Consider the following 57,671-nt stretch of genomic DNA (forward strand, 5'->3'; position numbering starts at 1 on the left):
CCACGCCTTCAGGGCTGGCTTCGGTCAGGTAGTGCGGTAGCAACAGGATGCCCTGGGCACCCAGGCGCTCGGCTTCCTGAGCCTGCTGGATCGCCACGCGGGTTGGGCCACCGGCACCGGCCAGAATCGGGACCATGCCCTTGCAGGTGTCCACGGCCGTTTTGATGATGTCGGAGTATTCCTTCTGGTCCAGCGAGAAGAACTCACCGGTGCCGCCCGCCGCAAACAGAGCGCTGGCACCATAGGGTGCCAGCCATTCCAGGCGCTTGATGTAGGTATCGCGGCGGAATTCGCCCTGCGCATCGAAATCGGTTACCGGAAAGGACAGCAATCCGGATGAAAGGGTGTGCTTGAGTTCTTGCGGATTCATGTATTGCACCCTGCTGAGAGCCATGAGGTTTGTTGTTGTGGATTTAGCCTAACCTCTCATCAGTCGTCATACAAGTGGGTATGATGCTCTTTTGCTTATTTTTTGATTGCAGCTGGCCCTTCTAAAGTGACTGCATCACTTTTACCAATCGTTCTCGGCTGTTACTAAGGTGCAGACGCATAGCTGCTGCAGCCCCAATGGCATCCTGCCGGACAATGGCGTTATAGATGTCTTCATGTTCGGCATCGCGCCGCTCAAGATAGGCTTGGGACAGCGAACTTTCATTAAAGGCTTTGTTCAGGCGCATACGTGGAATGAGTTCTCGGCTAAGGCAGCTCATAATCTCTGTAAAGTAGCGATTGCCGGTTGCCTGGGCGATCAAAAGGTGCATTTCCATGTCGAGATCCTCTGAGGGAGAAGACGCTCTTGCCCGCGCCTGCATACGGTCGAGCAGGGCTCTAAACTGCGTCAGATGTGCCTCTGAGCGCCTTTGTGCTGCCAGGGCTGCCGCTTCGGACTCAAGGCTGATTCGGACCTCAACGACTGAAAGAACATCCTGCAGTGTCTCTACACTGGAGGGATCAATCATGCCTGATAGCCGAATAATGGGCTCGCAGACAAATGTACCGATACCTTGCCGGGTGACTACCTTGCCATTTGCCTGAAGGTGGGAAAGCGCTTCACGAACAACCGAGCGACTCACGCCATGAGCCTTCATGATTTGCGCTTCGGAAGGCAGTTTTGCGCCAGGGCTAAGCTGGCCATCGCGTATCTGGCTATCGAGAATATTGGCCAGCTCCTGCGAAAGATTATGCGAGCGTTTGGCGAGAAAAACAGGCTCGGAATGCATCTGGAACACCTTCTTATTTAGATTAATTATCCGGTCTACCTATAAGATGTCTGACAAGTTTAGCGCTGTAAAGAGGTTTTACAGTAGAGGTACGTTGGCTATTTTGATAAGTAACCAACGTCGTTGTAAAAACCGAAGTCTTCCAAGCTGAGAGAGCTAGCCCGCCTAAACTCATCCGAAAGCCGAGAAACCTTCCCACGGATTCCAGCTCTGCGTATTTTTCATTTCTTTAAGATAATAGGCGTAATTGGCGATCATTGAGTTAGCAATCGCAAAGCCTATGCTAATGCCAAAGTCAAGCGCTTGGGGGACATCAATCCCCGTTAGCTCCTGAAACAGAAGTTCAAGTAAGCCGGTAGAGAAGGCAATGCCTAACATGGCTAAACCTTTTTTCTTTAAACCTAACGCAAAAATCAAATAGAAAGGTCCGAGAAAAAAGGCTGGCCAGCATCTAATGATCAGGAGCTTCTTTCGAAAAGGAAGCTGCTTGAATGCCTTTTTGCAGGTAGCGGTTTTAGGTGCACCATAGGTTTCGTAAAAGGCGAAACGCTCTTGCCATTTTGGCGGATATGATGCTTTTCTGGAGGGTTCCGTGGTGTCCATATTATTACTCCTTGGCGTGTGGCCTGTATTTCTTTACTAAGGTGTATCCGTGAAGTTCACCCATACATGTGCGGCTTGGAACAAGCTTGTGTATGGCAAGGGGGCGAGCATACCGAGGTGATGGGAGGTTCGGTTTCTACCCTGTCTCAAAATGCTTATTTGAACGTATTGAAAGGCGGCCTAGTTCAAAACAGCAGGAACTACACAGGCAGAAAGCCTACTGCCTGTGAGAAGGGATCATCAGCCGTAAAGCCTGAGTAAACACGCAGTAGGTACAAGAGGGCGTTTTAGCCCCCTATATGGAGGCGTGGCTTACATGCCGCAACTGGTCAACGTTCCGGTTTGATAGTTCACTTCATTGCCAAGGCTAAAGAGTACATCGCTCGAAAAGGACGTACTTTCTATAAAATAGGCGCTATGCTCTCGCAGGCGCTTGGCCAAGCCGCTTGCTTGCTCGACGGGTAGAAATAACAGGACAAACGCGGTGCCGAAGGCAAAGCAGACTTCAAAGACACTGGTTTGTGAGCAGGCGTGGCGGATACGCAGGTACCAATCGATCATCATGGGCATTCTGTAGTCGGCAGTTCGTTCCAACGCTGCGCGGTTTGCGCAATGGTTTTGGCTAGAGTAGCAATAGCCTTCTGATGGGCTATGACGAGGCTTTCAAGCTCCATGCCGGCAGGCTCGCGAATGATACTGCTGCAGGTCAATGTTCGGCGTGGGCTACCTTCGCTTCTCAGGTTAAGGCTCCAAACCACATCAATCAAGGCATACCGCTCGGGCAGCATGTCGAAGCGGCGTACATCAGTGCGTAGCGTCAACACCGGCTTGCCGGAGGTTTTGGGAAGTCCTGCCAGATCCCGGACGCCGAGCTGTTGCTCCAGCTGACCTGCCAGTGCGTCATGAAATTCATCGCCAAGCGGCGCGCTCCAGCGTTCGGACTCCAGAATGGCGAGGCTACCATTGCTTTGCCTCACCACCAGTTGGGGCTGGTCAACCTGCACAGGCATGCGCACAGGCGCAAGCTCGAACTGAAACGCTGCGGAGGCGGTGTGAGAAGCCGCCTGGCCAGACAGGGGAGGCAGTAGTGTGTAGTAATGCGTAGGGGCTGAGCTGCACGCGGCAAGCCCCAGCGTGGCCGCTATTGCAGCCAGCGATAAGCGAAGGGTCATGGCTGGGACTCCATTTCAATGTCTCGAGAGGATGACTTCCCTTTATAGGAGCCGGGCGCCGCTTCCTCGGTACGGCCACGAATCAGCGACTCGGGATGGCGGCTCAGATAATCGGTCAGTACACGCACGGAGCGAGCGGTTCGCTGGACCTCGTCCATGGCCTGGTTGACCTGCTGACGTGCCGGCGAATCTTCATCCAACGTTTCGTTGGCGGTCTTGAGCGTGTTTTGCAGCTCCTCGAGCGTACCTCGCATTTGCGGCAACACATCGCCATTGACCTGTTTCATCGTTTTCTGCAACTCGTTCAGGCTGCCGTTCAGGTTGTTGGCAATCGAGTCGATAGGTAGCTTGCTGATCTTGTCGACCATAGCCTGCAGCTGCTCCTGTAGCTTATCGAACCCGCCTGGAACCGTCGGAATCTCAAGAGGACGACTGTTGGGGTTGAAGCTGACCTTGGCCGCCTTGGGATCGAAATCCAGCGCAATATAAAGCTGTCCTGTCAGAAGGTTGCCCGTGCGGGCCTGGGCTCGCAGACCTTGCTCGACCAGACGCTTGATCAGTTGAGCGGATTGCTCTTCGCTTTCACCGCCGATCTGCTTGACCAGCTTGTCATGGGCACTGCCCAGACGCTGCGGATAGACCACTGCACCTACCGTAGTCGGGAACCGCTGCGTTTTGGGGTCATAATCAAGATCCACTGAGACAACCCGGCCGATATTCACCCCCAGGAACTCCACGGGAGCATTCACCGCAAGTCCGCGTAAGGACTGATTGAAACGCAGGCGAATAAACCGAGGTTCGCCGGAGGGAGGCGCCAGTGCCGTCTGCTGGTCGTTATAGAGCGTGAACTCGTAGTGCTCTGGAGCTGGTTTGGCGTCCGGGCTGTAATTAGGCTCCCGGAAGGCAATGCCGCCCGCCAGAATGGAGGGGATCGTCTGGGTGTTGACCTTCAGGCCGCTGGCATCAACCGAGACGTCAATGCCGCTGGCATTCCAGAAGCGGGTATCGTCGGTCACAAACGCATCGTTGGGCGAATTGACGAACACCTGAACATCTACCCCTTTGCCATCTTCCGTCAGGTTATACGAGATGACCTGGCCTACCTGAATGCGGCGATAGTAGACCGGCGAGCCAATATCCAATGAGCCAAGATCGTCGGTATGAAGGGTAAAGCGCTTGCCCCTTTGCCCGTAGGTGACAGGAGGAGGGTTTTCCAGTCCGACGAAATCTTTTTTGGTCACGTCGGAACGGCCAGCGTCCGCACCGATGAAGGGGCCAGAGAGCAGTGTGTCTACACCGGAAACCCCGTTGGCGCCGATACGCGGACGGACCACCCAATACTGGGTATCCTCGCGGGTAAAGGGTTCGGCTGACTTATCCAGGTCAATCGTGGCGGTAACGTGGGTGCGGTCTTCGCTGAGGGCGATCCGAGTAACCGTACCGATTACCACGTTCTTGTACTTTACCTGGGTCTTGTTTGCTTCAAGCCCCTCAGCCGTTTGAAAACTGACGTTGACCTGAGGACCTGCCCGCAACCAGCTGTTGACGACCATGGATAGCCCTACCAGAGCCGCCACGATCGGGACCAGCCAGACCAGAGAAATACTGAAGCGCCGTTTTCTGATCTGAGGCGTGCCAGGGGTTGGAAAAGCAGTGTTCGGGTTATTCGACATCATTTACCTCAGCGTCCCAGATCAGGCGCGGATCAAAGCTCATGGCAGACAGCATGGTCAACACAACAACCAGGCCAAAGAACAGGATACCCAGACGGGGCTCGATCGTGCTCAAGGCTCGGAATTGAACTAGCGCAGCCACCAAGGCCACGACCAATACATCGAGCATCGACCAATAGCCGATCAGCTCTACGAAGCGATAAAGCTTGGCCCGTTCGCGCATGGCCCAGCGGCTGCGCCTTTGACAGGTAATCAGCAAAGTACCCAGGACGCAAAATTTCATGCAAGGCACGGCAACGCTGGCAATGAAAATCAGGATAGCGATGTCCCATGAGCCGTGCTGCCAGAACTCGATGACACCGCTCATGATCGTATTTTCACTGCCCCCGCTGAACATGCTGGTATACATCACCGGCAGGACATTGGCCGGCACATAAAAGATGATCGAAGCAAGCAGAAAGGCCCAGGTACGGGCGATGCTGTTGGGTTTGCGCGTATGAACCGGGGAATAGCAGCGCGGGCATTCATGCGCTCCCTCAGGGCAGACAAATCCACAGGTATGGCACAGGCAAACCTTGAGTTCGCGCGCGTAGGGCGGTTTATTCATATAACCGGCACCTCCAGATCATCCCAGAGGTAGCGGATGTCACGACCGGCAATGAGAATAATCAGCACCGTCAGCATGGCCATGGCCCATAAGCCGACGCCAGGCGAAACGTTGAGCATACCGGCCAGTTTGATAATGGCTACGAGAATGCCAAGCAGGCAGACCTCCAGCATGCTCCAGGGTCGTAAATGCTCAAGCGCCCGCATACAGGCCCTGAAACCAGGGGCCATTTCGCCCACATAAGCGTAACCCAGCACCCAGCCCAGCAGCAGAATCTGAAACAGCGGCGCGAAGATAATCGCCAGGCCTGCCACCAGCGCAATCAACGTAATACGACCCTGAGCCAATGCCTCGACAGATTCCCAGAGCGTGGCCTCGTTGCTCAGCCCTTGCAAGCTGATGTGCATGATGGGGAAGACGTTGGCCAATATGAACAGGATGCCAGCTGCCAGCGTAAGGGCGAACAACTGTTCGACATTGAGCCGTCTGCTGCGCTCGATCACGGCATCGCAACGCACGCAGCGGGCAGCTTCGCCCCGCGCGAGTGGGCGCCGATGGTAGACCGAATCGCAGTGCTCGCAGATGATCCAGTCAGGGTGTTGAGGCATGGCTGATGGTGTGCATTAGATAGGTTTCGGTGAAGTGTGGAAACGCCGCCCCGTCGACCAGCACCTGATCGTTAGGATACTGCGTTAGGCCGTTTCGCTGTATGGGTGTTCGAAACGGTGTGTTGTCGATTTTGTAACAAGGACACATAGAGCACCGTACTTGTTTCATATGTCCGGTAAAAACCTGTGGGTGGTAGAAGCGTTAGATGCGCTGCAAGTCACGAAGGATCGATGAATCTCATTTCACTGGAGGCGCCGCTTAACAGTGGTTCGTTCAGTTCGGCGCAGGCTTTGAGGTAGTCCCAAAGTAGCGTAACGCGCTTCAATGCCCGCAAATCCTCCTGACAATACATCCAGAAATGCCGTGTTATCTGAATTTCCTCCGCAAGCAGCGGTTGCAAACGGGGATCCGGGCCGGCTAGAAAGCAGGGCAAGATCGCCAGCGAACGTCCCTGAAGCGCCGCCGTATATTGAGCGATTACACTGGTGCTGCGTAACACCGATCGAGCGCTTGGAACAGCGTGTTCCAAATACAACAGCTCCGGGCTAAAAGCGAGATCATCTACATAGGTGATAAAGGTATGCTCAGCCAGATCGCTCCGATCATGAATGGGGCCGTGCCGCTCTAGATAGCCCGGAGTCGCATAGAGCCTAAGCTGATAATCACACAGTTTCGTGCAGACGTAAGGTCCTCGTTCAGGCCGCTCCAGGGTAATGGCAATGTCTGCCTCACGTTTGGACAGGCTGATGAAATGCGGAACCGGCAAGACATCGACCGTCAGGCTTGGATAGGTTTGCTGAAAATGGCTGACTTGCGGCGCGATGAAGAAGCTGCCGAACCCTTCTGTGGAGCCAATTCGGACATGTCCCGACAGGGACAGCCCTGCACCGGCGACCTCTTCACAGGCCGATTGCAGCGTGCTCTCGATAGCCTCTGCATAGCCCAGGAGCCGCTGGCCTTCGGTGGTCATTGCAAAGCCGCTGCTGCGTGATTTTTCAAACAGTAAGGCGCCTAGCGTCTGCTCCAGAATACGGATACGGCGTGACACTGTTGTGTAGTCCACCGCCAGCCTACGGGCCGCGCCGGTAGCCGTTCGTGTCCGGGCTACCTCCAGGAAAAACTTGAGATCGTCCCAGTCAAGTGCGGCAGGGGACATGAGATTTTTTTGCATATCGGTCCGGCTTTTTTGTGCGTTCTTATCGGAAGTTTGCACATCTATACTCCGAAACAGCCGCAAGCGCCAGAACGCGATTCCGGCTGATGACACCTCGCACAACAACAATAAGCGGAGGCGTTTATGACTACAGGCACGCCATCACCCAGAGCGACCTCATCTGGTCGCAAGCACTATCGGATCGCCGGGTTGGCCAGCATGGCCGGAACCACCATTGAGTGGTATGACTTTTTCCTCTACGGCACTGCTGCGGCATTGGTCTTCAATAAGCTGTTCTTTCCTGCCCTCGATCCCATGAGTGGCGTACTGGCTGCCTTTGCCACCTACGCCGTGGGGTTTCTTGGTCGTCCCATGGGCGGCATCGTGTTTGGTCATTTCGGTGACCGGATTGGGCGAAAATCCATGTTATTGCTGACGCTCATGTTGATGGGCGTTCCTACCATCGCCATCGGCCTGATTCCCACGTATGACCAGATCGGCTACTGGGCGGCCTTGCTGTTGGTAGTCATGCGCTTCCTGCAAGGCATGGCCGTAGGTGGCGAGTGGGGCGGCGCCGTTCTGATGGCGGTCGAGCATGCGCCGGAAGGCAAAAAAGGCTTTTATGGCAGCCTGCCGCAGACTGGTGTTGGGGCAGGCTTGGTACTGGCCTCGTTGGCCATGGGGGCGGTGGCCACTTTGCCAGAGGAAGATATGCTGGCCTGGGGGTGGCGGCTGCCATTCCTGGCCAGTGTGGTACTGCTGGGTATCGGCTGGCTGATCCGGGTAAAGGTGGCGGAGTCGCCTGACTTTGAACGGCTCAAGCAGGAGGGGCGTAAGGTCAAGATCCCCTTGTTTACAGTGCTCAAGGAGCACCCTCGGGAAACTCTGGCCATCATCGGCGCCCGCACGGCTGAAAACGCCTGGTTCTATATGGCGGTCACCTTTGCGCTGGCCTATGCCGCCAATCAGCTCCAGATTCCCCGCGCCAGTGTACTGAATGCTATTACCGCCGGTGCCGCACTGTCCCTGGTCACCATGCCGTTCTGTGGTTACCTCTCTGATCGGGTAGGGCAGCGGCGTCTCTATTTCACCGGGCTGCTCCTGCTGTGCGCCTTTGTTTATCCCTTCTTTGCCATGCTGGGAACACGTGAACCCCTGCTTGTTTGGTGGGCCATGGTGCTGGCCGTGGGCGTTGTGTTTCCCATCCTGTATGCGCCTGAGTCACTGCTGTTTGCCCGTCAATATCCAGCGCAGATTCGCTATAGCGGAATTTCGCTCTCGGTTCAGTTTGCTGGCGTGCTGGGCGGCGGATTTGCACCCATGATCGCCACTACGCTGCTATCGCTGGGAGAGGGTAATCCGCGATATGTCATCGTCTATCTACTGGTCATGGGTGCGATCGCATTGCTTTGTACAGCCCTGATGAAGCCGGATGCTCAGATCGGCCGCTCCGCTATTTCCACTACCGCTTCCCGTCCCGTTGGCATGGTCAATTCCACCTCAGGAGAATCCTTATGAACGCCCCCTTGAATGATGCCAAGGCTGATATCAGCCAAGTCAAACTGCTGATCAACGGTGAGTGGGTGGACTCCAAAACGCAGGAGTGGCGCGATGTTGTCAACCCGGCAACTCAGCAGGTGTTGGCTCGTGTTCCCTTTGCCACGCCCGATGAGGTCAATGCGGCGATCGCTGCTGCCCAGCAGGCATTTACCCGCTGGAAGCGTACGCCCATCGGTACGCGTATGCGCATCATGCTCAAGTATCAGGCATTGATTCGTGAGCATATGAAGTCCATTGCCCAAACGTTGAGTGCCGAACAGGGCAAGACCGTGGCCGATGCCGAGGGTGACATCTTCCGGGGTCTGGAGGTCGTCGAGCACGCCTGCTCGGTAGGTAGCTTGCAGATGGGCGAGTTTGCCGAAAACGTGGCGGGCGAGGTGGATACTTATACGCTACGCCAGCCCATTGGTGTCTGCGCAGGCATTACACCCTTCAATTTCCCGGCCATGATCCCGCTGTGGATGTTCCCTATGGCTATCGTCTGTGGCAATACGTTCGTGCTCAAGCCTTCCGAACAGGACCCGCTTTCCACGATGCAGCTGGTCGAGTTGGCGCTTGAGGCCGGCATTCCACCCGGTGTCCTCAATGTGGTACACGGCGGAAAGGACGTAGTCGATGCGCTGTGTACTCATCCCGATATAAAGGCTGTCTCCTTTGTCGGGTCTACAGCCGTTGGTACTCATGTTTACAATCTGGCGGGTCAGCACGGCAAGCGCGTGCAGGCGATGATGGGCGCCAAGAATCACGCGGTGGTGTTACCCGATGCCAACAAGGAGCAGACGCTTAATGCATTGGTAGGTGCGGCTTTTGGTGCTGCCGGCCAGCGCTGTATGGCCACTTCGGTGGCTGTTCTGGTAGGTAAGACGCGCGAATGGCTGCCGGAGCTCAAGGCCAAGGCTGAACAACTCAAGGTCAATGCCGGGTCCGAACCGGGGACTGACGTTGGTCCGCTGATCTCCAAACAGGCCAGGGAGCGTGTGCTCGGTCTGATCGAAAGCGGGGTGGCGGAAGGTGCTTCATTGCTGCTTGACGGCCGCAATGTTCAGGTGCCCGGATACGAGCAGGGTAATTTCGTAGGGCCTACGCTGTTTTCCGGCGTTACGACAGACATGCGTATCTACACGGAAGAAATCTTTGGTCCGGTTCTGCTGACCCTCGAAGTTGATACGCTGGATGAGGCGATTGCTCTGGTAAATCGCAACCCCTTCGGTAACGGAACTGGGCTCTTTACCCAGAGCGGTGCAGCGGCTCGCAAATTCCAGAGTGAAATCGATGTTGGTCAGGTAGGAATCAATATTCCGATCCCGGTACCGGTTCCCTTCTTCAGCTTTACCGGCTCCCGCGGTTCCAAACTGGGTGATCTAGGGCCTTACGGTAAGCAAGTCGTCCAGTTTTACACCCAGACCAAAACCGTCACGGCCCGCTGGTTCGACGATGACAGTGTCAGTGATGGGGTGAATACCACGATTACCTTGCGTTGATCGGCGCGGTCGTCAACGTTACAGAAGGAGAATAGCCATGCGTATTGCCTTTATCGGTTTGGGAAACATGGGGGCTCCGATGGCGCATAACCTGCTGAAAGCCGGACATGCGCTCACGGTCTTCGATGTCAACGCACAGGCGGTTGGCGCCTTGGCGGAAGCGGGCGCCAAGGCGGCAAACTCCGCCCGGGACGCTGTACTGGAATGTGAGCTGGTCATTACCATGCTGCCTGCCGCGGCCCATGTGCGCAGTGTCTACCTGGGTGAAGAGGGGCTTCTGGCAGCACTGCCTGACGGAGCCGTAGCAATTGACAGCAGCACCATCGATCCTCAGACGGCCCGGGAGGTCGCCCAGGTGGCGGCGGGGCGAGGAATCGCCATGGCCGATGCGCCGGTTTCAGGGGGGACCGGCGGTGCGCAGGCAGGCACCTTAACCTTCATGGTCGGCGCGACGCCTGAGCTGTTCAATCTCATACAGCCGGTACTCTCTGATATGGGTAGGAATATTGTGCATTGTGGTGAAGTCGGAACCGGACAGGTTGCTAAAGTCTGTAACAACCTGCTGCTGGGCATCAGCATGATCGGTGTTGCAGAAGCCATGGCGCTGGGCGATGCGCTCGGCATCGACACCAAGGTTCTGGCCGGCATCATCAATACTTCTACCGGACGCTGCTGGAGTTCGGATACCTATAACCCCTGGCCGGGTATCATCGAGACGGCGCCGTCTTCACGAGGCTACACCGGTGGTTTTGGGACAGACCTCATGCTCAAGGATCTGGGGCTTGCCACTGAAGCGGCGAAGCAGGTGCGCCAACCGGTTCTGTTGGGTGCGCTGGCACAGCAGCTCTACCAGAGCATGAGCCAGCGAGGTGAGGGCGGCAAAGACTTTTCCGGCATCATTGGGCTGTACCGCAAGCCTTAGCGCTGATCAGTCGGCCCAGCGGTAATACCACGCCGCTGGGCCAGCGAGTCGGCATCCGGCAGCGCCTCCCTGTACACTAGGAATTCGATTATTTCCGGATGCCTCACATGAAAGACCAACTCCTTGAACTGATCACCCTAATCAGCTCCGGCTGTATGAGCGATGAGGAGATCGCGCGGATCGCTGACGAAGCTGCACAAGCTTATGCCGATCCCGAAGCGTTCCTGGCAGCCAATCCGGATATCAATTACGACGAGACCTTCCCGATTTCGCTGGGCGAGTGGGTAGTAGTCGGCAGTTTGCCGGAAACGGTACTGTTCCAGGCCGATAGCTACGATGAGCTGCTCCAGCACATCATGGATTCCTTCGGCAAGGATGTGCCGTTCAACATCAAACCCAAGCAGCTGGTGAAGGTTGAACCACTCAAGGCGCTCAATCGGATCCAGGTTCAGCTGAGCAGCATGTACAAGGAAAAGGGTGGCTACACCCTGATGGATTTCAGTGAGCCACTTGATGATGAGCTGCAAGCCGTTCTGGTGTACACCCATGACGTGCAGCGCGTACTGGATCTCTGCGCCGAGCTCGACATCTACGCAGCGCCCTCCTATGAAGCGCTAAAGAACGCGTTGGAAGACTGAGGCGTTCAGTCATCAACCTGCCATCTCTCCACTGAATAAACAGCGGGTCGGCCATTATCGACCCTGAGGTTCCCTTTTATGAAAGCCATGGCCAAACATATTCTGGTCAAGACATCCGACGAGGCGGACGCCCTCAAGAAGCGCCTTGAAAAAGGCGAGGCCTTTGACGTACTGGCGAAGAAATTTTCGATTTGCCCTTCAGGAAAGCGGGGCGGCGACCTTGGCGAGGTCAAGCCGGGCCAGATGGTCAGGGTGATCGATCAGGTAATTTTCAAGAAGTCGGTCGGTGATCTTCATGGTCCGGTCAAAAGCAAGTTTGGCTATCACCTGGTCAAAGTGTATTACCGGGACTGAGCGCAGCCTGCTCAGTCACCCAGACAGGAACAACGACCCGAGCGAGGACCGTTTTGGCCAACGAACCTGTAACACCTGATGCACCTGCAAAATCCGATCGCTGGCAGTCCCCAGTCTTTCGCATGAAGGTTCTGGCGGGCTGCCTGTTGCTGGCAGCCGCTGTCCTGTATGCGGTCGCTACCGCACTGCATGACATCCATCCTGGCTGGGGATATGTCGCCGCCTTTGCCGAGGCGGCGATGGTTGGCGCGATCGCCGACTGGTTTGCGGTTACCGCGCTGTTCAGGCATCCCCTGGGGCTGCCCATTCCTCACACGGCTATCATTCCACGTAACAAGGCGGGCATAGGGCGCAAGCTTTCGGATTTCATCTGTCTTAATTTCCTGTCTACCCCTCAGCTGATGGCAAAGGTCAGAGAATTCAACGCAGCCGACCAACTGGCCGGCTGGCTGCAAAAGCCTCACCATGCCGAAGCCCTAGGTAATCATCTGATAGGGGTGGCCCGATTCGGTGTAGGTGCCTTGCGGGATGAGCGTGTTCAGCGCTTTATCCAGCGCACGGCGACGGCTCGGTTGCAGCAGGTTGACTTGGCACTGTTGAGCGGGCAGCTGCTGGATGTCATGACGGCAGACCGGCGCCATCAGGCCATGCTCGATGATGTGCTGCGTGAGATCGACCGCATGATGAGGGACGAAGATACTCAGGCGATGATTGCCCGTGCCATCTCTTCAGAGCTCAGCGCGTTGCGCTATGTTCGGCTTGATGAGTATGCGGGGCGCTGGTCGGCCGAGAAGGTCGTCAAGCGGATCTCGATGCTCATTACCGAGATCAGCGAAGACAAGGATCATGAGATGAGGGCTCGCTTCGACCATTATGTCGCCGACTTCATCGAGAAGCTCAAGAACGATCCCGAATTTCGAGTGAAAGGCGAGCAGGTCCGTATGCAGCTGATCGAGCACCCCGCCATTGCCGGGTATCTGCAAGGGCTCTGGGATGATCTGATTGACTGGCTGCAGGATGATCTGGGCAAGGACGATTCCTCAATACGTCGACGCCTGATTCGTCTGACCCAAGGGCTGGGGGCTGCGCTGGCAGCGGATGCGCCTATGCGGCAATGGATCAATGATCAGATTGAGGAGGTGGCGCCTCCTGTCATTGAGCGTTATCGCGGTCAGCTGGGAGACTACATCGCCGAGCGAGTCGAAGCCTGGAACACTGACGAGTTGGTCGAACAGCTTGAGAGGAACGTAGGCAGAGACCTGCAGTTCATCCGCATCAATGGCACGCTCGTAGGCGGACTGGTTGGACTGATCATCCATACGGTCACCCAACTGCTGGTAGGGTAGCAGGGTGAAGAAGTGCCGGATGGCCCGGCACTTCCAGTGAGTTAAAGCAGGCGGAACTGCTGCTCCTTTACCTCTTCCGAATCCAGTCCGATATAGACCTTGAATGTACCGGGCTCGGCGGCGTACTTCAGGTCTGCATTGTAGAATTTTAGGTCTTCTTCAGTGATGTCGAAGTCGATAACCTTTTCTTCGCCAGGTTGCAGCATGATCTTGCGGAAATTCTTCAGCTCCTTGATCGGACGACTGATTGAGGCAGTAACGTCTCGCAAGTACAGCTGTACAACCGTCTCGCCCGCGCGCTGTCCCGTATTTTTCAGCGTCACACTGGCTTTCAGTCTGTCATTTCGGTGCAGCGTGCCGCTGGAGAGCGTTATATCGGAAAGGTCGAAAGTGGTGTAGCTCAAGCCGTAGCCGAAGGGATACAGCGGTCCGTTAGCCTCATCGAAATAGCGAGACGTGTATTTGCCTGGGTCTTTCGGATTGAACGGTCTGCCGGTATTGAGGTGATTGTAATAGATGGGTATCTGGCCAACCGAGCGTGGAAAGGTCATGGGCAGCTTGCCGGAGGGGTTGTAATCGCCAAACAAGACATCGGCGATAGCGTTACCGCCTTCAGTGCCGCTAAACCAAGTTTCCAATAGCGCGTCGGCCTGTTGGCTTTCCCAACTCAGATCCAGTGGTCGGCCATTCATGAGCACCAGCACCAGAGGCTTACCAGTGTCTTTCAAGGCTCTGATCAAGCGGCGCTGATTGTTCGGAATATCGATATGGGCGCGGCTGGATGCTTCATGGGCCATGCCTTGCGACTCACCTACCGCGGCGATGATGACATCCGCCTTCGAGGCTACCTCGACCGCCTCCTCAATCATATCTTCGGTAGAGCGGTGGTCTACCTCGACAGCAGGATCGTAGGAATTTAGATAGGCCAGAATGCTGGCGTCATCAGTAATGTTGGCGCCTTTGGCATAGACCAGTGTGGCCTTGTCGCCGACTGCGTTAGCCAGGCCCTGATAAAGGGAGACGGCTTGCTGGGTCATCCCGGCGGCTGACCAGTTTCCCATTACGTCGCGCTGGCTCTTGGCCAGGGGGCCGATAACCGCAATGGTGCCGTTCTTTTCAAGTGGGAGCAGGTTGCCTTTGTTCCTGAGCAGGACCTGACTTTTGCGGCCTACCTCCCGCGCGGCTTCCCGGTGTAAGCGGCTCTCGGCGTTGGTATCAAAAGGCGGATCGTTCGGTTTGCCCAGGAAGGCATAAGGGTCCTTGAACAGGCCCAAGTCATATTTGGCGCTGAGTACATAACGGCAGGCATCGTCGATTTCCTGTTGGCTGACTTCGCCGCTCTTGAGCAGGGCGGGAAGCTGGGTGCCATACAAGTCGTCGTGCATGTTCAAGTCCACGCCTGCCTTGATAGCGAGTTTTGCGGCTTCGCGACCATCTTCGGCGACGCCGTGACGTATCAACTCGTTGATGGCGCCGTGATCGCTGATGATGAGACCCTTGAAGCCCCACTGGTCTCTCAGCAGATCCTTGAGCAGCCAGCGGTTGGCTGTGGAAGGAATGCCGTTAATGGCATTGAGGGAAACCATGACGCTGCCCGAGCCTGCCTCCACCGCCGCCTTGTAGGGAGCAAGATAGTCCTGGAACATGCGCTGGGGGCTCATGTCGACCGTGTTGTAATCACGACCGCCTTCAGTCGCGCCGTACAAGGCGAAGTGCTTGAAGCTAGCCATAATCGAATGCGCAGACGCCAAGTCGTCACCCTGATACGCCTTGATCAGTGTGCCGGCAATCCTTGAGGTCAGGTAGCTGTCTTCACCAAACGTCTCGGAAACCCGTCCCCAGCGAGGGTCACGAGTGACGTCAACTGTCGGCGAGAAGGTGAGATTCAGACCGTCTGCACTGGCTTCCTCTGCTGAAATGCGCCCGCTCAAGGCAATCGCATCCAGATCCCAGCTGGACGCCATCCCCAGGTTGATAGGAAAAATGGTGCGGTGGCCATGCACCACATCATAAGCATATAACAGTGGGATCTTGAGGCGGCTGTGCTCTACCGCCTGGACCTGCATCTGACGAATGTCGGGCCGAGTGACCGTATTGAACATCGCGCCTACCTTGCCGGCCCGAATGTCCGCCATGATGGCGTCCTTGGTGTAGTCAGGACCAACGCTTACCAGGTTGAGCTGGCCTATCTTTTCTTCAAGCGTCATTTGTTTCATGAGCTTGCCGATAAAAACACTCTTGTCATGTTCCCTGACTGAAGGGGCAGCGCGGTCTGTTTCAGCCAGCGCAGCAGCACAAAAGCATGCCGCCAAGGTTCCTAGCACATACAGCTTCTTCAAGTGACACCTCAAAGGGTTTTATTCTTCTTTCTCTTCTTGCAGCGAAACGGCAAGAGTGAGCAGTTTCGCATAACAGCAAAATGCGGGCATGTGATTTCTGAAGCGTCGAGTTCAGCCGGTTGACCGACTGTCTTTTTGGTTCGACAGGCTACTGTTTTCAGGTCCGTGATGTCATTCTGATAACCTGTGACTTCGGCGGATGGACGCGGCAGGGTATATTAGCGATCTATACTGATAGCGTTCATCGGACGTTGTCATGGTTTGCAGTTCAGTAAGGGTTACCCGTGCGCACAGGCATCTACGTCGATTCAGACAATATCAGCTCAAGTGGCGGCAGCTACATGCGCTACGAAACGCTCAGGCGTTTCTATGAAGCATCCAGCGTAGTCACTATCGCCAAGGCTTATCATGCCTTCGACGAAGTGCTGGCCGAAGAAAAGCCCGAGTATGCGAACTGGCATGCTGCCCACGTCGCCCGTATCCAGGGCGCCGGGTTTCGGTTGTTGATCAAGCCGGTCAAGCGCTACAACAACGATACGGGCACGTCCCGCAAGGGCAATGTCGATGTGGAACTGACCGTTGATGTCCTGACCCAAGCTGACAAGCTGGATCGGGTCGTGCTGGTGACAGGCGACGGTGATTTTGTCGCGCTGGCACAGGCGCTTCAGGCGAAGGGCGTACGGGTGGAAGTCGTAGCGTTCAAAAATATCTCAAGCGATCTTGTCCAGATCGCCGATGTGTTCCTGAATGCCTATCTGATCCCCGATATTCTGGCTGGCGATGCTCAGCCTCGGGACCGAGTTATTCAGATCATGAATGTCGACCTGAATGGACAGCGAGCCTTCTATTCCTGCCTGGAGCAGGCGCCCACCTCACTCTCGCCGGATGATCAGGCCTGGTTGCGTGGCGAGCTCAGGTTGACCAAGTCGATGATTGACTCCCGTAATTTCCGTCCCGGCAAGATTCTCGCCTGGCGTGGACGTAACGCGGATGAGCAGGCGTTTGAAGTTTTGGCAACGCAGCGACTGTAATTTAATGCTGTCGCCATGTGACTCGGGGTGCAGGATTGCACTCTATGAATTAAGGTGATTTGCAGCATTAACCCTTACAGTATGCAATCTTTGTTTCAGGCTTTTGGTCTTCCAGGTTTGCCTAGATATGCTTGATCTCGAAAATGGGTACGACTCGAAGGCCAAGCGGTTACCGCTACAGCTCCTGACGATTCTCTTTTTGGTCACGGTTTGCCTGTCAATGGTGGCATTGACGGCTTGGCAGGTCTGGAATTCGCGAAATGTCCAGATCAGCGAAGGCGAGGTCATGACCTCCAACCTTGCAAAGTCCTTGGCCCAGCATGCCGAAGATACGTTCACCGAGGCTGATACCGTACTGCTCGGTCTGCAGGAGCGTATGGAAATAGATGGCACCAGCACCCAGCACATGACTCGAATGAGTATGCTGCTCAGGCGGCATGTGCAAGATCTTCCACAGCTCGAGGGATTGTTCGTCTATGATGAGAAGGGCGATTGGCTGGCGACATCCTTTCCGACGATACCGGCCAATAGTAACAATGCGGACCGTAACTACTTCAAGCAGCATGTCTCCAATTTCAATCTGACGCCACACATTGATCATGCCGTGCGCAGCCGCTCTTCCAACAACTGGATCATTCCGATCTCGCGGCGTTTCAACAAGCCTGATGGAAGCTTTGGTGGCATTGTGTTGGCTACGGTCAAGATGAGCTATTTCCAACAGTTCTATGACAGTTTCAAGCTTGATGACGAGGGCGCGATCTTTCTTGCCCTGACCGATGGCTCGATCATCGCCCGACGTCCTTTTAAAGATGAATACGTTAACAAAAGCATTCAGCAAGGTCCGATTTTCAGTAATTATCTTCCTGGCGCACCTGTAGGTGTCGCGGTGGTCCGCGCGTCCGTAGATAACGTTGAGCGCATGTATGGTTATCGCCAGTTAGAGCGTTATCCATTGGTAATTGGTGCCGCCTTGTCCAAAAAAGCTGTTCTGGCTAATTGGACTGACGAGACGCGCAGAGCCGTTGCCATGGTGGCGCTAATGCTGTTGGGCATGACGATGTTCGGGCTTTTACTACTCAGGCAGATTCAGCACGGCATGCAGGCAGAGGCTGACCTGGTCGATGCCAAGCAGGGGCTTGAAAAGTTGGCCATGCATGACGGCCTGACCGGTCTCGCCAACAGACGTTATCTGGATACATTGTTGCCTGCCGAGCTGGGACGTGCACTTCGTTATTCTCATCCGGTCGGTCTGATCATGATCGATATCGACTACTTCAAGACGTATAACGATCTCTTCGGCCATCCAGGCGGCGACGATTGTCTGCAACGTGTCGCCAAAGCCATCCAGAAAAGCCTCAACCGCCCCAGCGATGTTGCTGTTCGCTATGGTGGCGAGGAGATTTCGGTACTTCTACCAGGAAGCGATCTGGATGGATCCGTTCTGGTTGCGGAGCGGATTCGTGAAAACGTACGAGAGCTCAAGCTGGCGCATCCTGGTAATCCAACTGGCTATGTAACGGTCAGCTGCGGTGTGCATGCGTATGTACCTAGTCGTGGCGATGAGTGTTCCGGCAAGAAACTCATCATGAACGCGGATCAGGCACTTTACCGTGCCAAACGTGACGGCAGAAATCAGGTTCAGGCGAACCGTGAGCCTTTTCATCAAGCATAATCTGCATGCCATAGATGAGAGTTTGCTATAAGATTACAGCCTAGTTTATTGTTTAAATTGAACTAATTCTCATCTGTAAGGTCTTTGCGCAACCTAGTTATCTGTAGTTGGGCAGGGACCTATGCAACATTTACGTTACGAAGCCATTTGTGGAAAGATCCGATACGCCCTGGCGCCTCTTCGCTGCGTCTTTAAACAAGGTGAGGCGTACAGAACTTTCAGCTTCATGGTTCACGATAAGGAAAATGGCATCCTGTTCAGTTCCGAGCCGTTGAACAGTGCTTATTTCAGCAACCCCATCGTTCTGCATCATTACCTGAAGGATTTACGTGAGCGCTTGGCTGACCAAGGCGTTGCGCTCGCTGACTGGCAGGATTGCATTACGCTTGAGAAACTGGCGACATGGCGCAAGCGGGTGTTACCCAAGCCAGGCCCCACCATGCGAGCTGCAACGTCCTGAGTTCAGTCGAGTCGTCTGCCGTCTGAGAAGGGGCGTATGTCCAGTCCTGGTTGCAAAGGCGGCTCTACATGATCAGGGGTCGGCTTTGGGCGTTGATAGTTTCTGGATTCGGCTATCAGCGCCTTGGCAGATTCGACCAGCGCTTCAAGTTCTGTGTCGATCTGAATCAACCGGTCTATCAGATAACGAGCCTTGCCTGCGTATTCAGGGTGAATACTGCCATCCAGCACTAGGGCCAGACGACAAACCTCAGAGGCATGTGCCTGAAAACGTGCTGAATCAATAGCTGTTACAGCACTGTCGATACGAAACTCGCTGGCATCCTTGCTGGCATGAGTGAAACTCAAGATGATCTTCCATTCCACAATAAACAGTGAATTATTAGATCACAGGGCCAGTAGTAATGGCTAATTGCCTTTATATTGTTTTGATCTAGTTTCCAAACTGTTCAGATAGCAACCTGATGTTTCGCACGCTTGGCTCATAGGGGAAGATTAAAGGCTGTTCAGCTTTTGTTTTGGTTGGATGGGATATCTTGAAACTGCAATCTCATCACCTCCTATGAGCTTAGTCAGCACCGTTAGAACCGCATTACTGACAACCCCGCCTCGGCGGGGTTTTTATTTGCCTTAAGAAAATTCAATGGTTACCGGCAACCCCGCAGGACCGGTGCAGGCTCCCGCGGGCTATCAGTGTCACCGATATTTAATGAGACTTTTCAGCGTTGTTGCCCAGAGCGGTCTCAAGCAGGTCTGCCTCACGTACGAGTTTGCGTAAGGTGTTGTCATTGATAATGTGCTTGCTGCGCAACTTGTAATACTCATGGCGCTCAGCTTTCAATGCCTCCAGACGGGTTTCACGCTCCAGCTCCCGGCGACTTTCCAGGACAGGAGTGGAGAGTTCGACATTATTGATTTCCAGCCGCTTGTGGTAGTAGTCCATCAGCTGGAGCGTAACGTCATTGAACGCAATGATGATTTCTTCATCACCCTTGTGCTCGGCCAGTTTCTTGGCTTTTTCCTGACGGTAGCTTTCAATTCGACGAATAGCCGCTTCAGCGCCGCGAATGCGGGCTGTTCGCTCCTCTTCATACGCCTTGGTGTCCTTTGGCAAGTGCAGATTCCGAAGCACCAGGGGAAGGCCGATACTGCCGGCAATCAAGGTAAACATAATGACGCCGGTAGCCAGGAAGATAAGTAGCTCTCGTGCTGGAAAGGGAGTCCCATCATTCATTGCAACCGGTAAGGAGAGCGCTGCTGCCAAGGTTACCGTGCCTCGAATACCAGCCAGGCTACCCGCAAGAATGACGCGCATCGATACCCTGGGTCTGGCTTCACGCCTGGACAGCAGGCGAGGCAGGTGGGCTGCGCCCAAAATCCAGACAAAACGCATGGCAAACAATGATAGGGAAATCAGGCCGACCAGACCCAGCAGCTTGAAGAATTCGAGCGTACCGCCATTCTGCTCCGCATAGTGCAGAGCACCCTCGATAATTTCGGGTAGTTGAAAACCTAGGAGCAGGAAGACCAGGGCGTTGAGCACAAACTCAAGCATGTCCCAAACGCTGCGCGTTTGAATGCGTGAGCTGGTCTGGTCCTGACGTTTCAGGTCCTTATAGTTAATGACCATCCCCGCAGCTACGGCGGACAGGATGCCCGACATATTGAAATGCTCAGCCACCAGATAAGCTGCAAAGGGCAGCAGAAGCAGTAGAAGCACGATTTGGATCGTTGAAGCTTCGCCCAGTCGGCGCTCGATCAGGCGCGTTCTGATGAAGTTGAAAACAAAGGCCATGGCCGCGCCGATGACGAGACCACCTATCGAGATCATGAAGAAGCCCACAGTGGCATCCATGATGGAAAACGCGCCGGTAAGCGCTGCCGCAACTGCAAACTTGAACGCCACAAGGCCTGAGGCATCGTTCATCAACGATTCGCCTTCGAGGATATGCATGAGCCGCGGCGGAACGGGGAGACGACCGGAAATGGCGGACACCGCCACGGCATCGGTGGGAGACAGAATGGCAGTGAGCGCAAAGCAGACGGGCAAGGGCAGGTGAGGGAATATCCAATGCACGACATAGCCGACACCAACCACCGTCATAAGCACCAGACCTAGGGCCAGCGCCAGGATAGGACCTCGCAGAATCATGAACTCTCTTTGAGGAAAGCGTCGCGCATCGGCAAAGAGAAGCGGAGCAATAAAGAGCAGCATGAAGATTTCAGGCTCAAGTTCCACATGCAGACCGCCGGCAGGCCAGGCCAGCAATGCACCAAATGCGATTTGAACCAGCGGTGTCGGAAGTACGGGTAGGAAGCGGGCAGCCACACCGGTTGCAGACGCTACCAGTAGCAGAATCAGAACGAGATAAACGGTATTCATGGGTAAGGCGAATCAACCTGCGGGAAAGGGTTGATGGCTAGTCAAACCGTCGAGCGGGACGAGGCGTATGAATGCTAGAGGGAAACGCAGGGAAGCATAACTACGGCAAGGTACAGCTTAAGGTGTTGAAGCCAGAATGGATTGCAGTCGAGACAGCCTTGACATAGCTTTTGGCTATAGGCAAGGCCGTACCGATTAGACTCTATTAGTTATTTATCGCGATGTCCATGAACGCATTGTCGCGTGCGTTGTGGCATGGCTTAGGCCCTGCCTACCTTTTCACGCTTCTCTACCATCGACTTTGCGAATCGTACAAACCGTATCGAACCAAGCCTGGTTACCAATGAGCGGTTGTGGGTTGATGGGAATAATTCGGTTCACGTTGTAACCGTTACCGCGGCCCCCCTGGCGCTCATCCCACCAGAGCGAGGTGCTTAGGTCATCCTGTTCTGGAGTCCCTCCATAACCCTGCTGGCCAAGTGTCGCTTCGGTATTGCGCTCGCCCTGACGTGCAAGGGCAGCGCGACCCGATACGAGATAGCCGAGGCTATTGGATACCGCAAACACGCGAGGATGTATGCCCTGGGTTACGAAAATACGAACACGCTCGGAGCCTACAGGCTCACCTGTCCCCTTATAGGCCTGGTCACCATGCGGGCCGCTGACCGGGCGGTAGGTGGTCAATTCAACCCAGTCGCCGGTTTTAAGGCCAAGTGACGCGGCAGTGGATGCATTGATCCACATGGGATTGTCATGGACGATTTCCGTCAGGTATTTCTGATTGGCTGTCCGGGCCTGAGTATGCACATTCCATTTGAAGCTGGTCAGGATGAACCGGTCTTCCGGCAGGTTCTGGTGCGCAGGAATAGGGATATAACTGGGCAGACCGTCATCGGTAATGCCGAGTGTCGTAGCGACCTTGACCAGCTCCGGACAGTACAGCTCGAATTTGCGAGAGGGTGTCTGGAAACCTCTGACTGCTGTGCGAATCCCGTCCTCTTTGATCATTAGGCCAATAGCACTTTCCTGGCCGGCCGTATTCGCCGTATAGATGACCTGCGTGGCTTCGTCGACTCTCGTGTTGCGGAGCTGTTCAGGCGTGAGGCGACGGCGATGTACCTCGTAGCTTTTCGGAGCGCTGCGGTCGACGTATACGCCATGCTTTTTCATGTACTCGAAGCCATCAGCTTCTTCGCCAGCCGGTATGTTGGCGCATTGGTGTCGGACAAACGCCTCATGGTCACCAAACTGAAAGTATCTGGCCTGTTCCGGGCCGAGGCGTCGGCCAATATCAAACAGCACATCGGCATAGCTACGTGCCTCGCCCGGCGGCTGCACCATGGGTTGACGCAAGGTAACGAAGTGCTGGAGTTCCAGGCTATTACGGGTATCAAGCCCCCAGCGCTCCAGATAGGTCGCATCCGGCAGGATCAAATCGGCGTAATGGGCCATCTCTGAATAAACTACGTCGGAGCAGGCATGAAAAGGGATCAGGGATTCATCCTTGAGCACCTCGACCGTTGTCGAGCGGCCCTCAGGCCAGGTCATGGGGGAGCTGATCGTATAGGATAGATACACATCAACCTTGGCGCGGCCTTGGCGGATGTAGTCATACACAATCTGGCCCACCTTCATCTCCTGCCAGCGGTTGGCCAGTGGCCACTCGGGTGGATCTTCCAGATCCGTTCTCAGCTTCGGCTTGGGCGGCACAGGTTGCGGCTGCGGATAGCGAGTGGCGCTGAGCTTTTCTTCCAGGCCATAGCAGTAACCACCCGGCTGGCCTACAGCGCCAACCAGGGCATTAAGCATGACCACGGCGCGTTCAGCATTGAGTCCATTGTAATGGGCGCCTGTCCCCCGGTTGGTAAACGCCACAGCAGCGGGGCGCTGGAGGGCAAATTCAAGTGCAAGGCGTTCGATGTCGCTGGCGGCGATCCCTGACTGCTGGGCCGCCCATTCAGGCGTGTAAGGGGCAAGGAAGGCATGGACTTCTTTCAGGCTCAGGTTGACGAAGTGCTCCATGAACCTGCGGTCGTATTCACCCTCGCGCATGATGACATGGCCCATGGCGAGTGCAATAGCACCCTCGGTACCCGGAAAAGGCGCGTGCCACTCATCGCTGCGGCCAGCAGTGTTGGATAGGCGAATGTCGAAGGTGACAAGCTTGGCACCATGATCGAAGCGGGCGGTTGCCACACGCTTGGCCAAATGAAGACCGCCCTGGTGGGCCTCATAAAAATTGGAGCCGAAGTTCAGAAAGTATCGGCAGCGCTCGGCATCGATGGACTCCCAGTCGGTGTCGCCCAGGCTGATATAGTTGGCGCCGCGCTTGCTGGCTGAGCACAAGGCGCGATGGTTGAGCTGCACGGGTGAGCCTATAGCGCCTAAAAAACGCTTAATTTCCGCATCAATGCGAGAGCGTCCGGCATGCAGGGCGACCCGCTCGGGGTGCCCTGCATCGATACTGCGCTGAATGCGCGAGGCAATCTCTGTATAAGCTTCATCCCAGCTAATCCGTTGCCATAAACCTTCGCCCCGAGCGCCCGCCCGCTTCAGAGGATAAAGCAGTCGCTCGGGATAGTCATTGATCGTCGGCCCGCTCTGACCCTTGGCACAGGTCATGTAGCTACCCATGTTTGGATCGAGAGGGTTGCCACGAATCTTGACGACCTGGTTATCAATGACAAAGCCTTCGATACCGCATACGGTGGAGCAGTTCAGGCATACGCTTTTGACGCGTTTGGCCTGACTGTAGTCATGCTTGGTCTTGCGGGGCGGTGGATCCATGGCCAGGGCGGCAGCGACACCACCGGCACCAACGGCGGTACCTACGCCCAGATAGATGTATTCACCCAGTTTAAGCTGCGCGAGCGCTGCCATTCCGGATTTGATGAACGTGCGACGTTTCATTGATTCATGCTCGAAAAGGGACAGGACGCAAGCGTGTTCAGGTAGGCGTACCGAGCTCCGCCCACGTATCGATCTCGTAGGAATGCGGGTCGTGGTTGCGTCCGTGTGGCAGCTTGGTCTCGATGGCGCGAGGCGCAACGCGATCCAGTCCTCGGTAGAGAACTTGCGGCTGAGTGGCCTGTTCAGGCTTGAGGCTGGCCAGCTCGGCTCCGCGCTTCTGGTAGAATTGCGCGACAGGGCTTGCTGCATCGCTGAGATCACCAAAGACCAGTACGCCGGTTGGGCAGGCTTCGACGCAGGCAGGCTGCATGGCCTGTTCCAGGCGGTGGCTACAGAAGTCGCACTTGTCGGCGACCCACTGGACCGGATCAATGTGCAGGGCGCCGTATGGGCAGGCGGTCACGCAGCTGCCCCAGGTATCACACGTATCCACGTTGATTCGAACAATGCCGTCCTTGCCCTTTTCGATGGAATGCGTAGGGCACGCCTTGATACAGGGTGCATCGGCGCATTGCATGCACAAAGCCGGAAGAAAGCTGCGCTGTGTGTGAGGAAATTCGCCTTGGTCGTAGTAATAGACCTTGGTTCTGAAGTGGCCAAGTTCCACTTGGTTTTCGACCTTGCAGGCGACCGAGCAGGCATGACAACCGATACAGCGCTCCAAATCGATTGCCATGCGCCATTGGGGGGAGATGTCCTCCATACCAAACCTTCTAGTGTTATTTATAAGTGATTCGTGCACTGGAACGTCTGGTCTGATCCAGACGAAACGGGCAGTCTCAGTCAGGGCGTAAGCGGTAAAGACGGAAATTGTGGCACAGCTAGGCAGGACGTCAAAAAACTGATGGTGTAGCGCAGGGCGAAACAGGGTCTTGCAGGCAAGACCCTAGTGGAGCAGTGTCAGTAGTCCTGAAGCGTAGGACGGAAGAGAATCTCGTTGATGTCTACATCATCCGGCTGGCTCATGGCATAAACGACGGCTCGCGCGAAGGAGTCGGCGGGAATAGCGATTTCATAGAATTTGCGGACGTTTTCAGCGACGTCCTTCTCGGTGATGCTGTCTGGCAGCTCTGTAGCAACTGCGCCTGGAGAAATGATGGTGGTGCGGATGTTGTAGGGCTTCACCTCCTGGCGTAGTCCTTCGGAGATGATGCGTACGGCATGCTTGGTCGCAGAGTAGACCGTACTGCCAGCGCGCACCTTGTGTCCGGCTACTGACGATACGTTGATGATATGACCGGCCTTGCGCTCGGACATGTGGGGCAGTACCGCAGCAATGCCGTAAAGCACACCTTTGACGTTGACGTCGATCATGCGGTCCCAGTCTTCGATCTTGAGCCGCTCAAGCGGGGAGTGCGGCATGAGTCCTGCGTTGTTCAACAGGGTGTCGACGCGGCCATAGGTGGCGATGGCTTTTTCGACCAGTGCCTTGACCTGTGCGCTGTCGGTGACGTCAGTCTTCATGGCAAGCGCCTTGCCGCCGTTGCCATTGATTTCATCAGCCAAGGCCTGGATACGCTCCAGGCGGCGCGCGCCCAAAACAACGGTTGCGCCCATCTGACTTAACTGTCGGGCCGTTGCCTCGCCCAGCCCGCTACTGGCACCGGTAATCACAACGATCTTGCCTTCAATGTTGTTGCTCATGGCCTGTCTCCTTTAGGTTTAAGCCTTGGATAAAGAACAACGCGAACGGGCATAGGTTCTATGAAGTCTCCTACAGGCCAGGCAAACAGAAGGCCGGTCGTTTGTTGCAACCATGGAACCGGTTTCTATCAGCGGCTTTCTGCTGGTGTGCTGCCTATAACGCGGTTATGTTTCCGCAACGTTGTGGTCTTACCTGAATGCTCTAGAACAGGATCTTTAAATGTTTCGCTCACGCTGGACGATGCCGGTTATCCTGATTTTGCTTCATGTTTATGTCGGCGTGACGCTGATTCCCCATCTGCCGCTTAACGATGTAGGGCAGTTGCTTGCCGCGCTTTTGCTGGCGCTGTCCTGCTACCTGGTGCCATTAGGGTTTCGCTCGCGCAGTTTGCGCATGCCCTGGCTGGCCTGGGCAGGTCTATTGGCTATGGGAATATTTTCCAGCCTTGCCGTGCTAAGCCTGTTGCGCGGTGTATTGATCGCTGTGCTCATGTTATTTCCTGGCGCGCTGTCCGAGGCGGTCACAGAACGCTCTGCCGAGGCAGTCATAGGTCTGGTGCTGCTTTTCACGGTGCTGGGCGTCTTCAATGCACGACGAATTGCAAACGTCGTTGACGTTGAATTACCCGTCGAAGACCTGCCGGAAGCCCTGGAAGGTTTTACGATCGCTCAGATCAGCGATATCCATGTTGGCCCAACAATTCACCGGTCTTATATTTCTGCCATCGTTCAGCGGGTGAACCGTCTTGAGGCCGATGTCGTCGCGGTAACAGGGGATCTCGTCGACGGCTCTGTAAAGCAGTTGGCCGAGCACATTCAGCCACTGGCCGAACTAAAAGGCCGTTACGGTGTGTACGTGGTGACAGGCAATCATGAGTACTACTCAGGTGCTTTGGAGTGGGTAAGCCACTTGAAACACATGGGCCTCAGGGTGCTGCTCAACGAGCACGTGGTGATTGCTCACAACGGGGCTGAGCTGGTGCTGGCGGGAATTACGGATTATTCCGCCGGAATGTTTGTGCCGCAGCACAAAAGCGATCCGCAGGCGGCGCTCCAGGGTGCGCCGAACAACGTGCCCAAGGTTCTTCTGGCCCATCAGCCACGCTCAGCAAAGCTGGCAGCCGAGGCGGGGTTTGATGTTCAGCTTTCCGGACATACCCATGGAGGGCAGTTCTGGCCGTGGATGCATTTTGTGCGTTTCCAGCAGCCGTGGGTGGCCGGTATCCATCGGCTGGGGAGGCTTTTTGTCTATATCAGCCGGGGCACAGGTTATTGGGGACCTCCGATTCGCTTTGGTGCGCCCTCGGAAATCACCCGCATACGACTGGTCTCGGCGCTTCCCTGATTACTTATCGGACGTGGCGGTTGCTGGCGTAACCGCTGCATCCAGGAACAGAAGTGATCCGCTGAAAGACACCGCCATGAACAGGAACCAGGATACTTTGCGCAGCATCCAGATGATGATGTCGCTGCGGTTATCTGCACTGTTCAGCATCAGATGATGCGTTTTGAAGGGGTCGAAAAAACCTAGCAGGCCGAACAGTGCCAGCGTGCCGCAAAATAGGAAGACTAGCGCGAGTGCGTAATAGCGCGCGTTCTTCGAGGCGAGTAAGTTGTGCATGAAATAACCTTTGAAAAGACGTTGGATAAATAAGGCCCGGTCGGTCTTTTCAGCAACAATGCTGCGCTCTTGTTCAGGAGCGGCATGATTGATTTATCAGGTCTGAAAGCTCGATGCCCATATGCTCTATGACGGCACGGCTGTCCGATACTTGAATCGGGCCGTCGACGTACGACAGGTTCAGACCTGGTCGATGCCAGCCTAGGCGGTATTGGGATTGTTCTAGGAATAAGGGCGTTAACCCGTACAAGCGCAGCATGACGCTGAAAAGAGGCGTACCGGCGCAAAGGCAAATACGGTACGCATCATATGGCTGGCTCTTAATATAAGGGCAGAATGCTGGGTTTCAAATACCGCTGAACCAATTGTAGCCCTGATCTTCCCAGTACCCTCCCGGGTATTGGTTGGTTACAAACAGCTCGCCAATATGCTTGGGGTTCTTGAAGCCCAGCTTGGTAGGTACGCGCAGGCGAAGCGGGTAGCCGTAGTCGGGCGGTAACGGTGTCTTGCCAAAGTCCAGTGCCAGAAGGGTTTGTGGATGAAGGGCAGTGGCCATGTCGATGCTGGAGTAATAGCGGTCGGCACACTTGAAGGCAACATACTTTGCCGTGGTGTCAGCACCGATGTGTTCGAGAAAGGTCTTGAGCGGTACGCCACTCCACTGACCAATGGCACTCCAACCTTCGATACAGATTAGCCGGGTAATGTCGCTGCGCTGAGGAAGTCGCCGCAGCGCTTCCAGCGTCCAGGGCTGCTTCTTTTGTACGAGCCCCGAGACCTCAAGGCGATAATCGCTCAAGTCTACGTCAGGAACGTTGTATTCAGGGTAAAAGGCGTTGAAAGGAAAGGGGTGAGTGATCTGGTCTTCCCGGTAGACCGGCGCCAGACGCTGGCCGCCAAACAACCAGGCCTGAACCCGATCATTCCAACGGGACAGGGCCCAGAGCACCTTGTCTACCTGATCGCCATCCTGCAGATTACAGCCGGTCAGCATGGCCATGGCGCCGACGGTAAGACCGGAGCGCAGGAACAGTCGACGCTGCAGGTTAATCACTTGCGTACGCTGCGCTGGCTCAAGGTGAATTCTGGTTTTGCGCTCACTCATGATGCGTCTCCTTGGCCCGACCGGTAATCATCGGAAGAAAAGTGCGAGGGACAAGCATGACGAGGGCAAGGTGGATAATCACAAACCCGCCGATCCCAGCCATGGCAAGGAAGTGGACATAGCGTGCCCGGTCAAACCCACCGAACAGAGTGGCCAGGGTCTGCAACTGTACGGGTTTCCAGATCGCAAGACCCGAAAGCACGACCAGAACGCCCATGGCCAGTACAAACCAGTACATCAACCGCTGTACGGCGTCATACGTACCCAGTCGATGGGCTAACTGAAGGCGCAGCGCATCCATGAGGTCCTGGCGAAAGGCCTGGACGCCTATGGGCAACAAGTCCCGACGAAAGTGTCGGCTGGCGAGGCTGTACAGCACATAGAGGGCGCCATTGATCACCAGGACCCACATGACCGCGAAATGCCAGGCAATGGAGCCACCCAGCCAGCCGCCCAAGGTAGCCCAGGTCGGAAAGGCGAACCCGAATAGCGGTGAGGCGTTGTAGATACCCCATCCGCTCAAAAACATGCAGGGCATGGCAAGGGCGTTGATCCAGTGAGTCAGGCGTACCGGCCAGGCATGCACCAGCCGCCGCGTGGTAGTCGGATGCGTCATGGGTCATCTCCGATAGGAGGGTAGGCGCACCGCTCCGGTGCGCCTCAGCTGGACTACATGGGTGGGGTATAGCCGTCTTTGCCGATTGCAACGCCTTTGGCCGTCTTGCCATCAGCATCAGGAAACAACACGATCTTGGTCCCAGGCTTGAGTTCGTCCGCCTTGCCGGGTTCTACATAGGCAATCGGCACATCTTCAGGTACATGCAACTGCTTTTCGCCGCCCTTGTACTGCACTGTCAGGGTGCGGCCGTTGGCATTCTTGAGTTCTCCAACAGTACCGTTGGTCATGGTACCGGAAGAGCCATCAGCGTTTTCCCATCCGTAATGGCCTTCGCCAGTACCCCGCAGGCTAGCTTCAAATACGGTGACTTCCAGTGCCTTGAGGCTGCCGTCCGGCTGCGGAATGGCGGCGGAACCTACAAAGCTGCTGGGCTCGCTCGCGTCCAGTTTGGCCGGAGAGACTAGGCGATAAGATGTCTTGTCAGTCAACGCAACCGACAGGTGCTGGCCATTGCGAGTGGTGAGGTCCAGCGTGTTGGATTGCACGGCATCTACCGTTCCGCGAACCGGCTTGACAGTCGGCATGGCGGCGCCGGCGGGCGTGGCGGCATGGACAAGCAGCGTGCTGCCCAGTAACAAGGTACCTAGGGCAGTGGATAACAGATTCTTGGTCATGGGCGAATCCTTCTGGGATAGGTTGCAGGAGCCATGCTCGCGCAGGGAAGGGGTCATGAAGATGACGGGCGAATGACAAAAATGTAATCCACCGTCGTCGTCGTGCTCGTTAGAATTGACTGATCGCAGGAGAGCAACTGTGCACCTATTACTGATTGAAGACGACACGAAAACCGGCGAGTACCTGAAGAAAGGGCTGGGTGAGTCCGGCTACGCGGTGGATTGGGCCCAGCATGGAGCGGACGGTCTGCACATGGCGCTTGAGCATCATTATGACCTGATCATTCTGGACGTCATGCTGCCTGGCATCGACGGTTGGCAGATCATGGAGGTGCTGCGCAAGAAGCACGACGTGCCCGTCCTGTTTCTTACTGCCCGCGATCAGGTGCAGGACCGTATCCGCGGCCTTGAGCTGGGCGCGGATGACTATCTGGTCAAGCCGTTTTCGTTTACCGAGCTGGTGTTGCGCATCCGTACGTTGCTCAGGCGTGGCGTTGTCCGTGAGGTCGACCACTACCACCTGGCAGATTTGGAGCTGGATCTGCTCAAGCGGCGCGTTACGCGGCAGCAGCAGGTGATTACGCTGACCAACAAGGAGTTCGCATTGTTGCATCTGCTGCTGCGCCGTGAAGGTGAGGTGCTCTCGCGTACTCTGATCGCGTCGGAGGTGTGGGACATGAATTTCGATAGCGACACCAATGTGGTGGATGTGGCCATTAAGCGACTACGCAGCAAGATCGATCAACCCTATCCCATCAAACTTATTCATACGGTACGCGGCATTGGCTACGTCTGTGAGGCTCGGCCATGCGCATCCGAAGACAGCCCTCTCTAACCCTTCGGGCAACTCTGGCCTTTGCGGTTGTCGCCATGCTGACCGTAGGCGGCGTGGGCGTTTATCTGTACGGCTCGTTGAAACACACGCTACTGGAGCGCAGTGATTATGCCGTACTTGGGCGGGTCGACCATTTTCGCAAGCTGTTGAGGTATGACCTGAATCTTGCGGATCTGCAGCGCAATCCGCAGCTGTTCGAAAACATGCTGGGTAATGAGGATGATGTCTTCATCATCAGCCAGCAGGGGCAGTCTATCGTCATGGTCAATCCCAAGCAGGCCATACTGCCGGATTTGCCTGTGGTCGGCAGTGACGAGTCATTGAGTCTGGATGACCTGCGCAGTGGCGTTGCGCCGAACAATATTCCCCTGCGCGCGGCGGCGGCTGAAGTCCGTTCCGGGGATACCTCGGTTCGTGTCGTGGCGGCTCATTTGCTGGTCAAGGAAATGGCCATGCTTGATACGTTCCGTGAGCGCATCCTGGGCGCCGTAGTACTGGCGTTTCTGCTGACGGCTATCCTGGGTTATCTGTTGCTGCGCAGAGGGTTGCTGCCTATTCGTGAAATGGCTGCCCATGCCGCAACAATCACACCCGCGAGATTGAACAGTCGACTCGATCCCGCCAATACGCCCAAGGAGTTGGATCAACTCACCACGGCGTTCAACGGTATGCTGGATCGGCTGGCGGATGGCTATCAGCGTCTGGTGCAGTTCTCAGCGGACCTTGCCCACGAGATTCGCACGCCTATCGGTTCGCTGATGGGGATCTGCCAGGTTACGTTGCAGCAACCTCGCTCTCTGGATGAGTACCAAAGTGTGATCGCCTCCAATCTGGAAGAGCTGGAGCGTATTTCACGCATGGTGGAAAGCATTCTGTTTCTTGCCCGCGCCGATGATGCGCAGGCAGTACTGGATTACAAAACCCTGGCGCTTGCAGACGAGCTGGAGCGTGTGGCGGACTATTTCGAGGGGCTAGCCGAAGAGCGTGAGCTGCGGCTCAGCACTGAAGGCGACGGGAAGTTGGAAGCTGATCCGTTGATGGTGCGCCGTGCGCTGAGCAATCTGGTTGCCAACGCCATTCGATATGCGGACAAAGGTTCCGTTATCCATATCCGTACACTGCAAAAAGGACAGGAGCAATGGATCCAGGTAGAGAACAGCTGCCCTATGCTCGAACCTCGTCAGCTGGAGCGCTTGTTTGATCGGTTCTACCGAGGTGATGCGGCACGGCATGGCTCGGAATCCAACGGGCTTGGACTGGCGATTGTAGCAGCCATCATGCGTCTGCATGGGGGAAGTGCAAGCGTCGAGCAGGATGAGCATCGGCACATTTGCTTTACCTTGCGCTTTCCCCATGTGGCTCCAAAGCGCGAGTCCATACTGACGGCACCTATGGCAAAAGGCTTACACGGATAGAAGTCGGTTGGCGCTAGGCCTGCATGCAGCATCTGCGTAATCTACACCTATCGGAATGCAGCGCAGGAAGCGCTCATCGCACCTCAAGGACGACGACCACGCCAGGATGGCAACTTGACAGGATGTTGAGTAAGGTCGACGAAACCCCGCCAAGCGCGGGGTTTTTCGTTTGCGCTGAATAATTATTGGGTATTTATTTCGGCCGGTACATCTTGAAGAGCTGCGCTTCGGTAATCTCGAAATAGTCTGCCGGGCCACCCCCGCGCAGGATGGGCCGTGCGGCCGCTGTCTGATAGACCCCGTCGACCAGCAGTGACCTGTCGATATGTACGCCGACCACCTCGCCCAACACCAGCCAGCTTTCCACCGAATCCCCGGCTGCGGTTTGCAACTGGATCAGTTGAGTGAGCTTGCATTCGAAGGACACCGGGGTTTCGGCAACACGTGGTACCGAGATCACGCGTGAGGGTGCAGTCGTCAACCCGGCCAGCTCAAATTCGTTGACCTCCGGCGCTACCGCTGCACAGCTGGTGTTCATCTGTTCCGCCAGTGCGCGTGTCGCAAGGTTCCAGCAGAACTCACCCGTCCGCTCGATATTACGTACGCTATCCTTATAGCCAATGCTGGAAAAGCCGATAATGGGCGGCACATAGTTGAAGGCATTGAAGAAACTGTACGGCGCCAGATTCAATTGCCCCTGCTCGTTGTGAGAGGAAATCCAGCCAATCGGGCGTGGGCCGACGATCGCATTAAAGGGATCGTGGGGCAGATCATGGCCTTTGGCGGGTTCGTAGAAATGAACGTGTTCAGACATCGACAGCCTCTCCTGACTAGATGATTACATACTGACACACACCAGCCCGGGGTGACGCAATGCCATTTGCTTTTCTTGATACGGAGTTCACCAGTCTTACTGCGCAAGCCAGACTGATTTCGCTGGCGCTGGTTGTTCCAGACGGCCCCGAGTTCTATGTTGAATTGCCGCAGAATTGGGACCTCGCAGACTGCTCTGACTTTGTCATTGAGATTGTGCTGCCGCAGCTGGACCCTGTGGAGTACGGAATGAGCGTGCCGGAAGCCAGGGAGGCGCTACGGCAGTTTCTATCCCGCTTCGATGAAGAGGTCATCGTGTGCTGTGATGCGCCACTATGGGATTGGGACTTCTTCAGTCAGCTGGCATATCGCCATGGCAAGTGGCCTGCCAATGTACGTAACGCGCCCCGTAATAGTTATGACCTGATACCCGATCTTGCCAGGGCCATTCCTGAAGAACTGGTGCCTCATCATGCACTGCTGGATGCGCGTCTGGCGGCCAGGCAGTACCGCATTGTGACCAGCCGGGGCTAGGCCGCAAAACGACCTGATCGCTACGCAAGCCAATATAGCCCGTTGTGAGGCGAGGTTATCGCCACTGCTTGATGCTTAACCTCGCTCCGGCGGAGCTGTTACCACTGATACGTTGCGCTCAACTGCGCCGTACGCTGCGAACCGTACCAGCACCACGAATACGAGTAGCAGGTGGTGATGTATTCCTTGTCTGTCAGGTTGGTCACATTCAGGGCCAGCCGCAGGTTATCGGTAGGGCTGTTGATAGGGCCGACGTCGTAATGAATGGCCGCATCAAACAGCGTATAGCCAGATACTTTTAACGTGTTGGCGGCATCACCCCAAGAGGAGCTGACGTAGCGTACACCGCCGCCTACACCAAGACCTTTAACCGGCCCCTCATGAAAAGTGTAATCGGCCCAGGCGGAAGCGGTATGGCGAGGTAGGCCGTAAGTGGTCGTGCCTTCCACGGGTACCTCGGGACCGTTTGCAACACCCGTCACCCCAGGGGCTCTGTTGGTGGTGTTGTTGGATTTTGTGATCCGGTTGTCGAGGTAGGCGTAGGCGGCAGTGATGTCCAGATTATTGGTCAGGCTGGCTTTGCCTTCAATCTCCAGGCCACGGGACTGGACTTCGCCATCCTGTACCTGGCAGCGACTGCCGTTACACAGATGGGTAGGGTCTGGGTCGAGTGTCGGTACGTTGGTCTTACGCAGATCAAACGCCGCGATGGTGATAAAGCTGTTGCTCCCAGGCGGTTGGTATTTGATTCCGATTTCGTACTGCTTGCCTTCCGATGGCTGAAAGAGCGAGCCGCCATAGAGCGTGCCCGACTGCGGCTCGAACGACTCCGCATAGCTTACATAAGGTGCGAACCCATTATCGAACAGGTAGACCATGCCCAGACGTCCTGTAAATGCTTCGCTGGACTGCGAGCTTTTGGCTTTTCTGCCGGTGCTAAGGGTAAGTGTGCTATTGCTGGTATCTGCCCAGTCGTATCGTCCTCCCATTAGCAGGACCCAGCGGTCCCAACTCAGGTGATCCTGTAGGTAGAGACCTTTCTGCTCACTGCGCTGAGTCGCATCGGTCGAGAAGGCAGGATAGCGATCGATACCGGTATAGACAGGGTCGAAGATATCCAGGCTACTGCCTTTTCCATAACCGGCCTTGGTATCGCTGCTGGTGTTCTGATAGTCAGCACCCAGTAACACGGTATGCTGTAACGGGCCCGTACCAAACTTGGCCTGGAGCTGGTTATCGAGGGCGTAGGCGTCAATATCCACATCGGTTGCAATGGTGCTGCGGCTCATCGTGCGGTAATCAGGCGCCAGGACAGACGCGTTGTACAAGCTGCGGTAAATACCTTCGCTGCGCAGATAGCGCGCGTTTTGCCTTATGGTCCAGATGTCGTTGAAGTGATGTTCGAACTGATAACCGAGTGAGTAGTACTCGCGATCAGACTTTTCAAACTCCTTGTCACCGTCGTAAAAATCGACCTTGATGCGCCTGCCAGTTGGACTATGCAGTGCTGAGCCATAGGCGGGAATGGAGCCGTAGGAGCCCCCTTTGGGATCCCGCTGGAAATGGCCCAGCAGTGTAAGGGTCGTGTTCTCCGAGGGGCGCCAGGTGAATGACGGTGCAATAGACTGTCGACGTACTTCGGTGTGTTCGATCTGGCCATCCGCATCGTCATAAAGACCCAGCAGGCGGTAGGAAAACTCTCCTGCGTCGTCCAGAGGACCGCTGAAATCCAGCGTGGTCCGCTTCTTGTCAAACGTGCCTATCTGAACACCGATTTCATGGTAGGGCGTATCCAGGGGACGCTTGCTGACCATATTGATCACGCCTGCCGGGCTGGATTGTCCATAGAGTACCGACGCAGGCCCTCGTAGTACCTCTACACGCTCCAGATCAAAGGCATCTTCCTGAGGAAGGGCATCCCGGCTGCCGGGCATGCGCAGCCCGTCCAGGTAACTGCCTGGTGAAAACCCCCGAATGGTCAACTGGTCCAGGCGCGAAGCGGTAGCGCCACGACTTTCCGGAATGACGGCCGCGGTGTAACGCAGGATCTGATTGAGGCTCTGCGCATCCTGAGCCTGCATCTGATCACGGGTAATGACCGAAATGGACTGCGGTGTCTCGATTAATGAGGCATCGGTCTTGGTTGCCGTAAGGCTGCGATTGGCGACATATCCACTCACCGGCCCTGTAGGACTTTCATCCAGCAATTCCTCGCTGATTTCGGTAGCGTCCAGTTCAAAGGCAGCCTCTTGTTCAGCCGCATTTATGGGTGAGGCAAGCAGGGTCACGCAGGCAACGACAGCGCAAGATGAAGCAGCAGAGTGGTACATACAAGTCCTTTGTAGATAAGCGCTTAAGTACAACCACAGCTAATAGCGCGAGGTAAGAGGATTTCTATCTACCTGATAATTTATATCAATTGAGAATGTGTATCAAAAAAGAAAATATCTCATTACAAATTAGCCATAAGGCTTTATCGACGTAACGGGATAGGATGGATGTGAGGTAAGGGCTAAAGAGGTCAAGCAGGCGGAAAAACGCTTCTCATCAATGATTTTTACATGCTTTATGTACTGCTGCGCGATACATGAAAGCGGTGCAACCGGTGCGAATTTCTTTTGCCAAGTGGTGAAGGGGCGCTTCCAATAACCTTCAATAAGGAAAACCTGTGGTGATACTTAGAAACGCTCTGCTCTGTGTTGGTCTTGGTAGCGTTGTACTTAATGCAAGCGCGCATGAACTATGGCTTGAGCGGGATGCAAGTGGCCCCATACGTGTCTACCTCGGCGAGCCGGACGAGGGCGTATTGGAAACCGGCGAGACCATTGCGGCGCTGGCCCCTACCACTCAAGTGTTTACCCATGATCGAAATGCAACGGCAAAGGTTGTAGCACGTGAAGATCACTTGGAGGCTGCAGTAAACGAGCAGGGGGATGTTCGCAGTTATAACGATCAGGTCTGGAAACCTTGGAAGGATGAGCAGGGCCATTATACAGCCGCCTTGATGCACGCTCGTGCAGGCCGCACCGAGACCAAGGCATTGCTGGATTACGAACTCGTCCCTGCTGCTGCAAACAGTAACCGCTTTACCTTACTGTTCAAAGGCAAGCCGCTTGCCGCACATGATGTGGTTCTGTTCGATCCAAAAAATCAGGCGCTGAAATTGAAGACAGATAGTCGGGGCGTTGTCGATGTCCCTACCAAGGAGAAAGGTCGGTTCATCTTGGCAAGTGGTTACCAGACGCCTGCGAATGGTTATGAAGTAGCCGGTCAGAAGATGGATAATCTCTATTACGGTACTACCACAAGCTTTATCGTGGATTGACGGCTGCACACTAAATGCGCTGTTACTTCTCCGCTGCTTTCGCTAGTAGCAGCGGAGACACGTCGAACATTTAGTTAAACATGCTTTCGGGGCAACCCAAGCGGCGAGAAATGACCTGGGCTGTTTTTAGTAATTCCTGAACGTATTCGTCCTTGAGTTCTTCTCTGAAGCGAAAGCAGGGGAAGGAAACACTCATTCCAGCAACGACATGGCCGAAGCGGTCATGGATGGGCGCGGCAAGGCAGCGCATATTCTCTTCGAATTCTTCTTTGTCCTCACCGTATCCCTGGCTGCGGATAAGTGCCAGCTCTTCAAGGTAGGCCTCCAGACTCGACAGGGTATTGGCCGTACGAGGCTGGAAGGTCTCGCTCGCCAGGCGCTTGCGTACATCCTGCTCGTCGCGCCAGGCCATCAGTACCTTGCCAATGCCTGTGCAATAAAGCGGCGCACGCAAGCCGATCCGCGAGTACATCCGCAGGTTGTAGCGCGAGTCGATCTTGTGGACATAAACGATATTGTCTTCATCGAGAATGCCCAGATGCACTGTTTCGCTCGTAAGTTCACTGATGGTACGCATGCCGGGCTCGGCTTCACGTACAAGATCAATATGCGGCAATGCCTTACTGCCCAGTTCGAACAGCCGCACGCTGAGGCGATAACGATCCTCGCTGTCCTGTACGACATACCCCAGCGATTTAAGGGTCTGTAGAAAGCGGTAGACGGTGCTCTTGGACATGTCCAGCTTTTGCGCAATTTCTGAAACGCCACTTTCTTCAGGGCACTGACCCAGCGCTTCCAGAACAGCCATGGTCCGGCTAACCGCGGTTACAGATTCATTATTGGTAGTGGGACTATCCATGCGGGCTCCTCTGCGAACGTTGTTAAGTGTATCTGAATTCCATTTCGAAACAGCGTTTCATTTCTCTTGACGTGCCTTGTTGAATCGCTACACTCGGTTCAATACAGGAATTGAAACCGCGTTTCAATAATGCTGATGTAGGGTCCGCAAGAGTGGAACCCCGCTACAAAAACAAGAAGGCACCAGATGATGCAGGCCATTCGACAACGGTATCTAATGCCCGTCCAGGCAGACGCGTATGTGACGAATCGGGTGGGGGGCTCCCTATGACGACCCTCTTCAAATCTTTGCCATCCCCGATACGGGTTGCCCTGGTTGGTGAATGCATGATCGAGCTGCAACGCGACAGCGTAGGCACGATTACTCAGGCATTTGGCGGGGATACGCTTAACGCCACGGTCTACCTGGCTCGGCTATGCCAGTCCACGGCCATTTCGGTGGATTATATAACCGCCATCGGTCAAGACCCGTTCAGCGAGGCCATGTGTCAAACCTGGCAGGCTGAAGGGCTGGGTACGCAAAATGTGCGACACCTGCCTGACGCATTGCCTGGTCTTTATTTCATCCAGACCGATGAGCACGGCGAGCGGCAGTTTCTTTACTGGCGTGGTGAGGCGGCCGCCCGACGCTGCTTCGATGGCCATGAGGCAGCGCAGACGCTGGCGGCCTTGCTCAACTATGACGTCATCTACCTGAGCGGTATCAGCTTGGCGGTGCTGACTGCTGAAGGCCGGGCACGGCTTCTCGAGACATTGGCCGAGGCGCGCAGGCAGGGCACGTGTATCGTATTCGATAACAACTACCGCCCCCGACTCTGGCCGGATCGCGCTACGGCGCAGCACTGCTACCAGGCATTGCTGGCGTTGGTCGACCTAGCGCTGATTACCTGGGAGGACGATGTCGAGCTGTTCGGCTTCTCTTCACCTGAGGCCTTGTTCCGTACCTATGCCCAGTCAGGCGTTACTGAAATAGTTCTCAAGCGGGGGGAGGCTCCGTGTCTGATCCATACCGGACGGCAGGTTCTGACGATTCCCGGCGAGAAGGCGCAGCAGGTGGTCGATACCACCGCCGCCGGTGACTCTTTCAGCGCAGCATACTTAGCCTGTCGTCTGCAGGGCGGTAATCCTGAACAGGCTGCCCGGTGGGGTCACCGGTTGGCTGTCAATGTCATTCAGCACCGAGGCGCCTTGATCCCGCCTCCCGCCATGCCGGCAATGCCCGCGCTTTCGTATTCCCTAGCTGCCCAGGCTTGAACAATGAAGATAAGAGAAGCCCGCGTTATCGTGACCTGTCCCGGTCGTAATCTGGTCACTCTCAAGATTGTGACTGACGAAGGTCTTTACGGAATCGGCGATGCTACCCTCAATGGCCGTGAGCTGGCCGTGGTCGCCTATCTGGAGGAACATGTTATTCCTGCCTTGATCGGACGGGATGCTCATCGAATCGAAGACATCTGGCAGTACCTGTACCGCGGTGCCTACTGGCGTCGTGGGCCCGTCACCATGACGGCGATTGCCGCGGTTGACTTGGCGTTGTGGGACATCAAGGCCAAGGCCGCCAATATGCCGTTGTATCAATTGCTTGGCGGCAAAAGCCGTGAGCAGGTGATGGTATATGGGCATGCTACCGGCAAGGACATCGAATCCTGCCTGGACGAGGTGGCCCGGCATGTAGAGTTGGGCTACAAGGCTGTTCGAGTCCAATGTGGCATTCCCGGTATTCCGACCACCTATGGTGTAGCCAAGCGCGAAGGTGAGCGCTACGAGCCGGCAGACAGTGACCTGCCGGCCGAACATGTCTGGGATACCGCCAAGTACCTCAAGTATGTCCCCAAGCTGTTTGCTGCGGTTCGTGAACGCTTTGGTGATGACCTGCACATCCTCCACGACGTGCACCATCGCCTGACACCCATTGAAGCAGGGCGTCTGGGTAAGTCGGTAGAGGAATTCAATCTGTTCTGGCTGGAAGATTGTACACCTGCCGAGAATCAGGAAGGTTTCCGCCTGATCCGCCAGCACACCACCACACCGCTGGCGGTGGGTGAAGTCTTCAACTCGATCCATGACTGCCGCGAGCTGATCCAAGAGCAGCTGATCGATTATATCCGTGCAACGCTTGTGCATGCCGGTGGCATTACCCATGTCCGGCGGATCGCTGATCTGGCGGCGCTGTACCACGTGCGTACCGGTTTTCATGGTGCGACTGACCTGTCACCGGTATGCATGGGAGCGGCGCTGCACTTCGATACCTGGGTACCTAACTTTGGCATCCAGGAGCACATGCCCCATGAGGAGCGGATCGATGAAGTCTTCCCCCACGCCTATCGATTCGAAGATGGTCATTTCACGCCGGGCGAAGCGCCAGGGCATGGCGTGGACATCGATGAAGATCTGGCGGCGCGCTATCCCTACAAGCGTGCCAGTCTGCCGGTAAACCGTCTCGTAGACGGCACGCTCTGGCACTGGTGAATCATGGTCGACAATGAAACAACAGACGGGTACGCACAATGAACAAACAGAACCGATTGTATGCAGGGAGGCTGCTGGGTAACGCCGGTGCAGCCGTTAGGTCGATCCAGAGGAGTGGCAAACAATGAAAGCCTTTCAGGTACGGGCTCCCCATGAGTTCAGTCTGGCCCAGGTCGAGACACCAGTCGCTGCGCCAGGTGAGGTGGTGGTAGGCGTGGCGTATGCGGGTATCTGCGGTTCGGACATGCATATCATCCATGGGCAGAACGCGTTCGTTCGGTTTCCCCGGGTGACCGGGCATGAGTTTGCCGGTGTCGTTCAGGAGGTCGGCGAGGGTGTCGAGACGCTGAGCGTTGGCGATCGTGTGTGCGTCGATCCGGTCATCAGTTGCGGCACCTGCTACCCCTGTCGCATTGGCCGTCCTAATGTCTGTACCCATTTGCAAGTGATTGGCGTGCACCGCGACGGTGGTTTCAGCGAGCGCGTCAGTGTGCCAGCGGAGAACGCTCACAAACTGCCAGAGGGGATGCCGCTCAGCCATGCTGCCTTGGTGGAGCCGTATTCCATCGCGCTGAACGTGCTTGATCGCATGCAACCTCAGCCAGGCGACTCTGTACTGGTCTATGGCGCTGGCGTTATCGGGTTGACCATCGTGCAGATGGCGCGCGCCCTGGGACTTACCGACATCACTGTTACCGATGTGATTGATACGCGCCTGCAAACAGCCCGGGCGTTGGGCGCGACACGCACGATCAACGGGCAGGCACAGGATGTGGAGTCTGTCATGAAGGAGCAGACCGGAGGCGAGGGCGTACCGCTCATTGTAGATGCAGCCTGTATTCCTGCGTTGATGCCTCAAATGGTGCGGCTGGCGTCACCCGCCGGGCGGATTGGTCTTCTGGGTTTCAATGCAGCGCCCAGCGACCTGGTACAGCTGGAAATGATCAAGAAGGAATTGACGCTAGTAGGATCGCGGCTCAACAACCGCAAATTTCCACGGGTGATTGAGCTGATGGCGACCGGAAAGCTGAATGCGCAGGATCTGATCAGCCATCGCGTAGCCTTTGACGATATGCCTGAGGCCATTGATCTGATCGAAAGCCATCCTGAGCAGACGCGTAAGGTGTTAGTGGAGTTGATGCACGTGGCGGGTTAACTCGGACGGCCTTAGCCGTCTTTCCAATCGATACGCGCTCACCCGGGCGCCCTCACCGATAAATACAAGAAGCGGGAGGTTTCCATGTTTGGTCAAGGTCGTAGCCTGGTACTCGTCATGCTGTTTCTGGCGGGTGTCATCAATTATCTGGATCGCTCGGCATTGTCTGTGGCGGCTCCGTTCATTCAGAAGGACTTTGGGCTCAATGCCGGCGAGATGGGGCTGATCTTCAGCAGCTTTTTCGTAGGGTATGCAGCCTTCAACTTTGTTGGCGGCTGGGCAGCGGATCGTTATGGTGCCAAAACCACGCTGCTGGTGGCTATGGTGCTGTGGTCACTGTTCAGTGGCTTGACGGTGCTGGCCCTGGGCTTTGCCTCATTGTTCCTGATCCGTGTGCTGTTTGGCATGGGGGAAGGGCCGCTGAGCGTGACAACCAGCAAGATGGTGAACACGTGGTATGCGCCCGATAAGCGAGCACGCGTCTTGGGTGTTTCCATGGCCGGTACGCCGTTGGGTGGCGCCATTTCCGGGCCGGTGGTAGGCATCATTGCCGTCACCTACGGCTGGAAGGAGTCCTTTATCGTCATCATGATTATTGGCCTCGTTTGGGCGGCGGTGTGGTTCAAGTTCATCAAGGCCAAGCCGGACGGTGCGGCAGCACGTGAAATCGAAGAGGGTGAACGGCTCACCGAGATTGCCAACGTGCCGACTCAGCCACTCCGGTATTACCTCAAGCAGCCTACCGTGCTGTTTACGGCGTTTGCCTTCTTCACCTACAACTACACGCTGTACTTCTTCCTGACCTGGTTCCCAAGCTACCTGACCATGGCTCATGGCATGAACGTAAAGGACATGAGTATCGCGACCGTCATCCCGTGGATTCTGGGATGCCTGGGACTGGCGCTGGGTGGCTTCGTGTCCGACTTCGTGCTCAAGAAAACCGGCCGGGTGATGTTCTCGCGCAAGGTGGTGCTGGTGGGGTGCCTGTTGTGCTGTGCGGTCTGCATCGGTTGCGCCGGGCTTGTTTCCACCATGTATAGCGCGGTAGCGCTGGTGGCGCTGTCTGTATTCTTCCTGTATCTGACCGGCGCTATTTACTGGGCCATCATCCAGGATACCGTACCGGCAGCGCGAGTAGGTGGGGTAAGCGGGTTCATGCACTTCCTGGCCAATACCTCCGGTATTGTGGGTCCGACTGTGACCGGTTTTATCGTCCAGTTTACCGGGGCATTTACCAGTGCCTTCCTCCTGGCAGGTCTTTTGACGGTTGTGGGTGCGCTGTGTGTGGCCCGTTTCGTCAAGCCTATTGCCCCTGTGCAGGCGGAGATGGCGCCACCGGTCGCTACGCCGTCAGTACTGGGCCGTTCCTCGTAAGGAGTTGCAGATGCAGTACACACGTGTAGAACAAGGGGCGCTTGAAGGATTCTGCCAGCAGGCCTTTAGAGCCCATGGTCTCGCCGCACCGGACGCCGAACTCGCTGCCCGGGTGCTGGTGAATTCTGACGCCCGGGGCATTCCTTCCCATGGCGTGGCACGTCTGCCGCGCTATGTGCGGGGGCTCAAGGCGGGCAGTATCCTGACAGATGCCAAGCCGAAGCTGGTTCATGAAACGCCGCTCTCGCTGGTGTTGGACGCCCAGGGTGGTATGGGCACCACGGTCAGCCAGCAGGCCATGGATGCCGTGATTGCCAAAGCCTGCGAGCACGGCGCGGGTTTCGCGACCGTACGCGACTCGAACCACTTTGGTATTGCCGCCTGGTACGCCATGCAGGCGCTGCCCCATGACCTGATTGGCATCGCCATGACTAACACGGCGGCACTTGGCGTTCCCACGCATGGTCGACAATGCATGTTTGGCACCAACCCGATCGCTTTTGCCGCACCGGCCGACAGGGAAAAGGCCTTTGTGCTGGACATGTCGACCACAGCCGTGACGCGCGGCAAGCTGGAAGTCTATGGCCGGCAGAACACACCGTTGCCCACTGGATGGGCTGCGGCACCGGATGGAGGCGATGCCCATGATGCCCCCAGTCTTCTGGAAAGCATGAACATCTATGCAGGCGGCGGGTTGCACCCATTAGGCGGTGCGGGCACCGAGTTTGGTGGCCACAAGGGCTATGGTCTTGCCGTGATGGTCGACATCCTTTGTGGCGCACTGGCAGGGCATGGGTTTGGCAGGCACCTGCACGATACGCCTGGGAGTACGGGGCGAGTGGGGCACTTTTTTGCTGCTTTTCGAATCGACCTGTTCCGCCCCGCGGATGAGTTTCGCCAAGCCATGGATCAGCTCTTGTCAGACCTGCGTACCTCGGAGCCTGCCGCAGGGCACGATCAGGTCTGGTACGCGGGACTCAAGGAAATCCAGGCCCAGGAAGCGGCATCGCGTGAGGGTGTGCCGGTTGAGACAGGGGTGATCGAATCCCTTCAAGCGCTGGGGGAAGCCTGTGGCGTTACTCTGGCAGGAATCAAGGAGCCTTTCCATGCGTGAAGTCGAGCGGTATCCCTCAACCTATCCAAAGCCGATCATCGGCATCGTGCACTTGGGCCTTGGTGCGTTTCATCGTGCGCATCAGGCGGTCTACCTGGAGCGCACTCTGGCACGGCATGGTGGCGGAGAGTGGGGTATATGCAGCGCCAACATTCGCTCCAACCGCGCACTTGTCGATCAGCTTCGTGCCCAAGACTGCCGCTATCACGTGGCCGAATACCGAGACAGCGAACACGTTGCCTTGCGAGAAATCGCAGCGTTGCAGGAAGTGCTTTATGCCGGTGAAGGCGGTGAAGATAGAGAAGCCTTGCTCGAACGAATGGCCGAGCCAGCAACACGCATCGTAACGCTGACTGTGACGGAAAAAGGCTACTGCTTGAGTCCCGCCACTGGGCAGCTACGCGTAGATGACCCCAATATCGCCTATGATATTCGCACGCCCCATGCGCCGCGTACGGCCCCAGGTCTGCTGGTAGAGGCCTTGCGCCGCCGTCATGCCCGTGGGATAGCCCCCTTTACAGTATTGTGCTGTGACAACATGCCGGACAACGGCCAGCGAACACGGCAGGCGGTAACGCAATTGGCGGCTGCCCAAGATGAACGACTGGCCGCCTGGATCAGTCAGGAGGTCGCGTTTCCCTGCAGTATGGTAGACCGCATTGTTCCTGCCATGACTGACGCCTCGTTCGAAACGTTGCGTCAGCTTGGCTGCGAGGACCCGGCAGCCGTTATTGGCGAAGCCTTCAGCCAGTGGGTGATAGAGGATCAGTTTCCTCAGGGGCGGCCCGACTGGGAGCAGGAGGGGGTGCAAATGGTAACGGATGTACGCCCATTCGAAACCATGAAACTACGCCTGCTCAATGGCAGCCATTCACTTTTGGCCTACGTAGGTGCACTGGCAGGTCATACCACGGTGTATGACGCCATGAATGATCCTGCACTGGTCAGACTCGTCCGGCATTACATGAAAGACGAGGCCATGCCGACGCTGGAGATGCCGGCAGGAATCGACCTCAACGCCTATGCTGATGATCTGATAGCACGCTTTCGCAACGACAGCCTCCAGCACCGTTTGCATCAGATCGCTATGGACGGCTCGCAAAAGCTGCCTCAGCGCTGGCTCTCCGGCACGGAAGCACGGCTTGCTCAGGGAGGCGGAATCAGCTGCATTGCGTTTGGCGTAGCGGCCTGGATTGAGTACTGCTCCGGGCAGAGCAGCCAAGGGGCGCATGAGGTAAATGATCCACTGCATGACACCTTTGCTGAGTTGCATGCGCACCGGCAGGGCGAAGCACTGGTCGAGGCCTTTCTGGGACTTACGGACGTATTTCCGGCGAGTCTGGCCGAGCAGGAGGCGTTCCGGCAGGCCGTACATCAAGCCTACCGTGTGCTGAGCACCCAAGGTATTGCCGTGGCGCTCGCAGAAGCGACGAACAGTAATAATCATTAAGGAGCGAAGTCATGGAGCATACCTGGCGCTGGTTCGGCCCTAACGACCCCATCAGCTTGAGCGACATTCGGCAGACCGGCGCAACAGGCATCGTCACGGCCTTGCATCAGGTTCCCAACGGGGAAGTCTGGACAGTAGAAGCGATCAGTGAACGAAAGGCGATGATCGAGGCAGCTGGACTGACCTGGTCGGTGGTGGAAAGTATTCCCGTTCACGAGGATATCAAGCGAGGCTGTGGCCGCCGCGATGACTACATTGGCAACTACCAACAGAGCCTTCGCAATCTCGCGGCGTGCGGTATCGATATTGTCTGCTATAACTTCATGCCCATCCTCGACTGGACCCGTACGGACCTTGCATGGCCGCTGGAGGACGGCGGGTGGGCACTACGCTTTGATCAGGATGCATTTGCCGCGTTTGATCTCTTTATCCTCAAGCGTGAAGGCGCCGAGGCGGACTACACCGAGGACGATATCCAGCGGGCCCGTACCTATTTTGACAACCTGGACGACACCCGGCGCGATACGCTCGTTGCTACCTTGATTGCCGGTCTACCAGGCGCTGAAGAGCACTATAGCCTGGATGATTTCAAAGGACTGCTTGCGACCTATGCGGACATCGACGCGGAACAGCTTCGGGAAAACCTGGGCTACTTTCTCAAGGTCATTGTGCCGGTGGCGGAGGCGGCGGGCGTACGCATGGCCATTCACCCCGACGATCCGCCACGGCCTCTTCTGGGCTTGCCTCGTATCGTGTCTACCGCACAGGACGCCCAATGGCTTCTTGATGCGGCACCCAGTCCGGCCAACGGCTTGACCTTTTGCACCGGATCCTACGGGGTGCGTGCAGATAACGACCTTGTTGCCATGGCTCGGCAGTTTGCGCCTCGCATCTATTTCACTCACCTGCGCTCGGTGAAGCGCGAGGCTGATCCGCGCAGCTTTCACGAAGCGCATCATCTGGCTGGAGACGCAGACATGGTTGGTGTGATCCGTGAGCTGGTTCTGGAAGAGCGTCGACGCGAACATGAGCATGGCCCCCGACTTCCCCTGCGGCCCGATCATGGTCATCAGCTGCTGGATGATCAGCATCGCCGTACCAACCCCGGCTATTCACTGATCGGCCGTCTCAAAGGATTGGCAGAGTTGCGCGGGATAGAGCTGGCCGTGCGTCAATTACTGCAAAATTGACATTACCGTGAGAACGCCATGGAACTGATAACAAAAACAGGCGGGATCGATACCGCCAAAGCCGTGATTCGCCTCCACCCGCAGGACGACGTCCTCGTGGCTCTACAGCCGCTGCCGGCAGGGCTTGCCATCGTGGAGGAGCGCGTAACCCTCAGTCAGCCCATTCCCGCAGGCCACAAGTTCTCGGTGCGCCGGATTGATAGCGGGCAACCGGTGCGCCGCTATGGTCAGATCATCGGCTTTGCCACGACGCTCATCATGCCCGGCGAGCACATCCATGTTCATAACCTGGCGATGGGCGAGTTTGCCCGGGATTATGCTTTTGGAGAGGATGCCCACGTGCAGGCCTTTCCCACCGAGGGGCCAATGTTTCAAGGTATCGTCCGCCCGGATGGTCGTATAGCGACGCGCAACTATATCGGTATCCTGACCTCGGTAAATTGCTCGGCGACTGTAGCTCGGGCAGTGGCTGACTATTTTCGGCGGGATATCAATCCGGCCGCTCTGGCGCCTTATCCCAATGTGGATGGCGTCGTTGCGCTGACACACAGCTCCGGCTGCGCTGTGGATTCAGCAGGCGAGCCTCTGGCCATCTTGCGCCGCACCCTGGGCGGATATGCTGTCCATCCCAATTTCGCGGCGGTCATGGTGATCGGACTTGGCTGCGAAACCAACCAGATCGAAGGCATGATGGCGGCTCAGGGGCTGGAAGCGACCGCAACACTGCGTACGTTCACCATCCAGGATACGGGAGGTACGGCCAAGACCGTAGCCAAAGGCATTGCGTATGTGAAAGACCTCTTGAGCGAAGCCAATCGCATCGAGCGCCAGCCTGTGAGTGCCCGTCATTTGATAGTAGGCCTGCAATGCGGCGGCTCGGATGGCTATTCCGGTATTACCGCCAATCCGGCCCTGGGTAATGCGGTGGACCGATTGGTAGCCTGCGGTGGTACGGCTATCCTATCCGAAACACCGGAAATATATGGTGCCGAGCATCTGCTGACCCGTCGGGCTACCAGCCGTGAGGTAGGCGAAAAGCTTATCGAGCGCATCCATTGGTGGGAAGAGTATTGCCGACGCACGGGAGCGGAAATGAACAACAACCCGTCTGCAGGCAACAAGGCGGGTGGCCTTACGACCATTCTGGAAAAATCGCTTGGCGCGGTAGCGAAAGCCGGATCAAGTAACTTGATGGCTGTCTATGAATATGCCGAGCCGGTAAGGGCTCAGGGACTGGTGTTCATGGACACGCCCGGCTATGACCCGGTTTCCGCTACCGGGCAGGTGGCGGGTGGCGCAAATCTTATTGCCTTTACCACCGGACGGGGCTCAGCCTATGGATGCGCACCGGCGCCCTCGATCAAGCTCTCGACCAATAATGCCCTCTGGCAGCGTCAGGAAGAGGACATGGACATCAACTGTGGCGAAATCGCGACCGGTACGCTGACCATCGAAGCATCCGGAGCCGAGATTTTCGACAAAATGCTAAGGATTGCCTCGGGCGAGCGCAGCAAGAGCGAGCAGCACGGCTATGGGCAGAATGAATTCGTTCCCTGGCATATTGGCGCCATCACATAATCTGTTCTGCTGCACGGTGTGATCCTTCCTGTATCGGCACCGGCGGGTCAACCAACAGCCTGCCGGCACTGCCGTGTGAGGCATGCTGACGGTTGGCCCCTTCAACCGCCGGGTCTATGGCATTTGGCGAGCGCAGCGTGCTGTTGTGTCTAGGACGCATCGACTAATACCGGATAACTATGCCGACTCGGGGCTGGTGCTGGATGCAGGAGCCGGCGAACCCTTTGGTTAATCCAGGTAGGCCCTGGAGACACGATCGGTAGAATCGAGTGGAGCTCATCGGTAGATCCGCTCAATTCGCAAATCTATGTGTCGATCATAGCTCCTCGAACAGAACCATACGGTGACGCCTGATCTCCAGAAAAGCAGAAAGGGTGTACGTGGTCCGCGCTGGATGCGACAACTGGCCGGATTCTCTGCCAAGTGCCTGCCACCGGTACCAATCCGGTGACGTCAAAATAGGCTGTCGGGTTAGGGCCAGTAGCTTCGTCGCCGGGTCTGGTTTATGCCGGTTCGATGTCCGGTGACATGGTAGTGCTCGACGCAATACCGGGGCTACTATCTGGAAGTATGCAGTAGCCAGTGCGCCATCGATTATAAATGGTTAACTGTTCTGGGGCTCTGGCTATGGTCGCTTCAATTTTGGCAGGCCCTAATAACAAGCTTTATAAGTTCACGCCAGTCGGCTCCGCACCAGCTCCGCATTGATCAACGTACAAAGCCTCCTGTCTGACCGCAGGGGGCTTTTCAGAAGAGACCGCACGGCATGCTTTAATGCTGGTTTTATATCTATAAATAACATTAAATTATATAAATAAGTTTTTGATTTATAAAGATTAAATCTTCTATTCGATCAGATTTGAACAGATCTTTACGTAGCTACCCAGTACTTAAAAAACCGTTCACTTAACGTTAGATATAGGATCAATTTTTTAGTTTAAATAATTGAAATTTAAGGATAAAAACGTCCGGCGCAGTAGTCTGCCAAATTAGGATCTAGTAGTGCGTAAAATACCTTGAGAGGTCGAAGCGTTCTGTCTCGCGCTCGAATCAAGTGAACCTTCAGGTTAAAGGCCGTCGAGTCGGCCGCGTCGTGCAACAGGGACTCGATAATTAACCAATACTCAATCAACATGGCATCGTTGCCACCGGTTCGGACAGCTTCATGAAGAGTCCGGCCTACGTTCATCGGTTGTGGCTATGCTGAGTAAGCGTGGCCATCTTGTGGTTGCGGATACTATTCAGGCATTAACTGTGCAGATCGTGTTCGATCACCTGGATATTTCACACCGATTTTGGCTGTTTATCCTTGCGGCTCGGTAGGCTGCCCAATGCTGTATAACCGGAGCTTGTTGGCAATGGTAGTGTGGGAGACGCCAAGTCGCTTACCCAGTAAACGACTGCTGGGGTATTGGGTGATCAGCTGTTCCAGCACTGCCTTTTCGAATCGACCAACGATCTGGTCAAGATTACCGTCCAGCGTGAAGTGTCCCAGCGGTTGTGGGGTGCCGTAATCAGGCAGACGTATGTGCTCAGGTTTAACTACCTTGCCTTCGGCCAAGGAAACCGCTTGAAAGAGTGCATTTTCAAGCTGACGCACATTGCCAGGCCAGGGGTAATGGCGTAGTCGCTCGAAGGCGGCAGGGGCCAAAGGCTTGAGCGGGCAGCCGATCTGGCGGCTGGCTTGATCCAGAAAGTGTTCGACCAGCGGCTCCAGTCCATCCAGGCATTCACGCAAGGGGGGGATGTGCAGCGAAAGCACATTGAGGCGATGGTACAGGTCCTGGCGGAATTCGCCTTGTACGCATAAATCGGAAAGATCCTGCTGGGTGGCGCAGATGACACGGACGTCCAGGTAGACCTCCTCATCGCTACCCACCCGGCGAAAAATCCCATCCTGCAGAAACCGAACCAGTTTGGCTTGAAGGCGCAGACTCATCTCACCCACTTCATCCAGAAATAGCGTGCCACCGGCGGTAAGCTCAAGCAGTCCAAGCTTGCCCTCTGGCCGAGCCCCTTCGAATGCACCAGCGCTGTATCCAAACAGTTCCGTCTCAGCCATCGACTCGGGCAGACCCGCACAGTTGAGCACCATGAAGGGGGCTTGACCGCGAGGGCTCGCCAAGTGGCAGGCCCGCGCCAGCAGCTCTTTGCCGGTACCGGTTTCGCCGGTAATCAGCAGCGGCGCATCAAGAGGAGCCATGCGTCGCGCCTCCCGGACGACAGCAGCCATGGACCTGGAGCTCTGGAAGATGCTGTCAAACCCTCGCAGCTCCTGCTTGCGTACCTGATAGATACGCTCGCCCACCTGATCGGCACGGTGCAGCGTCAGTACGGCGCCCGCCAGGGCCTCGCTGTCGTCATGCCCGGTCTGCAGGGGTGTGATATCGGCGAGAAAAACATCGCCCTTGATCTGAATACGCAAACCATTGAGCCGGGATTTGTTGGCACGAACCAGCTCAGGCAGGTCCAGCTCATCCACATATTTAGAGAGTGCCATTCCGGGCACCTCGTCCACTCGGGCACCCAATAGCTGCGCTGCTGCGCGGTTGGCTGCAACGATATGGCCAGCCATATCAATCGACAGCACGGGAAACTCCAACGCGCCGAGCAGCGTATTGAGTTCCAGGTGGCGACGCTCGCTGGGCATGAGGCTGATACGCCAGATATCGAAAACACCGGGGATGGCCGCGAGCTTGGATCGCAGTGCTTGGAATTGCAGATTGATCAGATTAGGGCAGTAGAGATAGACCGTATTGCCTTGGTCGCCTCCCACCTCGCCACGGGCCACGTTAATCCCGTAGTCAGCCAACAGATTGAGCATGTCGCGCAGAATGCCTACGCGGTTCTGACACAAAACTTTGATTCGCATCGAGCGGGCCCATTGTTGTGATTATAGCGGGCGGTGCAGCCAATTTTTTCAGTAGGCCGCAAGCTGAGTGTCAAGAATATGTGCCAGATAGGCCCTTTATCAAGTAAACCGCATAGCCTGAAGTGAACCCTTAACAGTTTGCTGTAAAGATTTTCTTACGAATCATCCAGGCAAAATATGCCGCCTTGATCTTTTAGCCTTATACATACAGACCGTCTTCGCGCTATTGCTAGAGCCATACAACAAGACCCAGCGGCATCCGCCGTCAAGGAGGCTACATGAAAAGTACGCAGTACGTGGCGAGAAAACCGGATGAGTCTGGTTTTATCCATTACTCGGATGACGAACACGGTGTATGGAATACGCTGATCACTCGGCAGTTGAAGGTGATTGAAGGCAAGGCCTGCCAGGAATACCTGGACGGTATTACCCAGCTTGATCTGCCTATGGACCGCATACCCCAGTTGTCCGAAGTCAACCGCGTACTGGAACGCACCACGGGCTGGCGCGTGGCACAGGTGCCAGCGTTGATCCCTTTCGAGACGTTTTTCGCCTTGTTGGCTAGCCAGCAGTTTCCAGTCGCCACGTTCATTCGAACCCGGGAAGAGCTGGACTACTTGCAGGAGCCCGATATCTTCCATGAAATCTTTGGCCATTGTCCGCTGCTGACCAATCCCTGGTTTGCCGAATTCACCCATACCTACGGCAAGTTGGGGCTCGCTGCCTCCAAGGAAGAGCGCATCTTCCTGGCGCGCCTGTACTGGATGACCATTGAGTTTGGACTGGTGGATACGCTGATGGGACGTAAGATCTATGGAGGCGGTATCCTGTCATCGCCCAAGGAGACGGTGTATTCGCTTTCGGCCGAACCCGAGCACCTGCCGTTCGACCCCATCGAGGCCATGCGTACCCCGTATCGAATCGATATTCTGCAACCCGTCTATTTCGTGTTGCCTGAACTCAAGCGGCTATTCCAGGTCGCTCATGAAGACATCATGGGCATGGTTCGCGAGGCCATGCAGCTCGGGCTTCACAAACCCCGCTTTTCGCCCAAAGCAGCCTGATATTACAAGGAGAAGACATGACTGCTACCGCTCTGAAACAAGGCCACTGCGAAGCCTGTAGCGCCGATGCCCCCAAAGTCAGCGAAGAAGAGCTGGCGGAGCTGATTCGGCAGATTCCGGACTGGAACATTGAAGTGCGTGACGGAATCATGCAGCTCGAAAAGGTCTTCCGCTTCAAGAATTTTCGCCATGCGCTGGCGTTCACCAATGCCGTTGGCGCTATTGCTGAGGAAGAAGGGCATCATCCCGGCCTCTTGACCGAATGGGGCAAGGTGACGGTGACCTGGTGGAGCCATTCGATCAAAGGACTTCATCGCAACGATTTCATCATGGCGGCCCGCACGGACGAGGTGGCGGCTACAGCGGAGGGGCGCAAGTGAGCCATTTTAAGACGGTCGACTGGGTAGCCGGCGACCCGATCATGGGGCTGCTTGAAGCGTTTCGAGCCGATCCTAACCCCGCCAAGCTGGATCTGGGCGTAGGCGTATATAAGGATCGGCAAGGCCTTACTCCCATTCCCAAAGCCGTCAAACTGGCGGAGCAGGCATTGATCGGCAACGAACAGACCAAGAGCTATGTTGGCGGCCACGGCGATGTGAGCTTCGGGACCTACCTGCTGCACCTTGTTCTAGGTGCACATAGCGCGGTAATCGATGACAAACGGGCCGGCTGTACCCAGACCGTCGGTGGTACAGGAGCCCTGCGGCTAACAGGGGAGTTCATTGCGCAGTGTCTGCCAGGCAAGGGCGTCTGGTTGAGTCAGCCAACCTGGCCGATTCACGAAACGCTGTTCAGGGCCGCCGGGCTCGCCGTGCAGCATTACCCCTATGTGGGAGCAGATAACCGTCTTGATGTAGCCGGTATGCTCGAAGCCATGCGGCAGATTCCCAAAGGTGACGTCATCCTGTTGCACGCTTGTTGTCATAATCCGACTGGCTTCGATTTGAGTCGAGCCGATTGGCAGCAGGTATTGGGGATCGTAAAGGAGCGCGAGCTGCTGCCCTTGTTCGACTTTGCCTATCAGGGGTTTGGCGATGGGCTGGAAGAAGACGCCTGGGCTGTCAGGTTATTTGCCCAGGCGTTGCCAGAGCTTTTGATTACCAGCTCCTGCTCGAAGAACTTTGGTCTGTACCGTGAACGTACGGGAGGGCTGATCGTGGTGGCGGAAGATGCAGATCGTCTTCTGGCCGTACGCAGCCAGCTCGCCTCGATTGCCCGTAATCTCTGGTCTACGCCACCTTCCCATGGTGCGGCGGTCGTGGCCGAGATCCTGGGTACTGCTTCATTGCGCACAATGTGGGAAGAAGAAGTCAATGCCATGCGCACGCGTATCACGAGCTTGCGCAAGGGACTGGTCGAAGCACTGATCCCTTTTGGCTTGAACGAGCGCTTTGCTCATATTGCCGAGCAGCGCGGTATGTTCTCGTATACAGGACTCACCGCTGAGCAGGTCGCACAGCTCAAGGCGCGTTATAGCGTTTATCTCGTCAGTAGCGGCAGGGCCAATGTCGCCGGGCTGGACGAGAACCGGCTCGATGAACTGGCACGTGCGATTGCCGAGGTCTCTCGGTAGCGGAAAAGCCGGCAATCGCCGGCTTTTCTTTCAGAACGTACCCTGGTAATGCCCTCCATCGAGCAACACGTTCTGGCCGGTCATGTAACTCGCATGTTGGCTGCATAGGAAAGCGCACACCGCACCGAATTCATCTGCCGTGCCGAAGCGTCTGGCGGGGACCGTCTGTAATCGCTGCTGAACAATATCTGCCACCGGCTTTCCAGCAGACTGTGCAGAACGCTCCAGTGTGTTTTGTAGCCGATCGGTATCGAAAGAGCCTGGCAGAAGGTTGTTGATCGTAACGTTGCGCTCCGCCAGACGAGCCTGACGCGCAAGCCCGGCGACAAACCCCGTCAGGCCGCTGCGTGCGCCATTGGACAAGCCTAGAATATCGATAGGCGCCTTGACGGCAGAGGACGTGATATTCACGACACGACCGAATCCTCGCTCCGCCATGCCATCAACGGTTGCCTTGATCAGCTCGATGGGCGTGAGCATATTGGTCTCGACGGCGCTCAGCCAGTCCTCCCGCGTCCAGTCACGAAAGTCTCCCGGCGGAGGTCCGCCTGCGTTGTTCACAAGGATGTCGACCTGTGGACATTGAGTCAGGAGTGCCTGTCTGACGTTTTCATCACTGATATCGCCTGCGACACAGCGGACCTCAATAGCAGGATTGAGCGAGCGTAAAAATGTGGCGGTCTCCTCCAGTGCTTCAAGGCCGCGTGCATTGATTACCAGGTTGACGCCTTCCTGAGCTAACGCGCTGGCACAGCCTTTACCCAGCCCCTTGCTGGCAGCACATACCACTGCCCAGCGTCCCGAAATGCCTAAATCCATTGCTCTTCCTCCGGTTGCGAACACGCAAGATCGGAGCATTAGGCTACAGCGGGAGGGAAAAGTTGATACAGAGGAGGAGCCTGGACCCTTACGGGTCCAGGTGTCTGGCTTAGTCAGCCGAAGTGGCTGCCAGCGAAGGTTCTGCGGGGTTGGCGTCCGGCTTACGTTTGAGGCGATAACACGCCACCATGATGACCAGCCATACCGGAATGGCGTAGACCGAGATATTGATGCCGGGAATCAACAGCATGGTGCCCAGGATGAAGACTACAAACGCCAGGCACAGGTAGTTCCCATAGGGATACCAGAACGCCTTGAACGCCGTGCTGACACCCTGGCGCTTCATCTGCGCACGAAACTTCAGATGCGCCAGGCTGATCATCGCCCAGTTGATTACCAGCGTTGCCACTACCAGCGACATCAGGAGCTCAAGCGCCTGCTGCGGCATCAGATAATTGACAACTACCGCCAGGAAGGTAATGGCGGCCGAGAACAGAAGGGCACTTACCGGTACGCCGCGAGTATCGACCTTGGCCAGGAAACGAGGCGCATCGCCTTGCTCAGCCAGACCCAACAGCATGCGTCCGTTACAGTAGCAACCACTGTTGTAGACGGACAACGCTGCGGTCAGTACGACAAAGTTCAGGATGTGGGCCGCTGCATCACTGCCAATCAGAGAGAAGATCTGGACAAAGGGACTACCGCTGTACGCATCGCCGGAGGCAGTCAGCGTCTGTACCAGCGAATCCCAGGGCTTGAGTGAAAGCAGAATGATCAGGGCGCCGACATAAAAGATCAGGATACGGTAGATCACCTGGTTGATGGCTTTGGGAATGACTTTCTTGGGCTCCGAGGCTTCGGCGGCGGTAAAGCCCAGCATTTCCAGGCCACCAAACGAGAACATGATAATGGCCATGGACATGACCAATCCCTGAATGCCGTGGGGGAAGAAGCCGCCATGCGACCACAGGTTGCTGACAGAAGCCTGTGGGTCACTGCCACCGATAAGCAGGTAAGTTCCCAGCAGGATCATGCCGATGATGGCAACCACTTTGATGATCGCAAACCAGAACTCGGCCTCGCCGAACAGTTTCACATTGGCCAGGTTAATGGCATTGACCAGCAGGAAAAAGAAGGCGGCGCTGGCCCAAGTGGGTATCTCCGGCCACCAGTAGTGAATGTACTTGCCAACCGCCGTCAGCTCGGACATGCCTACCAGGATATAGAGAACCCAGCAGTTCCAGCCTGACAGAAAGCCGGCAAAGCCTCCCCAGTATCGATGAGCGAAGTGGCTGAACGAGCCGGCTACAGGTTCCTCGACAATCATCTCGCCCAGTTGGCGCATGATGAGAAAGGCAATAAATCCCGCCAGGGCATAGCCCAGGATCATGGAAGGGCCGGCCGACTGCATGACGCCTGCCGAGCCAAGAAACAAACCAGTACCAATAGCGCCACCCAGGGCTATCAATTGGATATGGCGATTTTTCAGGCCACGTTTGAGTGTACCCGATTGGGTGTTACGACCAACCATTTAAACGTCCTCACGCAAGGTGTTGTTATTGTGCGGTGTGAAGCGTGTCTATGCGAAGGCCAAACTAGGTAAAAATGTCGCAGGTACTCCGCCTTTTATCGGTTGAAGCACTCTTTTGAGGAGTACACCTGTGATAGGTAAGGTTAATCGAGGCGGTTTTAGGGCTAGAAAGCAGGCAGTCTACGTTCAGGATCATGCGTCACCTTTTATTGTTGTATGTGACGGAGCGGACGTACCAGAGAAACGGTAATGGAATGTCCTTTCCAGTAGACCTATATGAGCCGAAGCCAACTTAGGTAACAACCCCGGCCTGAAGAGCCAGGGCTGTTCCCGTGAGAGAAAGTGTCACGTTTTTCTGACAGTCGCGCCAAAACCCGCGATTTACGAGGCTTGCCGTAAAAGTTTTTTGACGAGCAGATCACTGTGTGGAATAACGCCTCAGTCAATCAAGCGGCCACGGGCAGCGTGAAATGAAAGGTGCTGCCTTGCCCTGGATCGCTCACGGCCCAGATTCGGCCTCCATGCGCTTCCACAATTCCCTTGCTAATGAATAGGCCCAGCCCGGTTCCCGTTGGGTTGCCTGCCTTGACGTGCCAGTAACGATCAAAGATGTGCTCCAATTCGTCATCGGAAATGCCTATGCCGCTGTCTCTGATGGAGAAGCAGGCGTGGCTACCCTCACGCGTCACGGATATCTCAATACTGCCACCAGCAGGCGTGAACTTGATACCGTTACTGATCAGATTCGATAGCACCTGAAAGAGCCGCTCGGCATCGGCATTCAGGATCACGTCGTCTTCTACATGAATCTTGAGCTGAATGGATTTGGTTTCGGCGAGCGACTGCAATAGCTGCACCGCCTGGTGGACCAGACTGGAAGCATCATGGGGCTGAGGTGAAATCTGAAAGCGGCCCGATTCAATCTTGGACAGGTCCAACAGGTCGCCAATCATGCTATTCATGCGTGTAGCGACCGTTTGAATGATATTGATCGCCGACAGCAAGCGCTTGGATGATTCACGTTGATCGCCCACGATCATCCGCTGCATAAGGCCTGCCTGCATGGTCACAATCGTCATGGGATTACGCAGGTCATGGGAGACTACTGCCACAATCTCGTCACGTGCACGTACGGCCTCGCGTTCGCGGGCGACCTGAAGGGCCAGATCAATTTCTATCGCTGAGCGGCGCAAGTCCTTGACGGCATAAATATCTCCAGGAAGCCAGCGCTTGGAGCGTCCACGTACCTGTTCTCGCCAAACGGCAAAGCTGCGCCGCGGATGAGGACGCAGCTGACCGGTCTCTGGGTCCGCTTCCAAGGGTTTATTCGGATTACCGCTCCATTTGAGGGTTTTGACCAGCTCTGGTCTGAACCACAGCACCATATTGGTGACTGGCTTGGGCAGGGTAATAGCCATAAGGCCGCTACCCAGGTGCGCATAGGTAGAGGCATCAGCCAGCTCATTGGGTAGACAGCGCGTATGGAAAATCCCGCTCTCGCTAAGTTGCGATTCAGCCCATTGGGCAAGCGCCCTGATTTCAGTATCACCCGGGCAATCCCCCACGACCAATACGCGCTGATCGACTAAAATGGCAGCGCCACTGGCATCCGCAAGCGCCAGAAGATCGTCTCCTTTGTACATCAGCCCGATCAACGCCTCATCTTCAGCCGAATGCATGGCTTTCACCAGGCGAGAAAGGTATTCCTGCTTGGCTTCACGCTGCTGTTGGGCATCCCGCTCCTGGAGCGCATTGATCTGGAGCGACGTTAACTCGCCAATTGCCTGGCAAGCGGCACGGATTCGGTAGGGAAGGTAATGGGGCTCCCTATGACCGCAGCTGATCAGGCCCCATAAGGAATCGCCCTGCATAAGCGATACACTCATTGACGCCCGCAAGCCTTGAT

The 57,671-nt window shown here is 56.0% G+C and carries 51 protein-coding genes (1 of these 51 running past the window's edge); 25 read left to right on the plus strand and 26 right to left on the minus strand.

The window, feature by feature from the left end:
* The 9 genes from PLU01S_RS20905 to PLU01S_RS20945 all read right to left on the minus strand — a co-directional run.
* The coding region (locus PLU01S_RS20905; RefSeq protein ID WP_174588324.1) for a dihydrodipicolinate synthase family protein at positions 1-370 on the minus strand (370 nt) is incomplete at its 3' end.
* A 121-nt stretch (positions 371-491) separates the two neighbouring features.
* A complete protein-coding gene (locus PLU01S_RS20910) occupies positions 492-1,220 on the minus strand; it encodes a FadR/GntR family transcriptional regulator (RefSeq protein ID WP_074826326.1) in 729 nt (242 codons plus the stop codon).
* Between the two features lie 171 nt (positions 1,221-1,391).
* Positions 1,392-1,823, minus strand: coding sequence for a DUF2628 domain-containing protein (locus PLU01S_RS20915; RefSeq protein WP_074826328.1), 432 nt, complete (start codon positions 1,821-1,823; stop codon positions 1,392-1,394).
* 312 nt (positions 1,824-2,135) lie between these two features.
* Positions 2,136-2,387 carry a hypothetical protein gene (locus PLU01S_RS20920; protein WP_074826331.1) on the minus strand — a complete coding sequence of 84 codons (252 nt, stop codon included), beginning with the start codon at positions 2,385-2,387 and terminating at the stop codon, positions 2,136-2,138.
* A complete protein-coding gene (locus PLU01S_RS20925; protein WP_010798252.1) occupies positions 2,384-2,995 on the minus strand; it encodes a PqiC family protein in 612 nt (203 codons plus the stop codon). The genes PLU01S_RS20920 and PLU01S_RS20925 overlap by 4 nt, the downstream gene beginning before the upstream one ends.
* Positions 2,992-4,668 (minus strand): PqiB family protein, encoded by a 1,677-nt coding sequence (locus tag PLU01S_RS20930; RefSeq protein ID WP_074826334.1) that lies wholly within the window; start codon positions 4,666-4,668, stop codon positions 2,992-2,994. Before PLU01S_RS20930 ends, PLU01S_RS20925 begins: the two co-directional genes overlap by 4 nt.
* The gene (locus PLU01S_RS20935) at positions 4,658-5,275 is read right to left on the minus strand and encodes a paraquat-inducible protein A (protein ID WP_010798254.1); all 618 of its coding nucleotides are present in this window, start codon (positions 5,273-5,275) and stop codon (positions 4,658-4,660) included. Before PLU01S_RS20935 ends, PLU01S_RS20930 begins: the two co-directional genes overlap by 11 nt.
* Positions 5,272-5,883 carry a paraquat-inducible protein A gene (locus tag PLU01S_RS20940; protein WP_010798255.1) on the minus strand — a complete coding sequence of 204 codons (612 nt, stop codon included), beginning with the start codon at positions 5,881-5,883 and terminating at the stop codon, positions 5,272-5,274. The genes PLU01S_RS20935 and PLU01S_RS20940 overlap by 4 nt, the downstream gene beginning before the upstream one ends.
* A 218-nt stretch (positions 5,884-6,101) precedes the next feature.
* Positions 6,102-7,055 carry a LysR family transcriptional regulator gene (locus tag PLU01S_RS20945; RefSeq protein ID WP_074826774.1) on the minus strand — a complete coding sequence of 318 codons (954 nt, stop codon included), beginning with the start codon at positions 7,053-7,055 and terminating at the stop codon, positions 6,102-6,104.
* Between the two features lie 126 nt (positions 7,056-7,181).
* On the opposite strand from PLU01S_RS20945, the gene PLU01S_RS20950 reads away from it, so the two are divergent.
* From PLU01S_RS20950 to PLU01S_RS20975, 6 genes are all read left to right on the plus strand, one after another.
* The gene (locus PLU01S_RS20950; RefSeq protein ID WP_074826337.1) at positions 7,182-8,555 is read left to right on the plus strand and encodes an MFS transporter; all 1,374 of its coding nucleotides are present in this window, start codon (positions 7,182-7,184) and stop codon (positions 8,553-8,555) included.
* Positions 8,552-10,078, plus strand: coding sequence for a CoA-acylating methylmalonate-semialdehyde dehydrogenase (locus PLU01S_RS20955; protein WP_074826339.1), 1,527 nt, complete (start codon positions 8,552-8,554; stop codon positions 10,076-10,078). Before PLU01S_RS20950 ends, PLU01S_RS20955 begins: the two co-directional genes overlap by 4 nt.
* A 37-nt stretch (positions 10,079-10,115) precedes the next feature.
* The gene (gene mmsB, locus PLU01S_RS20960; RefSeq protein WP_074826341.1) at positions 10,116-11,000 is read left to right on the plus strand and encodes a 3-hydroxyisobutyrate dehydrogenase; all 885 of its coding nucleotides are present in this window, start codon (positions 10,116-10,118) and stop codon (positions 10,998-11,000) included.
* Positions 11,001-11,107: 107 nt separating this feature from the next.
* Positions 11,108-11,638: a hypothetical protein gene (locus PLU01S_RS20965; protein WP_074826344.1), complete on the plus strand. Its 531-nt coding sequence runs from the start codon at positions 11,108-11,110 to the stop codon at positions 11,636-11,638.
* A 78-nt stretch (positions 11,639-11,716) separates the two neighbouring features.
* On the plus strand, positions 11,717-11,992 hold the full coding sequence (locus tag PLU01S_RS20970; RefSeq protein ID WP_074826346.1) for a peptidylprolyl isomerase: 276 nt from the start codon (positions 11,717-11,719) through the stop codon (positions 11,990-11,992).
* Between the two features lie 122 nt (positions 11,993-12,114).
* Positions 12,115-13,338, plus strand: a complete 1,224-nt coding sequence (locus PLU01S_RS20975; protein WP_074826775.1) for a DUF445 domain-containing protein — start codon at positions 12,115-12,117, stop codon at positions 13,336-13,338.
* A 41-nt stretch (positions 13,339-13,379) separates the two neighbouring features.
* On the opposite strand, the gene bglX is transcribed toward PLU01S_RS20975, so the two are convergent.
* Positions 13,380-15,677: a beta-glucosidase BglX gene (gene bglX / locus PLU01S_RS20980; RefSeq protein WP_074826348.1), complete on the minus strand. Its 2,298-nt coding sequence runs from the start codon at positions 15,675-15,677 to the stop codon at positions 13,380-13,382.
* Between the two features lie 284 nt (positions 15,678-15,961).
* Here bglX and PLU01S_RS20985 point away from each other — a divergent pair, with 284 nt between their 5' ends.
* The 3 genes from PLU01S_RS20985 (at position 15,962) to PLU01S_RS20995 (ending at position 18,840) form a co-directional block, all read left to right on the plus strand.
* Positions 15,962-16,708 (plus strand): LabA-like NYN domain-containing protein, encoded by a 747-nt coding sequence (locus PLU01S_RS20985; protein ID WP_074826351.1) that lies wholly within the window; start codon positions 15,962-15,964, stop codon positions 16,706-16,708.
* Between the two features lie 127 nt (positions 16,709-16,835).
* Positions 16,836-18,380 (plus strand): sensor domain-containing diguanylate cyclase, encoded by a 1,545-nt coding sequence (locus tag PLU01S_RS20990; protein WP_074826354.1) that lies wholly within the window; start codon positions 16,836-16,838, stop codon positions 18,378-18,380.
* Positions 18,381-18,501: 121 nt separating this feature from the next.
* Positions 18,502-18,840 (plus strand): hypothetical protein, encoded by a 339-nt coding sequence (locus PLU01S_RS20995; protein WP_010798266.1) that lies wholly within the window; start codon positions 18,502-18,504, stop codon positions 18,838-18,840.
* Positions 18,841-18,842: 2 nt separating this feature from the next.
* Here the strand turns inward: PLU01S_RS20995 and PLU01S_RS21000 are convergent, their stop codons facing one another.
* From PLU01S_RS21000 to PLU01S_RS21020, 5 genes are all read right to left on the minus strand, one after another.
* Positions 18,843-19,187: a hypothetical protein gene (locus tag PLU01S_RS21000; protein WP_074826357.1), complete on the minus strand. Its 345-nt coding sequence runs from the start codon at positions 19,185-19,187 to the stop codon at positions 18,843-18,845.
* Between the two features lie 358 nt (positions 19,188-19,545).
* Positions 19,546-21,222 carry a Na+/H+ antiporter gene (locus tag PLU01S_RS21005; protein ID WP_074826360.1) on the minus strand — a complete coding sequence of 559 codons (1,677 nt, stop codon included), beginning with the start codon at positions 21,220-21,222 and terminating at the stop codon, positions 19,546-19,548.
* Positions 21,223-21,501: 279 nt separating this feature from the next.
* Positions 21,502-24,132 carry a molybdopterin-containing oxidoreductase family protein gene (locus PLU01S_RS21010; RefSeq protein ID WP_074826362.1) on the minus strand — a complete coding sequence of 877 codons (2,631 nt, stop codon included), beginning with the start codon at positions 24,130-24,132 and terminating at the stop codon, positions 21,502-21,504.
* A gap of 37 nt (positions 24,133-24,169) precedes the next feature.
* On the minus strand, positions 24,170-24,835 hold the full coding sequence (locus tag PLU01S_RS21015; protein ID WP_083397921.1) for a 4Fe-4S dicluster domain-containing protein: 666 nt from the start codon (positions 24,833-24,835) through the stop codon (positions 24,170-24,172).
* Positions 24,836-25,032: 197 nt separating this feature from the next.
* The gene (locus tag PLU01S_RS21020) at positions 25,033-25,776 is read right to left on the minus strand and encodes an SDR family oxidoreductase (protein ID WP_074826369.1); all 744 of its coding nucleotides are present in this window, start codon (positions 25,774-25,776) and stop codon (positions 25,033-25,035) included.
* A gap of 220 nt (positions 25,777-25,996) precedes the next feature.
* On the opposite strand from PLU01S_RS21020, the gene PLU01S_RS21025 reads away from it, so the two are divergent.
* Positions 25,997-27,121 (plus strand): metallophosphoesterase, encoded by a 1,125-nt coding sequence (locus PLU01S_RS21025; RefSeq protein WP_074826373.1) that lies wholly within the window; start codon positions 25,997-25,999, stop codon positions 27,119-27,121.
* Here the strand turns inward: PLU01S_RS21025 and PLU01S_RS21030 are convergent, their stop codons facing one another.
* The 4 genes from PLU01S_RS21030 to PLU01S_RS21045 all read right to left on the minus strand — a co-directional run bounded on the left by PLU01S_RS21030 (position 27,122) and on the right by PLU01S_RS21045 (position 29,795).
* Positions 27,122-27,397, minus strand: coding sequence for a hypothetical protein (locus PLU01S_RS21030; protein ID WP_010798273.1), 276 nt, complete (start codon positions 27,395-27,397; stop codon positions 27,122-27,124).
* Positions 27,398-27,743: 346 nt separating this feature from the next.
* Positions 27,744-28,502, minus strand: a complete 759-nt coding sequence (locus PLU01S_RS21035) for a molybdopterin-dependent oxidoreductase (protein WP_074826378.1) — start codon at positions 28,500-28,502, stop codon at positions 27,744-27,746.
* The gene (locus PLU01S_RS21040) at positions 28,495-29,118 is read right to left on the minus strand and encodes a cytochrome b/b6 domain-containing protein (protein WP_074826380.1); all 624 of its coding nucleotides are present in this window, start codon (positions 29,116-29,118) and stop codon (positions 28,495-28,497) included. Before PLU01S_RS21040 ends, PLU01S_RS21035 begins: the two co-directional genes overlap by 8 nt.
* A gap of 53 nt (positions 29,119-29,171) precedes the next feature.
* Positions 29,172-29,795 carry a hypothetical protein gene (locus PLU01S_RS21045; protein ID WP_074826382.1) on the minus strand — a complete coding sequence of 208 codons (624 nt, stop codon included), beginning with the start codon at positions 29,793-29,795 and terminating at the stop codon, positions 29,172-29,174.
* A 139-nt stretch (positions 29,796-29,934) separates the two neighbouring features.
* On the opposite strand from PLU01S_RS21045, the gene PLU01S_RS21050 reads away from it, so the two are divergent.
* Both PLU01S_RS21050 and PLU01S_RS21055 read left to right on the plus strand, forming a co-directional pair.
* On the plus strand, positions 29,935-30,630 hold the full coding sequence (locus PLU01S_RS21050; RefSeq protein WP_074826385.1) for a heavy metal response regulator transcription factor: 696 nt from the start codon (positions 29,935-29,937) through the stop codon (positions 30,628-30,630).
* Positions 30,609-32,045 (plus strand): heavy metal sensor histidine kinase, encoded by a 1,437-nt coding sequence (locus tag PLU01S_RS21055; RefSeq protein WP_073449764.1) that lies wholly within the window; start codon positions 30,609-30,611, stop codon positions 32,043-32,045. Before PLU01S_RS21050 ends, PLU01S_RS21055 begins: the two co-directional genes overlap by 22 nt.
* Positions 32,046-32,238: 193 nt before the next feature.
* Here PLU01S_RS21055 and PLU01S_RS21060 read toward each other — a convergent pair whose 3' ends face one another.
* Positions 32,239-32,859 (minus strand): flavin reductase family protein, encoded by a 621-nt coding sequence (locus PLU01S_RS21060; protein WP_074826388.1) that lies wholly within the window; start codon positions 32,857-32,859, stop codon positions 32,239-32,241.
* Positions 32,860-32,918: 59 nt separating this feature from the next.
* Here PLU01S_RS21060 and PLU01S_RS21065 point away from each other — a divergent pair, with 59 nt between their 5' ends.
* Positions 32,919-33,392 carry a 3'-5' exonuclease family protein gene (locus PLU01S_RS21065; RefSeq protein WP_074826390.1) on the plus strand — a complete coding sequence of 158 codons (474 nt, stop codon included), beginning with the start codon at positions 32,919-32,921 and terminating at the stop codon, positions 33,390-33,392.
* Positions 33,393-33,490: 98 nt separating this feature from the next.
* On the opposite strand, the gene PLU01S_RS21070 is transcribed toward PLU01S_RS21065, so the two are convergent.
* On the minus strand, positions 33,491-35,722 hold the full coding sequence (locus tag PLU01S_RS21070; protein WP_074826393.1) for a TonB-dependent siderophore receptor: 2,232 nt from the start codon (positions 35,720-35,722) through the stop codon (positions 33,491-33,493).
* A gap of 341 nt (positions 35,723-36,063) precedes the next feature.
* Here PLU01S_RS21070 and PLU01S_RS21075 point away from each other — a divergent pair, with 341 nt between their 5' ends.
* Complete coding sequence (locus tag PLU01S_RS21075; protein WP_233432167.1) at positions 36,064-36,717, plus strand: DUF4198 domain-containing protein; 654 nt, start codon at positions 36,064-36,066, stop codon at positions 36,715-36,717.
* A 70-nt stretch (positions 36,718-36,787) separates the two neighbouring features.
* Here the strand turns inward: PLU01S_RS21075 and kdgR are convergent, their stop codons facing one another.
* On the minus strand, positions 36,788-37,576 hold the full coding sequence (gene kdgR, locus PLU01S_RS21080; RefSeq protein ID WP_074826399.1) for a DNA-binding transcriptional regulator KdgR: 789 nt from the start codon (positions 37,574-37,576) through the stop codon (positions 36,788-36,790).
* A 266-nt stretch (positions 37,577-37,842) separates the two neighbouring features.
* Between kdgR and kdgK the strand changes: the two genes are divergently transcribed.
* The 8 genes from kdgK (at position 37,843) to PLU01S_RS21120 (ending at position 47,906) form a co-directional block, all read left to right on the plus strand.
* Positions 37,843-38,829, plus strand: coding sequence for a 2-dehydro-3-deoxygluconokinase (gene kdgK, locus PLU01S_RS21085; protein WP_074826402.1), 987 nt, complete (start codon positions 37,843-37,845; stop codon positions 38,827-38,829).
* A 3-nt stretch (positions 38,830-38,832) separates the two neighbouring features.
* On the plus strand, positions 38,833-40,044 hold the full coding sequence (manD, locus tag PLU01S_RS21090; protein ID WP_010798285.1) for a D-mannonate dehydratase ManD: 1,212 nt from the start codon (positions 38,833-38,835) through the stop codon (positions 40,042-40,044).
* Positions 40,045-40,168: 124 nt separating this feature from the next.
* On the plus strand, positions 40,169-41,200 hold the full coding sequence (locus tag PLU01S_RS21095) for a Zn-dependent oxidoreductase (protein WP_074826405.1): 1,032 nt from the start codon (positions 40,169-40,171) through the stop codon (positions 41,198-41,200).
* Positions 41,201-41,284: 84 nt separating this feature from the next.
* Positions 41,285-42,574 carry an MFS transporter gene (locus tag PLU01S_RS21100; RefSeq protein WP_074826408.1) on the plus strand — a complete coding sequence of 430 codons (1,290 nt, stop codon included), beginning with the start codon at positions 41,285-41,287 and terminating at the stop codon, positions 42,572-42,574.
* A gap of 10 nt (positions 42,575-42,584) precedes the next feature.
* Positions 42,585-43,688, plus strand: coding sequence for an Ldh family oxidoreductase (locus PLU01S_RS21105; protein WP_074826412.1), 1,104 nt, complete (start codon positions 42,585-42,587; stop codon positions 43,686-43,688).
* Positions 43,681-45,138 carry a mannitol dehydrogenase family protein gene (locus tag PLU01S_RS21110; protein WP_074826415.1) on the plus strand — a complete coding sequence of 486 codons (1,458 nt, stop codon included), beginning with the start codon at positions 43,681-43,683 and terminating at the stop codon, positions 45,136-45,138. Before PLU01S_RS21105 ends, PLU01S_RS21110 begins: the two co-directional genes overlap by 8 nt.
* A gap of 11 nt (positions 45,139-45,149) precedes the next feature.
* Entirely contained in the window at positions 45,150-46,328 is a 1,179-nt protein-coding gene (uxuA, locus tag PLU01S_RS21115; protein ID WP_074826419.1) for a mannonate dehydratase, read from the plus strand.
* An 18-nt stretch (positions 46,329-46,346) separates the two neighbouring features.
* Positions 46,347-47,906, plus strand: a complete 1,560-nt coding sequence (locus PLU01S_RS21120) for a UxaA family hydrolase (protein WP_074826422.1) — start codon at positions 46,347-46,349, stop codon at positions 47,904-47,906.
* 1,303 nt (positions 47,907-49,209) lie between these two features.
* Here the strand turns inward: PLU01S_RS21120 and PLU01S_RS21130 are convergent.
* A complete protein-coding gene (locus tag PLU01S_RS21130) occupies positions 49,210-50,778 on the minus strand; it encodes a sigma-54-dependent transcriptional regulator (protein WP_074826427.1) in 1,569 nt (522 codons plus the stop codon).
* 278 nt (positions 50,779-51,056) lie between these two features.
* Here PLU01S_RS21130 and phhA point away from each other — a divergent pair, with 278 nt between their 5' ends.
* Genes phhA through PLU01S_RS21145 form a run of 3 tightly spaced genes read left to right on the plus strand, consistent with a single transcriptional unit; the run spans position 51,057 to position 53,415 of the window.
* Positions 51,057-51,842: a phenylalanine 4-monooxygenase gene (phhA, locus tag PLU01S_RS21135; protein ID WP_074826430.1), complete on the plus strand. Its 786-nt coding sequence runs from the start codon at positions 51,057-51,059 to the stop codon at positions 51,840-51,842.
* 17 nt (positions 51,843-51,859) lie between these two features.
* Entirely contained in the window at positions 51,860-52,222 is a 363-nt protein-coding gene (locus PLU01S_RS21140; RefSeq protein WP_019365745.1) for a 4a-hydroxytetrahydrobiopterin dehydratase, read from the plus strand.
* Positions 52,219-53,415 carry an amino acid aminotransferase gene (locus PLU01S_RS21145; RefSeq protein WP_074826433.1) on the plus strand — a complete coding sequence of 399 codons (1,197 nt, stop codon included), beginning with the start codon at positions 52,219-52,221 and terminating at the stop codon, positions 53,413-53,415. Before PLU01S_RS21140 ends, PLU01S_RS21145 begins: the two co-directional genes overlap by 4 nt.
* Before the next feature lie 30 nt (positions 53,416-53,445).
* On the opposite strand, the gene PLU01S_RS21150 is transcribed toward PLU01S_RS21145, so the two are convergent.
* The 3 genes from PLU01S_RS21150 to PLU01S_RS21160 all read right to left on the minus strand — a co-directional run.
* Positions 53,446-54,234, minus strand: coding sequence for an SDR family oxidoreductase (locus PLU01S_RS21150; RefSeq protein WP_074826435.1), 789 nt, complete (start codon positions 54,232-54,234; stop codon positions 53,446-53,448).
* Between the two features lie 109 nt (positions 54,235-54,343).
* The gene (locus PLU01S_RS21155) at positions 54,344-55,765 is read right to left on the minus strand and encodes an amino acid permease (RefSeq protein ID WP_074826438.1); all 1,422 of its coding nucleotides are present in this window, start codon (positions 55,763-55,765) and stop codon (positions 54,344-54,346) included.
* A 446-nt stretch (positions 55,766-56,211) separates the two neighbouring features.
* Positions 56,212-57,671: the 3' portion of an ATP-binding protein gene (locus tag PLU01S_RS21160; RefSeq protein WP_074826441.1), read on the minus strand. The gene runs 763 nt beyond the window's last position; 1,460 of the gene's 2,223 nt are visible here — the last part of the coding sequence; the start codon falls outside the window, past its right edge — the gene reads right to left on this strand; its stop codon occupies positions 56,212-56,214.

The organism is Pseudomonas luteola NBRC 103146, from assembly GCF_002091675.1.
Taxonomy (GTDB): domain Bacteria; phylum Pseudomonadota; class Gammaproteobacteria; order Pseudomonadales; family Pseudomonadaceae; genus Chryseomonas; species Chryseomonas luteola.

What these genes read in the sequence shown, in the direction of transcription:
- PLU01S_RS21150 (WP_074826435.1), bottom strand. Translation starts at nt 54,234, where the DNA reads ATGGATTTAGGCATTTCGGGACGCTGGGCAGTGGTATGTGCTGCCAGC.
- PLU01S_RS21045 (WP_074826382.1), bottom strand. Translation starts at nt 29,795, where the DNA reads ATGACCAAGAATCTGTTATCCACTGCCCTAGGTACCTTGTTACTGGGC.
- PLU01S_RS20995 (WP_010798266.1), top strand. Translation starts at nt 18,502, where the DNA reads ATGCAACATTTACGTTACGAAGCCATTTGTGGAAAGATCCGATACGCC.
- PLU01S_RS21025 (WP_074826373.1), top strand. Translation starts at nt 25,997, where the DNA reads ATGTTTCGCTCACGCTGGACGATGCCGGTTATCCTGATTTTGCTTCAT.
- manD (WP_010798285.1), top strand. Translation starts at nt 38,833, where the DNA reads ATGAAGATAAGAGAAGCCCGCGTTATCGTGACCTGTCCCGGTCGTAAT.
- PLU01S_RS20975 (WP_074826775.1), top strand. Translation starts at nt 12,115, where the DNA reads ATGAAGGTTCTGGCGGGCTGCCTGTTGCTGGCAGCCGCTGTCCTGTAT.
- PLU01S_RS20950 (WP_074826337.1), top strand. Translation starts at nt 7,182, where the DNA reads ATGACTACAGGCACGCCATCACCCAGAGCGACCTCATCTGGTCGCAAG.
- phhA (WP_074826430.1), top strand. Translation starts at nt 51,057, where the DNA reads ATGAAAAGTACGCAGTACGTGGCGAGAAAACCGGATGAGTCTGGTTTT.
- PLU01S_RS21040 (WP_074826380.1), bottom strand. Translation starts at nt 29,118, where the DNA reads ATGACGCATCCGACTACCACGCGGCGGCTGGTGCATGCCTGGCCGGTA.
- PLU01S_RS21105 (WP_074826412.1), top strand. Translation starts at nt 42,585, where the DNA reads ATGCAGTACACACGTGTAGAACAAGGGGCGCTTGAAGGATTCTGCCAG.
- PLU01S_RS21095 (WP_074826405.1), top strand. Translation starts at nt 40,169, where the DNA reads ATGAAAGCCTTTCAGGTACGGGCTCCCCATGAGTTCAGTCTGGCCCAG.
- PLU01S_RS21070 (WP_074826393.1), bottom strand. Translation starts at nt 35,722, where the DNA reads ATGTACCACTCTGCTGCTTCATCTTGCGCTGTCGTTGCCTGCGTGACC.
- PLU01S_RS20940 (WP_010798255.1), bottom strand. Translation starts at nt 5,883, where the DNA reads ATGCCTCAACACCCTGACTGGATCATCTGCGAGCACTGCGATTCGGTC.
- PLU01S_RS21120 (WP_074826422.1), top strand. Translation starts at nt 46,347, where the DNA reads ATGGAACTGATAACAAAAACAGGCGGGATCGATACCGCCAAAGCCGTG.
- PLU01S_RS21110 (WP_074826415.1), top strand. Translation starts at nt 43,681, where the DNA reads ATGCGTGAAGTCGAGCGGTATCCCTCAACCTATCCAAAGCCGATCATC.
- uxuA (WP_074826419.1), top strand. Translation starts at nt 45,150, where the DNA reads ATGGAGCATACCTGGCGCTGGTTCGGCCCTAACGACCCCATCAGCTTG.
- PLU01S_RS21005 (WP_074826360.1), bottom strand. Translation starts at nt 21,222, where the DNA reads ATGAATACCGTTTATCTCGTTCTGATTCTGCTACTGGTAGCGTCTGCA.
- PLU01S_RS20935 (WP_010798254.1), bottom strand. Translation starts at nt 5,275, where the DNA reads ATGAATAAACCGCCCTACGCGCGCGAACTCAAGGTTTGCCTGTGCCAT.
- PLU01S_RS21100 (WP_074826408.1), top strand. Translation starts at nt 41,285, where the DNA reads ATGTTTGGTCAAGGTCGTAGCCTGGTACTCGTCATGCTGTTTCTGGCG.
- PLU01S_RS21010 (WP_074826362.1), bottom strand. Translation starts at nt 24,132, where the DNA reads ATGAAACGTCGCACGTTCATCAAATCCGGAATGGCAGCGCTCGCGCAG.
- PLU01S_RS21015 (WP_083397921.1), bottom strand. Translation starts at nt 24,835, where the DNA reads ATGGAGGACATCTCCCCCCAATGGCGCATGGCAATCGATTTGGAGCGC.
- PLU01S_RS20925 (WP_010798252.1), bottom strand. Translation starts at nt 2,995, where the DNA reads ATGACCCTTCGCTTATCGCTGGCTGCAATAGCGGCCACGCTGGGGCTT.
- PLU01S_RS20945 (WP_074826774.1), bottom strand. Translation starts at nt 7,055, where the DNA reads ATGCAAAAAAATCTCATGTCCCCTGCCGCACTTGACTGGGACGATCTC.
- PLU01S_RS20955 (WP_074826339.1), top strand. Translation starts at nt 8,552, where the DNA reads ATGAACGCCCCCTTGAATGATGCCAAGGCTGATATCAGCCAAGTCAAA.
- PLU01S_RS20965 (WP_074826344.1), top strand. Translation starts at nt 11,108, where the DNA reads ATGAAAGACCAACTCCTTGAACTGATCACCCTAATCAGCTCCGGCTGT.
- kdgR (WP_074826399.1), bottom strand. Translation starts at nt 37,576, where the DNA reads ATGGATAGTCCCACTACCAATAATGAATCTGTAACCGCGGTTAGCCGG.
- PLU01S_RS20920 (WP_074826331.1), bottom strand. Translation starts at nt 2,387, where the DNA reads ATGATGATCGATTGGTACCTGCGTATCCGCCACGCCTGCTCACAAACC.
- PLU01S_RS20970 (WP_074826346.1), top strand. Translation starts at nt 11,717, where the DNA reads ATGAAAGCCATGGCCAAACATATTCTGGTCAAGACATCCGACGAGGCG.
- PLU01S_RS21035 (WP_074826378.1), bottom strand. Translation starts at nt 28,502, where the DNA reads ATGAGTGAGCGCAAAACCAGAATTCACCTTGAGCCAGCGCAGCGTACG.
- PLU01S_RS21020 (WP_074826369.1), bottom strand. Translation starts at nt 25,776, where the DNA reads ATGAGCAACAACATTGAAGGCAAGATCGTTGTGATTACCGGTGCCAGT.
- PLU01S_RS21060 (WP_074826388.1), bottom strand. Translation starts at nt 32,859, where the DNA reads ATGTCTGAACACGTTCATTTCTACGAACCCGCCAAAGGCCATGATCTG.
- PLU01S_RS20930 (WP_074826334.1), bottom strand. Translation starts at nt 4,668, where the DNA reads ATGTCGAATAACCCGAACACTGCTTTTCCAACCCCTGGCACGCCTCAG.
- mmsB (WP_074826341.1), top strand. Translation starts at nt 10,116, where the DNA reads ATGCGTATTGCCTTTATCGGTTTGGGAAACATGGGGGCTCCGATGGCG.
- PLU01S_RS21155 (WP_074826438.1), bottom strand. Translation starts at nt 55,765, where the DNA reads ATGGTTGGTCGTAACACCCAATCGGGTACACTCAAACGTGGCCTGAAA.
- PLU01S_RS21065 (WP_074826390.1), top strand. Translation starts at nt 32,919, where the DNA reads ATGCCATTTGCTTTTCTTGATACGGAGTTCACCAGTCTTACTGCGCAA.
- PLU01S_RS20915 (WP_074826328.1), bottom strand. Translation starts at nt 1,823, where the DNA reads ATGGACACCACGGAACCCTCCAGAAAAGCATCATATCCGCCAAAATGG.
- PLU01S_RS21140 (WP_019365745.1), top strand. Translation starts at nt 51,860, where the DNA reads ATGACTGCTACCGCTCTGAAACAAGGCCACTGCGAAGCCTGTAGCGCC.
- PLU01S_RS21030 (WP_010798273.1), bottom strand. Translation starts at nt 27,397, where the DNA reads ATGCACAACTTACTCGCCTCGAAGAACGCGCGCTATTACGCACTCGCG.
- PLU01S_RS20990 (WP_074826354.1), top strand. Translation starts at nt 16,836, where the DNA reads ATGCTTGATCTCGAAAATGGGTACGACTCGAAGGCCAAGCGGTTACCG.
- kdgK (WP_074826402.1), top strand. Translation starts at nt 37,843, where the DNA reads ATGACGACCCTCTTCAAATCTTTGCCATCCCCGATACGGGTTGCCCTG.
- PLU01S_RS20910 (WP_074826326.1), bottom strand. Translation starts at nt 1,220, where the DNA reads ATGCATTCCGAGCCTGTTTTTCTCGCCAAACGCTCGCATAATCTTTCG.
- PLU01S_RS21130 (WP_074826427.1), bottom strand. Translation starts at nt 50,778, where the DNA reads ATGCGAATCAAAGTTTTGTGTCAGAACCGCGTAGGCATTCTGCGCGAC.